The organism is Roseateles asaccharophilus (genome assembly GCF_031458115.1).
Classification (GTDB): domain Bacteria; phylum Pseudomonadota; class Gammaproteobacteria; order Burkholderiales; family Burkholderiaceae_C; genus Pelomonas; species Pelomonas asaccharophilus_A.
The window spans coordinates 1-57,671 of record NZ_JAVDXV010000007.1; the positions used below are offsets into that span (position 1 = coordinate 1).

44 protein-coding genes (1 of these 44 running past the window's edge) are annotated in these 57,671 nt (G+C 64.2%); 23 read left to right on the plus strand and 21 right to left on the minus strand.

All coding sequences use genetic code 11. The features are described from left to right. Window positions 1–123 precede the first annotated feature (123 nt). The 3 genes from J2X21_RS17235 to J2X21_RS17245 all read right to left on the minus strand — a co-directional run bounded on the left by J2X21_RS17235 (window position 124) and on the right by J2X21_RS17245 (window position 3,742). Complete coding sequence (locus tag J2X21_RS17235) at window positions 124–558, minus strand: HNH endonuclease (protein ID WP_310330638.1); 435 nt, start codon at window positions 556–558, stop codon at window positions 124–126. A 320-nt stretch (window positions 559–878) separates the two neighbouring features. Then, window positions 879–2,687 carry a hypothetical protein gene (locus J2X21_RS17240; protein ID WP_310330640.1) on the minus strand — a complete coding sequence of 603 codons (1,809 nt, stop codon included), beginning with the start codon at window positions 2,685–2,687 and terminating at the stop codon, window positions 879–881. After that, window positions 2,684–3,742: a hypothetical protein gene (locus J2X21_RS17245; RefSeq protein ID WP_310330642.1), complete on the minus strand. Its 1,059-nt coding sequence runs from the start codon at window positions 3,740–3,742 to the stop codon at window positions 2,684–2,686. Before J2X21_RS17245 ends, J2X21_RS17240 begins: the two co-directional genes overlap by 4 nt. A 225-nt stretch (window positions 3,743–3,967) precedes the next feature. Here J2X21_RS17245 and J2X21_RS17250 point away from each other — a divergent pair, with 225 nt between their 5' ends. The 4 genes from J2X21_RS17250 to tcmP all read left to right on the plus strand — a co-directional run bounded on the left by J2X21_RS17250 (window position 3,968) and on the right by tcmP (window position 8,875). Beyond that, on the plus strand, window positions 3,968–5,986 hold the full coding sequence (locus J2X21_RS17250; protein WP_310330644.1) for a S8 family serine peptidase: 2,019 nt from the start codon (window positions 3,968–3,970) through the stop codon (window positions 5,984–5,986). A gap of 18 nt (window positions 5,987–6,004) precedes the next feature. Beyond that, window positions 6,005–7,312 carry a ComEC/Rec2 family competence protein gene (locus J2X21_RS17255; protein ID WP_310330646.1) on the plus strand — a complete coding sequence of 436 codons (1,308 nt, stop codon included), beginning with the start codon at window positions 6,005–6,007 and terminating at the stop codon, window positions 7,310–7,312. Between the two features lie 216 nt (window positions 7,313–7,528). Further along, on the plus strand, window positions 7,529–7,888 hold the full coding sequence (locus J2X21_RS17260) for a DNA glycosylase AlkZ-like family protein (RefSeq protein ID WP_310330648.1): 360 nt from the start codon (window positions 7,529–7,531) through the stop codon (window positions 7,886–7,888). Between the two features lie 240 nt (window positions 7,889–8,128). Beyond that, window positions 8,129–8,875 (plus strand): three-Cys-motif partner protein TcmP, encoded by a 747-nt coding sequence (tcmP, locus tag J2X21_RS17265; protein ID WP_310330650.1) that lies wholly within the window; start codon window positions 8,129–8,131, stop codon window positions 8,873–8,875. Between the two features lie 60 nt (window positions 8,876–8,935). Here tcmP and J2X21_RS17270 read toward each other — a convergent pair whose 3' ends face one another. After that, window positions 8,936–9,817, minus strand: coding sequence for a hypothetical protein (locus J2X21_RS17270; RefSeq protein ID WP_310330651.1), 882 nt, complete (start codon window positions 9,815–9,817; stop codon window positions 8,936–8,938). Between the two features lie 218 nt (window positions 9,818–10,035). Here J2X21_RS17270 and J2X21_RS17275 point away from each other — a divergent pair, with 218 nt between their 5' ends. The 3 genes from J2X21_RS17275 to J2X21_RS17285 all read left to right on the plus strand — a co-directional run bounded on the left by J2X21_RS17275 (window position 10,036) and on the right by J2X21_RS17285 (window position 12,804). Next, window positions 10,036–10,665, plus strand: coding sequence for a LexA family protein (locus tag J2X21_RS17275; RefSeq protein WP_310330653.1), 630 nt, complete (start codon window positions 10,036–10,038; stop codon window positions 10,663–10,665). Further along, window positions 10,662–11,420, plus strand: coding sequence for a DUF5131 family protein (locus tag J2X21_RS17280; RefSeq protein WP_310330655.1), 759 nt, complete (start codon window positions 10,662–10,664; stop codon window positions 11,418–11,420). The genes J2X21_RS17275 and J2X21_RS17280 overlap by 4 nt, the downstream gene beginning before the upstream one ends. A 160-nt stretch (window positions 11,421–11,580) precedes the next feature. Further along, window positions 11,581–12,804 carry a three-Cys-motif partner protein TcmP gene (locus tag J2X21_RS17285; protein WP_310330657.1) on the plus strand — a complete coding sequence of 408 codons (1,224 nt, stop codon included), beginning with the start codon at window positions 11,581–11,583 and terminating at the stop codon, window positions 12,802–12,804. 101 nt (window positions 12,805–12,905) lie between these two features. Here the strand turns inward: J2X21_RS17285 and J2X21_RS17290 are convergent, their stop codons facing one another. Next, the gene (locus J2X21_RS17290) at window positions 12,906–14,063 is read right to left on the minus strand and encodes a hypothetical protein (protein WP_310330659.1); all 1,158 of its coding nucleotides are present in this window, start codon (window positions 14,061–14,063) and stop codon (window positions 12,906–12,908) included. A gap of 220 nt (window positions 14,064–14,283) precedes the next feature. Continuing rightward, entirely contained in the window at window positions 14,284–14,559 is a 276-nt protein-coding gene (locus tag J2X21_RS17295; RefSeq protein WP_310330661.1) for a hypothetical protein, read from the minus strand. Between the two features lie 159 nt (window positions 14,560–14,718). On the opposite strand from J2X21_RS17295, the gene J2X21_RS17300 reads away from it, so the two are divergent. Next, window positions 14,719–14,898, plus strand: a complete 180-nt coding sequence (locus tag J2X21_RS17300; protein ID WP_310330663.1) for a hypothetical protein — start codon at window positions 14,719–14,721, stop codon at window positions 14,896–14,898. Between the two features lie 149 nt (window positions 14,899–15,047). On the opposite strand, the gene J2X21_RS17305 is transcribed toward J2X21_RS17300, so the two are convergent. Then, window positions 15,048–15,710 (minus strand): competence protein CoiA family protein, encoded by a 663-nt coding sequence (locus tag J2X21_RS17305; protein ID WP_310330665.1) that lies wholly within the window; start codon window positions 15,708–15,710, stop codon window positions 15,048–15,050. 329 nt (window positions 15,711–16,039) lie between these two features. On the opposite strand from J2X21_RS17305, the gene J2X21_RS17310 reads away from it, so the two are divergent. Together J2X21_RS17310 and J2X21_RS17315 are read left to right on the plus strand one after the other, a co-directional pair. After that, window positions 16,040–17,839, plus strand: coding sequence for an ATP-dependent nuclease (locus J2X21_RS17310; protein ID WP_310330666.1), 1,800 nt, complete (start codon window positions 16,040–16,042; stop codon window positions 17,837–17,839). Next, window positions 17,808–19,604 carry a UvrD-helicase domain-containing protein gene (locus tag J2X21_RS17315; protein ID WP_310330667.1) on the plus strand — a complete coding sequence of 599 codons (1,797 nt, stop codon included), beginning with the start codon at window positions 17,808–17,810 and terminating at the stop codon, window positions 19,602–19,604. The genes J2X21_RS17310 and J2X21_RS17315 overlap by 32 nt, the downstream gene beginning before the upstream one ends. A gap of 35 nt (window positions 19,605–19,639) precedes the next feature. Here the strand turns inward: J2X21_RS17315 and J2X21_RS17320 are convergent, their stop codons facing one another. The 7 genes from J2X21_RS17320 to J2X21_RS17350 all read right to left on the minus strand — a co-directional run bounded on the left by J2X21_RS17320 (window position 19,640) and on the right by J2X21_RS17350 (window position 28,932). Next, on the minus strand, window positions 19,640–20,569 hold the full coding sequence (locus J2X21_RS17320; protein WP_310330668.1) for a hypothetical protein: 930 nt from the start codon (window positions 20,567–20,569) through the stop codon (window positions 19,640–19,642). Between the two features lie 31 nt (window positions 20,570–20,600). Then, window positions 20,601–20,801: a hypothetical protein gene (locus J2X21_RS17325; RefSeq protein ID WP_310330669.1), complete on the minus strand. Its 201-nt coding sequence runs from the start codon at window positions 20,799–20,801 to the stop codon at window positions 20,601–20,603. Window positions 20,802–20,928: 127 nt separating this feature from the next. After that, window positions 20,929–22,212: an abortive infection family protein gene (locus J2X21_RS17330; protein ID WP_310330671.1), complete on the minus strand. Its 1,284-nt coding sequence runs from the start codon at window positions 22,210–22,212 to the stop codon at window positions 20,929–20,931. Between the two features lie 37 nt (window positions 22,213–22,249). Further along, window positions 22,250–23,485: a Wadjet anti-phage system protein JetD domain-containing protein gene (locus J2X21_RS17335; RefSeq protein WP_310330673.1), complete on the minus strand. Its 1,236-nt coding sequence runs from the start codon at window positions 23,483–23,485 to the stop codon at window positions 22,250–22,252. Further along, window positions 23,482–26,877, minus strand: coding sequence for an SbcC/MukB-like Walker B domain-containing protein (locus tag J2X21_RS17340; protein WP_310330674.1), 3,396 nt, complete (start codon window positions 26,875–26,877; stop codon window positions 23,482–23,484). Before J2X21_RS17340 ends, J2X21_RS17335 begins: the two co-directional genes overlap by 4 nt. Then, on the minus strand, window positions 26,874–27,512 hold the full coding sequence (locus J2X21_RS17345) for a DUF4194 domain-containing protein (RefSeq protein ID WP_310330676.1): 639 nt from the start codon (window positions 27,510–27,512) through the stop codon (window positions 26,874–26,876). The genes J2X21_RS17340 and J2X21_RS17345 overlap by 4 nt, the downstream gene beginning before the upstream one ends. Continuing rightward, the gene (locus J2X21_RS17350; protein WP_310330678.1) at window positions 27,502–28,932 is read right to left on the minus strand and encodes a Wadjet anti-phage system protein JetA family protein; all 1,431 of its coding nucleotides are present in this window, start codon (window positions 28,930–28,932) and stop codon (window positions 27,502–27,504) included. The genes J2X21_RS17345 and J2X21_RS17350 overlap by 11 nt, the downstream gene beginning before the upstream one ends. A gap of 107 nt (window positions 28,933–29,039) precedes the next feature. Between J2X21_RS17350 and J2X21_RS17355 the strand changes: the two genes are divergently transcribed. The 8 genes from J2X21_RS17355 (at window position 29,040) to J2X21_RS17390 (ending at window position 37,728) form a co-directional block, all read left to right on the plus strand. After that, window positions 29,040–29,852 carry a BrxR family transcriptional regulator gene (locus J2X21_RS17355; protein WP_310330680.1) on the plus strand — a complete coding sequence of 271 codons (813 nt, stop codon included), beginning with the start codon at window positions 29,040–29,042 and terminating at the stop codon, window positions 29,850–29,852. Window positions 29,853–30,421: 569 nt separating this feature from the next. Beyond that, window positions 30,422–30,682 (plus strand): DNA-binding protein, encoded by a 261-nt coding sequence (locus J2X21_RS17360; RefSeq protein ID WP_310330681.1) that lies wholly within the window; start codon window positions 30,422–30,424, stop codon window positions 30,680–30,682. 516 nt (window positions 30,683–31,198) lie between these two features. After that, window positions 31,199–31,912 carry a hypothetical protein gene (locus J2X21_RS17365; RefSeq protein ID WP_310330682.1) on the plus strand — a complete coding sequence of 238 codons (714 nt, stop codon included), beginning with the start codon at window positions 31,199–31,201 and terminating at the stop codon, window positions 31,910–31,912. Between the two features lies 1 nt (window position 31,913). Beyond that, complete coding sequence (locus tag J2X21_RS17370) at window positions 31,914–33,941, plus strand: hypothetical protein (protein WP_310330683.1); 2,028 nt, start codon at window positions 31,914–31,916, stop codon at window positions 33,939–33,941. Window positions 33,942–33,954: 13 nt separating this feature from the next. Beyond that, complete coding sequence (locus tag J2X21_RS17375) at window positions 33,955–34,191, plus strand: hypothetical protein (RefSeq protein WP_310330685.1); 237 nt, start codon at window positions 33,955–33,957, stop codon at window positions 34,189–34,191. 81 nt (window positions 34,192–34,272) lie between these two features. Then, window positions 34,273–35,310 (plus strand): TniB family NTP-binding protein, encoded by a 1,038-nt coding sequence (locus J2X21_RS17380; RefSeq protein ID WP_310330687.1) that lies wholly within the window; start codon window positions 34,273–34,275, stop codon window positions 35,308–35,310. 1 nt (window position 35,311) lies between these two features. Next, window positions 35,312–36,508 (plus strand): hypothetical protein, encoded by a 1,197-nt coding sequence (locus J2X21_RS17385; protein WP_310330689.1) that lies wholly within the window; start codon window positions 35,312–35,314, stop codon window positions 36,506–36,508. A gap of 461 nt (window positions 36,509–36,969) precedes the next feature. Then, complete coding sequence (locus J2X21_RS17390; protein ID WP_310330691.1) at window positions 36,970–37,728, plus strand: substrate-binding periplasmic protein; 759 nt, start codon at window positions 36,970–36,972, stop codon at window positions 37,726–37,728. Between the two features lie 5 nt (window positions 37,729–37,733). On the opposite strand, the gene J2X21_RS17395 is transcribed toward J2X21_RS17390, so the two are convergent. The 5 genes from J2X21_RS17395 to galB form a co-directional block, all read right to left on the minus strand. Next, window positions 37,734–38,819 carry a GGDEF domain-containing protein gene (locus J2X21_RS17395; RefSeq protein WP_310330692.1) on the minus strand — a complete coding sequence of 362 codons (1,086 nt, stop codon included), beginning with the start codon at window positions 38,817–38,819 and terminating at the stop codon, window positions 37,734–37,736. 63 nt (window positions 38,820–38,882) lie between these two features. Continuing rightward, window positions 38,883–39,971: a LacI family DNA-binding transcriptional regulator gene (locus tag J2X21_RS17400; RefSeq protein ID WP_310330694.1), complete on the minus strand. Its 1,089-nt coding sequence runs from the start codon at window positions 39,969–39,971 to the stop codon at window positions 38,883–38,885. Window positions 39,972–40,216: 245 nt separating this feature from the next. Beyond that, on the minus strand, window positions 40,217–41,302 hold the full coding sequence (locus tag J2X21_RS17405) for a LacI family DNA-binding transcriptional regulator (RefSeq protein WP_310330696.1): 1,086 nt from the start codon (window positions 41,300–41,302) through the stop codon (window positions 40,217–40,219). 151 nt (window positions 41,303–41,453) lie between these two features. Next, window positions 41,454–42,476 carry a substrate-binding domain-containing protein gene (locus J2X21_RS17410; protein WP_310330697.1) on the minus strand — a complete coding sequence of 341 codons (1,023 nt, stop codon included), beginning with the start codon at window positions 42,474–42,476 and terminating at the stop codon, window positions 41,454–41,456. After that, complete coding sequence (gene galB / locus J2X21_RS17415) at window positions 42,473–45,187, minus strand: beta-galactosidase GalB (RefSeq protein ID WP_310330699.1); 2,715 nt, start codon at window positions 45,185–45,187, stop codon at window positions 42,473–42,475. Before galB ends, J2X21_RS17410 begins: the two co-directional genes overlap by 4 nt. A gap of 223 nt (window positions 45,188–45,410) precedes the next feature. Here galB and J2X21_RS17420 point away from each other — a divergent pair, with 223 nt between their 5' ends. Together J2X21_RS17420 and J2X21_RS17425 are read left to right on the plus strand one after the other, a co-directional pair. Then, on the plus strand, window positions 45,411–46,469 hold the full coding sequence (locus J2X21_RS17420; protein ID WP_310330700.1) for a LacI family DNA-binding transcriptional regulator: 1,059 nt from the start codon (window positions 45,411–45,413) through the stop codon (window positions 46,467–46,469). Further along, window positions 46,466–48,043 (plus strand): glycoside hydrolase family 43 protein, encoded by a 1,578-nt coding sequence (locus tag J2X21_RS17425; RefSeq protein WP_310330701.1) that lies wholly within the window; start codon window positions 46,466–46,468, stop codon window positions 48,041–48,043. The genes J2X21_RS17420 and J2X21_RS17425 overlap by 4 nt, the downstream gene beginning before the upstream one ends. Before the next feature lie 81 nt (window positions 48,044–48,124). Here the strand turns inward: J2X21_RS17425 and J2X21_RS17430 are convergent, their stop codons facing one another. After that, entirely contained in the window at window positions 48,125–51,283 is a 3,159-nt protein-coding gene (locus tag J2X21_RS17430; RefSeq protein ID WP_310330703.1) for a TonB-dependent receptor, read from the minus strand. Between the two features lie 198 nt (window positions 51,284–51,481). Continuing rightward, the gene (locus J2X21_RS17435; RefSeq protein WP_310330705.1) at window positions 51,482–53,110 is read right to left on the minus strand and encodes a glycoside hydrolase family 43 protein; all 1,629 of its coding nucleotides are present in this window, start codon (window positions 53,108–53,110) and stop codon (window positions 51,482–51,484) included. Window positions 53,111–53,397: 287 nt separating this feature from the next. Between J2X21_RS17435 and J2X21_RS17440 the strand changes: the two genes are divergently transcribed. The 3 genes in view from J2X21_RS17440 to J2X21_RS17450 are tightly spaced (at most 10 nt apart) and all read left to right on the plus strand, a layout consistent with a single transcriptional unit that may run on beyond the window. Then, window positions 53,398–54,261: an LpxL/LpxP family acyltransferase gene (locus tag J2X21_RS17440; protein WP_310330707.1), complete on the plus strand. Its 864-nt coding sequence runs from the start codon at window positions 53,398–53,400 to the stop codon at window positions 54,259–54,261. Next, a complete protein-coding gene (locus J2X21_RS17445) occupies window positions 54,258–55,175 on the plus strand; it encodes an aspartyl/asparaginyl beta-hydroxylase domain-containing protein (protein WP_310330709.1) in 918 nt (305 codons plus the stop codon). The genes J2X21_RS17440 and J2X21_RS17445 overlap by 4 nt, the downstream gene beginning before the upstream one ends. A gap of 10 nt (window positions 55,176–55,185) precedes the next feature. After that, a protein-coding gene (locus J2X21_RS17450) for an ATP-binding protein (RefSeq protein WP_310330710.1) crosses the window boundary here: on the plus strand, window positions 55,186–57,671 show its 5' portion. 79 nt of this gene lie beyond the right edge of the window; only the first 2,486 of its 2,565 coding nucleotides appear in the window; it begins with the start codon at window positions 55,186–55,188; the stop codon falls past the right edge of the window.

A 57,671-nucleotide genomic window follows, 5' to 3' on the forward strand; every position in this document is an offset into this window, starting at 1 on the left:
GAATTCTTCTGGGTAGGGTTGCTTGCTCTGCATGGCACCTCCGATTGGGCCTCAGTTTGAGGCTCGAAGATGTCTACTGAACCCGGGTCGATTCACACTCGAAGTGCCGGTACGTTCGCATCGTCATCTCGTCCCCAGCCTTTCACGAAGCACGATGAGCTTCTCCTCAACGCTGCGCTGCCGAGTGCCATCGAACTCAATCGATGCATGGCATGCGTCGCACAGCGAGATCAAGTCTTCATCGCGTTCGCCAATGATCACCGGCTCGTCGTAGCTGATGTGATGCACGCACTGCGCCTTCGCCAAGCACAGTCGGCACAGGCTCCCATCACGCTTCAGCACCCGCCTACGAATCTCGCCCCACTCTGGGGACTGCAGGTACGCGGGGTAGCTCTCTGAAAAGAGCGCCCACAGCGGATGGATGGTGACAGCAACCGTTGGTTCCCCAATGCGCGTCAGCAGCGAGTTCAGCTGGTCTGCCAATCGCTGCTGTTCTGCGAACTTCCTGGCCTTCTCGGCATCCCGTTCCGCTTTCCGCGCCTCTTCGCTGGGGCTCATAGCTTGCTGGTCCGTCAGTGCGTTGGGCAGAACGACAGCTCGTCGTCCCGCAGTTCGACCTTCGGTTACCGAAGCAGCTTCAGCTTTTCAGTCCGTTGGCTAATGAGCGGTCGGACCTCGCTCAGGAACTTTGGCAACAAGCTCAGGGCCTTGCTGTACGAGACGCCCTTCGGGAACTCCAGCAGGTCAAGAACTTTTGAGATCGTGCCAGTATCAACCTGGCCGGACACCATCCACAAGAATGCGACGGCCCATTGCAGCCCTTCGACGGCCTCGCGAACGGGGGCCAGCCATAGTTGTTGGGCGCAGCGAAGGGTCAGCTAGAGGCCATCGAAGAGCTTCGCCACAGGAAGCCAGTAGCGTCGGCTCGTGGTCTGTGTTGCTCCCTGTAGCGAAATCATTTGGGTCCTAAAAGATGCATACCAATCCGGGAGTGCGGCCTTGGACACTGGGGCGTTGTATGCCTGACGTAGTCCCAGCAGCCAAGCCACGCGCGGCGTGGAAAAGCTGCTGCCGCACTCGGCGCCGTTGCTGTAGGTTCCGTCATAGGCAAGGCCATAAAACGGGTTCGGCCCACTTAGCGGCAGGCGTCCGCTGCCGCAAAGGTCCTTCCCTGTGCTGTCGGTATTCATCACCGCCAGTACGTCGCCCGGGGCGGCCTTGCCTCGATACGCCAGGTAGATCGCATCGCCAATCACCTCCTTGCCATCGTTTCCGGTAGCCGCCAGCGACACGCCCAGTGCGTCAGCATCAGGTCCAAAGTCGATCTCGTGCGTCTCAACGGTCCAGGACATGCTGATGAAAAACGGCGTACCTGTCTTCATCGCATAGAGCTGGGCGACCTTTTGCAAGACGGTGATCGGTGTCTGCTGCGCCGGCCCCAGCGAATCGACGACCTTGGCAGGAATTTGCGCCACAAGCTGTGTCGCGTCTGATCGAGCCTTGTTCATGATGCCGTCTGTCGGTTGGATTTCTCCAAGCTTGGAGTGGACACCTGTGGTGACAAGGGCAATGTAGGTAAGTTCTTCCCAGAACTCCTTGGCCCACTTCTGCTGTGTGAAGAGAGGCAGGTATACAACCTTCACCTTTGGCGTCAGCTTCGTGAAGTCCGCCAACGCGGTAGCAATCTTCGAGGCGTGCAGTGGCTTCGGCGGCGTGTACGCCGGGAAGTCCGTGACGACACTGTCCTTCGCCAAAAAAGCGGGTGGCGCCCCAGGAATGAAATTCGCTGTTCGAATGTCATTCAGTGCCTTGAGGAAGAATTGCCGGGAGGCCTCGAAGGCTTCAGCTGTTGGCCAGGAATCATCAAGAACGTAGACCACTACTTCCTGCTGTGGCGGCCGGCGCTTGATCAGCGCAGCAAGCAGCTGCAGATCGGCCTGCACGCTTGACGCCTGCCCCGCACCCACTGAGTCTGCAGCAAACTTCAAGGTCAGCGGTTGGGACCAGTAGGCGTTGGTCGGGATTTCCGCGACATCAACTCCCTGCGCCTTTGCCTGAGCCCGGGCCTCTTCTTCAGCTTTCGCTTCCTCCTTCGCTTGCGCCACGGTCACCCAGCGCCATTGGCTGACCAAGGGCTCGGCCTTCCTTCCCTTGTCCAGAATGCGGCGCCAGTCAGCAACGTCGGCCGTCATGCTCTTTCCGGAAAGGACGACGTGGTAATCCGGACCGCCCTGCACACGAGGCATTCCGTAGTTCGGATTGCCGGCCATCTTTTCCTTCCATTGCATCGGAGGAATGTCAGGCAATGCCAAAGTTGCCCCAGCCTTGATGGCGCCGCGACTTGGCAATTTGTTAAGCGTTTGGATTCGATCCGCCAGTTGCTCATAGACGTCATGCGCCGCCGTCGGTCCAACGCCGAATTGCTCGCTAACTAGCTTCTCCAGCGAGTCGTCGTTCTTCACCACATACGGCTTGGTCAGCGTGGACTTGAGCAGGCCGCTGAAAGCCTTGAAACTGTCCATGTACTTGGCGTTGACCGTTCGATGAACGAGGACCAGGCCTTCGTGCGACGGGGCATTGTCATCGGCCATCGCTGCGAGCGAGGTCAAGAGTCCAATGCCAGCCAGGACGCACTGAGCCCATGACAGTTGTCGCCACTGCCGCCAACCCTCGAACGAGATCTTCACTTCTTGCTCTTCTCGGACTTGATGTCCGTCAGAGCCTGCTTCAAAAGGCCCCAGTCACTCGTACCGACACTTTCATTCGTGGTGTCGGCCCCGCAAAAGTCTGTGTGCAACGACACCTTGCCCTTCGCGGGCAGGGGTATGCGCTGGTATGTCGACCCATCAGACAACGAAACCGTCGTGGCGTAGTCCCGCACGTCCTTCCTCTCGCCACTGCAGTCCTTTGCGTTGCAGTGAAAGACGCGAATCTTGTAGGCCTTGCAGACGGGGATCGGGAACCAATCGACCGTCCCCACGGACGCAAGTTGATCGACGGGAAATGCCTTACGTCCCACCAAAACGTCTCCAGCGGGTTTGACGGAATAGGCCCAGCATGGGGAGTTAGGCACTGCCGCCTGCGGTGGCTTGCCGATGGCAACTTCGATGACAAAGGGCTTCAGCGGAACAACGTCCGTTGCGCAGTCGGGTTCCTTTTGTGCCGAAGCAAACGCGCCTGCCAAGCTGGCTGCCGTCACGACAACGTCAATTGCATCCTTGCGGTTGTCGGTTACCTGGGTGCCAATGGCGTTGATGATGAGTTCGTCGAGGTAGCTGACCGAACTCACCGTGGTCGGCGTCAACGCAAGTACGCCACCTGACGAATTGTCCAGGGCATAGAAGGTCGGGAGTTGCTTAGAGTCCGCGGTGCTGGCCATGGGAACCGGCGTGAATGCCACGCTCTCGGTCGCACCGGTCTTATCTGCAGCGGGTGTCACCTTCAACACGGTTCGAGGCACCACAAACGGGAATCCCGCGCCCTCAAGCCCGCCAGATGGCAGTGCCGCATAGGTTAGCTTGGCCTGTGGCGTTCCACAGCCGGAAAGCGCGACCGTGCCGCACACGGCCAGCACCGCGATCAGTAGACCGTATTTCATGATCTTCTCCGCTGAATGGGACGCCATCGCTCTTCCCGTGTTGGGGCGTGAATTTGGATGCCGGCGCTCTTTCAGCAAAGTATCGAGCGCCAGTGCTCGAAACACCTCATCGAATCTGATGAGGTGCGCACGTGGATCAGGCATCGACGCATTGCCCTGCCCGCTGATGCCACGACCCACGCACTTGTCGCACCGCCGCCTCGACCGGCTGGCCTGCATCCGCTTTGAAGGTCGGGGCCAGCTCCCGCAGGCTCACACGGGAAGCCAGCTGGCCGTCGGCCTGCTTTTCCCACCTAGAAGCCTTTGCAGTGCAAACCCTGTGCCGTCGGTTGACGGAGCGCAGGAAACTCGCCGCCAGGGAGGAAGAAGATGGACAAGATACCGAGCTTCCTGATCGAGTACGTCCTGTTCGGCCGTGACGGCAGCGAACGGATTGAGCGCTTCACCCAGGATGCCGGCATCGGCATCGATGTCTGGAACGCGTTTGCAAAAGACCTTGGAGCCACGGCACAAGTCATCCTGACGCCTGCGCAAAGGGTCACGGGCGTCAGGCTCGCGTCGTCGCTGCACAAAAGCATTCAACGGTTCGCCAAGGCGAGGCCTGCCCGTGCTCAGAAGGTTCGCGCGAACGTGTCGCCCATGGAGAGCTTCGTCTCCGCGAGGATTGGGCTGTTCGAGCTGATCCAGGTCGTCCTGCCCTTAACAGCTTGGTGGAGCCGCATGCAGCTCTCGTCCTTGAGGGACCCAGCTTCAACCCTGCGAGCTAATCTGCGCGACGCCATCGTGGCCCGGTTCAGCTCAGTTTCGGAGTTTGAACCGATCGTCCGGCGTGCGATGAGAGACGGATCCACCAGCATCAAGAGTCGACTCATCGAATCTGCACCGACGGTGGCGCTGATCGGCGTGTTTGATCTTCGGCGTGACCTGAAAGCATCTGAGTTTCCGGATCATCCTGAGCACCTTCCCGAATTCTTTCTCGCTAACGCCGAAGACATTGCTGATCGCGGACTCGACTTGCTCGCGGGTCAGATGGTGGACGAACTTGAGCAGTTTCGTGCGATGGAAGGGGCTCAATTCGAATTTGGCTCCAAGCCGCCTGGCAGCCCTCCCCCTCCTCTGGTGCAACGCGTCTTCACAGATCGTGCTGCAAACATTGCGGAGTCCGAAGGCATCGGCACGATCAAGGCTGACGCGGCCGCTCGCTTGTTCGACGTGGATTGCACAAGCGTGACCTGGGCCGTTATCGATGCCGGCATCGCTGCCAAGCATCCCGCTTTCCTTGATCACGGCGCGAAGGATCCGCTGGGCAAGCCGATCTTCCCGCCGCCATCGCGCGTGCGCGCCACCTATGACTTCACTCGGCTGGAAGTGATTCGCAGCTACGACCTGACCTTGTCGCCGCCGCAGTCCGAAGGCAGGGCGGCCGATATCGAGCGCGCGATAGACCAGCTAGTTGAAACGCCGGGTCGCGACGACACGCCTGCATTCAGAGAGGTTGCTCGCAGAAATCTTGAGCGAATCGCTCAGCAACTCGACAGCGAGTCTGCGCCGGACTGGGCACTGATCGAGCCGCTGATCAAGCTCGAGGCCACTGGTGGGGACGAACTGTCGTCAGACCACGGCACGCATGTGGCAGGTGTACTCGGTGCTGACTGGCGCGAGCCGGACTCCAGCGAGATCATCCTTCAAGGGGTCTGCCCCGACATCAATCTGTTGGATATGCGGGTGATTGGCGGCACTGAGGGCGGCACCGAGTCCGCGGTGATCGGAGCCCTCGAGTTCATACGCTTCCTCAACGAAAAGGCGGCCGCCCAAGAGATCGCCGTCGCAGGTTGCAACATCAGCCTTTCCATTCCGTACGACCCCAAGAAATACGGCTGCGGCGTCACACCTGTCTGCACTGCCTCTGACCGCTTGAGCAACTCAGGCGTCGTCGTCGTGGTTGCGGCCGGCAACCGGGGTTGGATCCAACAGCCGGCCGGTTTTAGCGCGTTCTCCTTCTGCTCTATCACCGACCCGGGTAACGCGCACGACGTCATCACGGTGGGATCGACTCATCGCCTAAAGCCCCATTTGCACGGCATCAGCTACTTCTCCAGCCGTGGTCCTACAGGCGACGGGCGTATCAAGCCTGATCTAGTGGCGCCTGGCGAAAAGATCCGTGGCCCGGTGCGCGGCGACACAGACGACGAGCTCGACGGCACCAGCTTTGCGGCGCCCTTCGTGAGCGGCGGCGCGGCCATGTTGATCTCACGTCACAAGGAGCTTCTGGGCGACCCCTCGCGGGTCAAGCAAATCCTCTGCAGCACGGCTACCGACCTGGGGCGAGAAAAGTACTTCCAAGGTGCCGGCCTCGTCGACGTGCTTCGAGCCTTGCAATCCGTCTAGTCAACAGGGAGCTCCGAAATGTTGCTCACCCTTGAAATCGTTCCCGCCCACGAGGGAGATTGTCTGATGTTGCACTGGGGTACGGCAGCCGACCCCAAGCACGCGCTCATCGACGGAGGACCGGGGGACGTCTACGACAAGAAGCTCTTGCCTCGCATCAACCAGATCCGGGCCAGCCGAGGGCTCAATACGCCATTGAAGCTGTCCCTTGTGATGGTCAGTCACATCGACAACGACCACATCACCGGCGTCAAGAAGCTGTTCGCCGGCATGGAGGCGCTGGTCGGCGGTTCGCCCAAGAAGAGCCCAGTCCTCGTTGACCGGCTGTGGCACAACACGTTCAACGACATCCTCGACGACGACGTCGACGAGTACTACGAGCAAGTGACGGCGTCATTCACGGCGTCGGTCGGTGGGGAGCCGAACCCCAAGATCGAGAGCAAGGTGCAGTCAGCGTTCATCGCCAAAGGCGAGCCGCAGGCAGATGCCGAGTTCCAGGCACGCGTCGTCTCAGAAATTCTCGCCGGCCAGCCCGATGGCCGAGATCTCAGGAACTCGTTCGAGGTCCTCAAGGCTGCCAACTGGATCAAGTACTCCCTCAATGCACCTTTCACGAAGGCCGGCAAAGGGACGTTGATCAAGGTCGACAAGACGCCGATGTCGGCCGACATCGAGGGTCTCCAACTCGCGATCTATGGGCCGATGCAGGCCGAGATCGAGGCGCTGCAGGCCGCATTCGACCAGTACATCAAGTCCAAGGGATTGAACGTTGAGGCGGTTTTGGCTGCGTACGCTGACAAGAGCGTGCCAAACCTGTCCAGCATCGTCTGCTACGTCGGGATGAAGAACGGGGCCGGCCAGCCTCGCACCATCTTGCTGACGGGCGACGCACGCGGCGACAAGATCATCGAGAGTCTGCGCAACACCAAGACGCTGACCGGAGCTTCGATGCACGTCACGATCCTGAAGTTGCCGCATCACGGCAGCAATCGGAATTTGGCGCCCGACTTCTTCACGACCATCACCGCTGATCACTACGTCATCTCGGCCGACGGCAAGTACGGGAATCCGGATTGCGACACCCTGAAATGGCTCGTTGAAGCACGCGGGAAATCCGCTGTCTACGACATCTACCTGACCTACAAACCCAAGGACATTGACGCAAAGCACAAAGCTGAGGTCGAGTCCAAAGGCAAGACGTGGGACGAAAAGACGATGTCGATCGAACTCTTCTTCAAGTCTGCCGTGGCTCAAGGCTACAAATTCCGTTACCACCAGGGCGACGTGCTGAAGATCGATCTGGGTGACGAGACGCTGCCCTGGTGAAGGTGCGCCTCGCGCCGCACCGGTCTTTCGTCAGGCCGGACCGGTAGACCAAGGCATCAATTCTGGCTCGTCGATTTGCGTGCAGGTTTCAATCCAAGGAGCTTCAGCCCTTCGGCCAAGCTCTGTCGGCTCTTCCAGTAGTCGGCCCACGGATCAGCCTTCTCGCTTGCCAAGTATTCGGGTGCGGTCTCCGCGCAGCTGGAAGGCGCCTCCAAAGTGAAGCATTGGGTACCCGCCGACCTGATGGAAGAAGGCCCGCCGGCGCTGGACGAAAGCCGCGTCCAGATCCTGTCCCCCTTCGACCCGCGGATGATCCAACGGCGCCGGACGAAGCTGTTCTTCGACTACGAGCACAAGTTCGAGGCCTACGTGCCCGCGGCCAAGCGCGTCATGGGCTATTTCGCCCTGCCCGTCCTGATGGGCGACGCCGTGGTGGCGGCGCTCGACCTCAAGATGGACCTCCAGGCCGACAAGCTGCTGGTCCAGAAGTGGACCTGGACCGCCAAGCCGTTCGCCGGTGCCAAGGCGGCGAACGAGCAGGCCCTGGGCGAGTTCGAGACCTTCCAGCGGCGGTGACCCCTTCAGCCGGCCGCAAAGACCGGCCTGTCGGCCGTTGCGTGGAGCTGGCGCGCGACGGATCGGGTACACCGCCTTGGCAGCCCGCATGTAAGCTCGTCGAAACAGCAACGGCCAATCAGGGAGGCAGTCTTGAGCAAAAGGGCGCCGTTCGTTTTGCCTGTCCACCCTGATCCGTGCCCGGATCTGGAGGTCGAACTTGGCCCAGACAACAAGGGTGTGGGCTGGTGGGTGCCCCAGGTGAAGCACACCTATCTTGCCAAGTACATCGACGCCACGCGCAAGGCACAGGTCAAGTTCAGCCAGCGGGTATTCATCGACCCGTTTTGCGCCCCCGGCCGCATCCAAGTCAAAGGCGAGTCATTCACCCGGGACGGCGGGGCACTGGTCGCCTGGCGGCAGTCTGTCGCATCAGACTGTCCTTTCACGTCGGTGCTGGTGGGTGACCTGGACGCGAGCCGCGCCCAAGCCTGCGCGGCCCGCCTTACCGCTGCTGGCGCGCCGGTCATCAAGTTCGAAGGCCCGGCGGCCAGCACGACGCTTCAAATGATCGAGCAGGTGCCGCCGCGGGCGCTCTGCTTGGCCTACATCGACCCGTACAACCTAGAGTACCTGTCGTTCTCGATCATCGAAGAGCTGGCGAAGCTGAGGTTTGTCGATTTCGCCGTCCACTTCAGCCTGATGGATCTGACTCGCAACGTCGACATGGAACTCGACCCAGACCGCGATCGCTTTGCCGGCGCGTCGCCGGGGTGGCGGGAGCGCGTGCCTCCCAACACCTCCAAGGCACGGTTGCCCGCCTGGTTCTTTGAAGACTGGATGGCATTGATCTCAAGCCTGGGGTTTCACGTGAGCCAGGTCATGCCCCTGGTCGAAGACGGCAAGGGGCGAGCCCTGTACCGCTTGGTCTTCTTCAGCCGGCACGCCTTTCCCGACAAGATCTGGGGCGACATCGCGAAGAGTCCGACGCGCGATCTGTTCGCCTGAAGTCAGGCACGCTGCAGGGTCTGGCCATCCGCCTGGTCGGCGGATGGCCAGTAAGGCTTCCTAGTAGTCTCGAGCGACGTTGTCCATGAACCCAGCATCAACCCAGACCGTCAGGTCCGGGTGCAGCGCTGCAAGCTTGTCCTTTGCAGGGCCTGGCGGGCTCGCCGAAAAATCGATCGAGTGGCCAAAGACGAACTCGTCCTCGCTGAGCTCCGGGTTGATTTCCCAGTCCAGCTCGTCGACCTCTTCGACGGAGAACCCCAACAGATCGGCGATGGCCTGGTTTTCAGGAACTTGCGGCGGGTTGTCCTCATCGTCATCGGCGCCGCCCCACTTGAGCTTCGCGTGAATGACGCGCACCTGTGCCTCGCCAAACAGCCGAGAGCCCAGCCGCGCGACATCCAACTTCGCCTGGACCTTCACCTCGTGGCCGTAGTACACGCGGTCAGGGTCCTGCTCGACGACCACCAAGCCATTGAGTTCCTCATCGATCGAGTCGTCGTCGTCCAAGTTGAAGTCGCCGAGGCCGTCCAGCGGGAGATCAGCCTCTGGCGCCACCCCGTTGGTCATCGCCGTTTGGGAGATAACCTCTCCGTCGTTGAGAACCTGTTCGTCGACGGCCTGCTGCAGCGCGATGACCAGATCATCCCAGTCCTGATGTACAGAAACCTGCAGCTCACTGGCGATGGCCTGTAGGGCCAGCTGAATGTCATCGTCGAACAAGCCCAACTCAGCCGCCCTGCCTTCCGCAAGATCGATGTCGGCCAGGAGATAGACCGCGTCGCGGAGCTTGTCGGCGTCGCCGGAGGCCTGAAAGGCCGCCAATGTCTGGTGGCCGAACAAGGCAGCAATCAGCTGCTGGGCATGCCCGGTCGAGATGCGCCGGCCGCGGGCCGACGCCAGTTGCTTGAGTGCATAGGCACTCGAAGAGATATCACCCATGAGGCTCTCCAGATACGCGCAGGGACCACGACCGATTACTGCCCCAGCGCCTGCGAGAACGCATGGGTAAGGGATAGGAATTCAAAAGGGGGAACTGTCTGTTTTGAGCCGGTCGCAGCTCAGGCGGACGCCTTGGATGAAATTCTGAGGCGTCTCGCGCTGTGGCGCAAGCGTCACGCTCTCTATTCAGTGTTAGTGAACGAACGTACACTAATAGCATGGCTCGGCCCAACCACGACATCAAGCACCTGCGGGTGCTGCGCGACTACTTTGCGCGGCACCGTGTGCTGCCGTCGTACGCCGGACTCGGCGAGGTCTTGGGCTTCAGCGGCAAGTCCGGCGCCTTCAAGTTCGTGCAGCGATTGACGGACGCCGGCTTGGTCAACCATGCACCAGGCGGCAGGCTGGTTCCGACGGACAGGTTCTTCGAACTGCCGCTCGTCGACCAGCATGTGCCCGCAGGACCGGGCGAGCCGGACTCCGTGTTCACCAGCTTCGAATCGTTCTCGCTGGACCGGCTCCTCGTGGTCGACCACGCCAAGACAGTCTTGGTGCCTATCCGCGGTGACTCGATGGTCGATGCCGGCGTCCTCGACGGGGACACAGCGGTCGTCGAGCGAACAGACTCAGCGCGCAGTGGCGACTTCGTGGTCGCCGCGGTCGACGGCCAGTACACGGTGAAGGAGCTTCGGTTCGATCGGAAGAAGCCGGTGCTGATCCCCCACAACACGCAGTACGAGCCCATCAGGCCGCAACAGGATTTCTTGATCCTGGGCGTGGTCAAAGGCATTGTTCGAAAGTACGGTCGGCCTGAAGGACACGCCAAGGCCCCAGGAGTGACGACATGACAACCATCAGCCGCATCGAGTGGACAGAGCAGACCTGGAACCCGACGGTCGGGTGCACCAAGATCTCGCCGGGATGCAAGCACTGCTACGCCGAGACCATGGCCGGCCGCCTCAAAGCCATGGGGACACCAGGCTACGAGAACGGCTTCGAGCTGACTTTGCTGCCCGAGCGGCTGGAAGACCCGCTCAAGCGCAAGAAGCCCACCGTGTACTTCGTGAACTCGATGTCCGACCTGTTCCACGAGCGCGTGCCCGACGCGTACATCGAGCGCGTGATGGACGTCATCGAGCGCACGCCGCATCACACGTACCAGATTCTCACTAAGCGCGGCGCTCGAATGGCCCGCTTCTTCAAGACGCGCAAGGTGCCGCGCAACGCCTGGATGGGCGTGTCCGTTGAAGACAAGAAGTACGGCGTCCCTCGCATCGACCACCTGCGCAAGGTGCCCGCTTCCATTAGGTTCCTGTCCGTCGAGCCACTGCTTCAGGATGTCGGCGAGCTGGACCTCAAGGACATCCATTGGGTGATCGTCGGCGGCGAGTCCGGGCCGAAGGCGCGTCCGATGCAAAAAGCCTGGGCCTTGGCCGTGCAGCAGCAATGCGAGGCTCAAGGTGTCGCGTTCTTCTTCAAGCAGTGGGGCGGCTGGGGCGCAGACGGCAAGCGGCGCGCAAAGGGCGCCAACGGCCGGGTGTTGGAGGGCCGGACCTGGGACGAGATGCCTAGCGGCGTGGTCGAGCGGGTCGGCGCTTTGTGATCTGAACCCAACGTCTCCTTGATTCCACGAGCATCCGTCGTGCACATTTGAGGCCATCACACAAAAGCCGCGCCCGTCGGAGCGCGGTGTCGGATGGGCCAGAAAGCACTATCAGTGGGTTCCGGGAGGGGCCCTGCCCTCCCTGGGTCGCCATAGCGAGGTGAAGCACGCGGTGCTTCGCGACTACTTGGTCGACTATTTCCTGACGTTGGTCGCGCGGCCCGAGCAGGACCAGATCAAGATCACCATCGTTGACGGCTTCTGCGGGGGCGGCCTTTACCTGAACGAGGACGGCAAAGAAGTGGTGGGCTCGCCAGTCGTGATCCTCGAGGCCATCAAAGAGGCCAAGGTGCGGGTCATGGGTGCGACCAACCGCCGCAAGGACATCCACTTCGACGTGCAGCTGCTCTGCGTCGACGCCAACAAGTCCGCGCTGCAGCACCTGCGGCAGGTCTTGACCGACCGTGGATACGCCGACCAGCTGGCTCGCAGCGAGATCGAACTGGTAGAGGGCGAATTCGCCAACCATGCACCGGCGCTGGTGCAGCGTGCACGGAAGCGCTCGCCCAAGAGCGGTCGAGCTCTGTTCATCCTGGATCAGTACGGCTACGACCAGGTGCCGTTGCAGACACTGCAGGCGATCTTCAGCACCATGAAGCGCCCTGAGGTCATCCTGACTTTCTACGTCGATTCGCTGATCAACTACCTCAGCCCGGACAACTGGAAGGCCTTCGAACGCAAGACCGGCGTTGTCGGCGCCATCACAGCCGCAGATCTCGACAAGGCAACCCGCGGCCCTGGCTGGCGCAGGAAGATTCAATCCGCGCTCTACGAACAGATCACGACCAAGTCAGGGGCGAGCTTCTTCACGCCATTCTTCGTGCGGCCTCAAAAGGGCCACGGCGACTACTGGCTACTGCACCTGTCCCATCACTGGAAGGCGCGAGACGTCATGGCCCAGACGCACTGGACCCACCACAACCACTTCGTCCAATATGCCGGCCCGGGTCTGGACATGTTCAGCACGGGGTACGCCACGAAGATCGATGACGACGGCCGGCCGCAGGCCGCTTTCGAGTTCGACGACCTGGCAAGCCAGTCCAGCAAGACCGCGCTGCTAGAACAGATTCCAAGGGCCATTGCCGCGTGCCCAGACGGCGTGCCGTTCCGCAAGTTCATCGTGGACCAGATCAATTGGACACCGGCTACCGAATCCATGATCGAAGAGGCCATCCTGGACGTCGTCCACGATCAGCAGATCGAAGTGATCGGCGACAACGGCAGCGTGCGTCACGTGCGAACAGCTATCCAGGACGATCACGTCCTGAGGTTCAGGAGGCAGTTTTCACTCGGCCTGCTCAGCAAGATGACCGCGGTGGAATAGCTGCATCGCGGCATGTGGCCGGCAACGTGTGGTGCCGACGAGCAGGACGTCGGTAGAGCGCCTTGGCCATGAGGGCGCCTCCGAAGGTTGCGCAATCGGCGTCACTCGCCCCAATGCAGCCCGTGCAGGAAGGTTTCGCGCTCAGTCGGGTCGTACAGCGCATATTGCGCAATGTGGACCATGACGTGGTCACGGATGAACTCGTCGAACTCTGACGACGGCATGGGCGGATCCGCCTTCAGGCTGTTGGCCCGCATCTCGGCAACCTTGCTTGCGGTGAACAACATCTCCCCGCGACTTCGAGGCGCTGCGGCTGACCACAGCTTGGCGCCGATGGCGCTGGTGCTGATCTCCACCATCAACGCGGAAAAGTCTTCGCGGAAGAGCGATTGCAGCGTCTTCAGCTTGCGCCGGCGTTCCTTCGTGCTGAAGGAATCTAGGTGCTGCAGGTTGTAGTGCGGCTTGAAGTAGTTGATCAGCGCGGCCTCGGCGAGGAGGATTCGATCCTTGCGCGTGAATGTCTGCCCGCCGGTCTTCTTCCAGTGGGCGTGCTCCTCTTCTGACGTCGCCGATGGTTCGACCCAGCGGTTGCCGGCGGAGGACAGCATGTTCTTGGCGCGGCCGTAGGTCAGCCCGAGGAGGAGCACTTCGTCTCGGCCACATTGGTCGGCGACATCCGCGAGGATGCGCTGCAAGGTGGTATGCCGGCTGAGTCGATCGACTGCCAATCGGTCGCCCTTCGCACCAAAGGTTTGACCGACATACAGCACCTCCAGCTTGGTGTTGTCCCCCAGTTTGTGTTTGCTCTGCGTCGCAAGAACGGCGCACGACATCTCAACCGTATGGCCGGTTTGCTCGGCCAGGACTATCCCGTGGCCAGCCGCGCTATCGGCTCGCACCGCCACGAAAGGAATCGGCGGGCTTGTGCGGCCGAGCTGCGCCGGCGTCAATGTGAATGACACGGGCTCCCACTCCTGGTATCCCTCACCGTGGACCAGAAAGTCGCCGTAGAGGTCGCCGCCCTTCACCTCGAGGGAGAGGGGATCGATCGAAACTCGGTGGCGCCGGCAGATGAGGTAGATGTTCGAGCCTCGCAGCACCTCCCGGAAGCCAGGATCTTTGCCGAGCCGGTAAATGTCCGACGGGCGGAACATCACCGGGGCATCGGAATACAAGATCAAGCCTGCCTCCGCGAGGTACTTGCGCTTGATGTCGCCTGGACCGTCGTCACCCAATCCCGTTTCCCGCGGTTGCTCCATGCTCCCCTTCTCCTCGTCTGCTCAACTCCGTTTAGTTTGAGCGCTATGTATGACCCTTCCGATTGTGCCGATGCGCTCCCTGTGAACTAGTGCACTGCCATCAAGACCTGGCCCCTTGCGCGAAAAGGCCCAGCTCATTGGGAGGATTCACTTTGCCGACGGAGAGCTTGGATGAAGACTCGCGCACGGCCTGGACGACCGCGAAGGAAGCCACGCGGCTTCAATCTCCGGGCCGACTCCACACCTGCCAATGGGCATCCACGCCAAGTGCGCGAGGAACGTAGTCAAAGGTCAACGTGTCAGACTTGACCGTGCCACTGGAAGGAACCAAAAAGGTGACGCTGCCTGAGTGGCGGCCATCCTTCTTCGGTGTCAAGTCGACTGTCTTTTGGACGTCCAACCCTGCTTCCTTCCATCGGCGCAGCTGGTCTGCGAAGAGTCTCTCAGCGGCGGCTATGAGCTCTTCCCTCAGTCTGTCCTTGGTGTATTCGTTCATCGCCTGACTGTCTCAGTTCTTGATTTCATACCAGCCCGTCCTGCGTTCCATCCTGGCTGTCGCAACAGATCGCCTATGCAAGTCCCACGACAGCAAAGTACTGCCGCGGCAGGTGGCCAGAATGCGAATGAGGGGCTGGGTGCGCTGACCAGGCTGGGCATGTCCGCACAACAGGCGGCCGCCCAACTCAACCGCATCATCGACCAGCAGTCCTTCACCTGGGCGGCGGACGACATCTTCCTCGGCTCCGCGGTGTTGTTCACGCTGCTCATCGGGGTGGTGTGGATGTCCAAGCCCTCGATGTCCTCAGCGCCGGTGAACGATGGCGGCGCCCACTAGCGCGACGCCGTTGCCGGAGACCCTGCGTTGACCGGCGGCGCGACGGGCCACGAATTTTTCGCTTGGCCCGTCGCCACGTCTGCAGCTCACGCGGTCGCTCGTACGCGCACCTGGACGGCGCCTTCAAGCTGAATAGCCGGAAAGCTCTGTCAGCCCAGATTCCAAGCGCCGCCCCTGTACTGGAACGACCCATCGATCACGCCCGCCAGCCAGACGGCCACCGTTGCCGACTTTCCTAGGCCAAACAGAACGCGTGGCGTGTCGGTGGTGTCAAGCACGGCAACAGGCAGCTCCGGAAGCATGCCCGTCCCGATGCCGCCTTCCGGCCAGGTGTTGTTGAAGTCACGCTTCAACGCTAGGCGAGACGTGGCTTTGCCCAACGTGAAGAAGGTTTCATGGCGGACCAGCCAGTAGCACTCGACCGACGAGGCGGTGTAGCGCTCCTGGCGCCGCAGGAAGTCACGGAGATTCTGGTAGGACCGCTGCAGCTCGATCGCGAAGGTGCGGCCGTTGACCGAGAACAGGACGTCTGCCTCCCATCTGCCCCCGCTCGGTGACCGGCCAGGTGCCTCATCGCGGCCTTGAATGCCCATGCCGAGCAAAGCGGCCAGCACCGACGCCTTGCCGTCCTGATGCCACACCGTCTCGGGCGCGGTGGCGCACTCATCCGACAGGTGAGCAAAGAAGGGCAAGCCGTTGATGCTGGTCTTTAGCACGGCCGGCGCCTTGCAACACGGCATCACGAAGTCGCCGACGGTAGCGGACCGCTTCAGCTCTTCCCAGGCTGCGATGGGGAAGGTGCCGGCGTCCACCGGTACGCCTTCGCGTGTCCAAGCTGCCTGAGTCATGTATTGTTCCTTTGGCCCTGAAGTACGCCAAAAGTGGCGGCTCCACCAAGCTCATTGTGGCGCTGCAGACGCCGCTGAATTGCTCTGATCGACTTCGCATCTCGCCTGCCCCAGATAGTGCAGGAATAGCTTCCGATCAGGGATCAACGAGTTGGCGGTAGGTGCATCGCCGCCATTCGTGCTCGCAGCAACGCCCTCATCTGCTGCACGCCGGTGAACGGCGTTAGAGTCAGCGACCATCGGCATACCCGGCGTGCCGGCCACAAACAAGATAACGCCGCAGGGAGGAACAATTGAAGCTCACTCGCATCTACATCGAGAACTTTCGGAACTTTCGAGAGATCGACATTGCCGTTGACGGCAACCTGGTCATCGTCGGCGAGAACAGGGTCGGCAAGAGCAACCTGCTGCACGCTCTGAGGCTGGTTTTCGACCCCTCGTTGCCAGACAGTGCTCGCCAGCTGACGCGCGCCGATTTCTGGGATGGCATCAGTGAGCTCGAGGACAGCAAGATCACCATTTCTGTCGACATTCAGGATTTCAGCGACGACATGGACGTCCTCGCCCTCCTGACCGACTTCAGGCTCGACGATGACCCCGAAACGGTGCGGCTGACCTACGAATTTCGCCCCAGGGAAGACCTTGCGGGCTTCCCTCAAACCGACGAGGACTACGAGTTCTGCTGCTATGGCGGCGAAGCCGATAACAAATCGTTCGGCCATGACGTGCGCCGGCGGATCGCCATGGACGTGCTGCCGGCCCTGCGCGACGCCGAGGGTGATTTGGCGACCTGGCGTCGCTCCCCCCTACGCCCGCTCCTCGAACGAGCGTTTGCCGACGTGCCCGATGAAGACCTGAAGAACATCAGGGACGAGGTGGCCGGCGCTTCTGAAAAGCTCGCTGAGCTGCCCACCATCACGGAGCTGGAGAAGTCCTTGAGTGACCTGTTCGCCCAGATGAGCGGACCGAAGCAGGATATCGACCTCAGTATTGGATTTGGCACCACGGATCTGCGCCGGCTGTTCCGCAATCTGAGGCTTCTGATGGATCAGGGCCAGCGGTCCATCTCCGAGGCCAGCCTTGGGTCGGCCAACGTCGCCTTCCTGACGCTGAAGGCGCTGGAACTCAGGGAGCTGATGAAGGAGGGGCGGCGCAACCACGCTCTGCTGGCGATCGAAGAACCTGAGGCCCACCTTCACCCGCATCTGCAGCGATCCGTGTATCGCCACCTGTTCGAGACCTTTGCCAAAGCAGAGGACGACGACCAACGTCTGTCGCTGATCCTCACAACCCACTCTCCACACATCGCGAGTGTTGCGCCACTGCGCTCTCTGGTGCTTCTCCGCGATACGAGTCAAGAAGGGACCGTCGCCACTTCCGCTGCAGAGATCGACCTCGACGAAGACGATGAGGAAGACCTGACCCGCTATCTGGATGTGACGCGCGCCGAGATGCTCTTTGCCCGCGGCATCGTCCTCGTGGAGGGAGATGCCGAGAAGTTCCTGATGCCGGTGTTCGCTAAGAGCTGCGGTCACGACCTGGACCATCTGGGCATCACGGTGTGCTCCGTCGCCGGGACGAATTTCACCCCATATGCAAAATTCTTGACCGCCTTGGGCATCCCTTTCGCCATCGTGACGGATTGGGATCCGCGCGAGGGTAAGAGTCCATTGGGGGCCAGGCGAAGCCTGAACTTGGTAGACACGATCGAGACGACCCGAACTGGGGCGTCGCCAAAGGCGCTGCTGAAAGAGCTTGATGCCTTGCCGACTTACACGGAGTTCTGTGAACGCTGCGAGGAGTTCGGCGTGTTCTCGAACAACCACACGCTGGAGGTGGATCTTTTCAAGGATGAAGACTTCACCGATCCGATCATCGCGACGCTTCGAGAAACACGCTGGGGGCCAGAGCGCACCGATTGGATAAACGAGTGGGACGCCGACCCGAAATCTCTCGATGCCGAGAAGTACCTGAGCATCATCGACGCCGTTGGCAAAGGCCGGTTCGCGCAGCGACTTGCGACTCGGGTCGCCGATGTCCAGCCGCCGGGCTACATCTCCCGTGCCATCGACCACGTCGTCGGCCGTGTCTGAAAGGGCCGCTTACCTCCGCGCCGCGGAGCAGTTGAAGGGCAATGCCGGGCAGTGGGCAGCGTACGAGTCCAAAGCGCACTGCGTCGTGCTCGCAGGGCCGGGCAGCGGCAAAACGAAGACTCTGGCCGCCAAGGTCGCGCGCATGCTGGCGGAGGACGTTCACGAGCCTCGCGGCCTCGCGTGCATCACATACAACAACGAATGTGCCCGCGAGCTGGAAGATCGGCTGGCGGCCCTTGGCGTCGAACCAGGCGGCCGGGTATTCATCGGGACGGTCCACTCGTTCTCGATGACGCAGATCATTCTTCCCTACGCGAAGACCGCCAAGCTCGGCCTGCCCGACAACGTCGGCGTGGCGACGGAGACTCAGCGAAATCGCGCGCTCGCCGCGGCCTATGAAAGCACGATCGGAGGCCCTGGGAATCCAGACGAAATGAGCTTTCCGCTCAGCAACTACAGGCGAACGCATATCGATCGGACCGCTGCAGCTTGGCGCGATACGAGTCCCCGCATGGCGGCCCTCGCTGAGGCCTATGAAGCGGAGCTGCGGGCCCAAGGCGTGATTGATTTCGACGACATGCCAAGGCTCGCTTTCGCGGCCCTGAAGCAGAACGCATGGCTCGGCCAAGCCTTGTTGGCTAAATTTCCGATCCTGGTCGTTGACGAATACCAGGACCTCGGCACAGCACTGCACCGAATGGTCCTCGGGCTGTGTTTCAAGGCGGGGATTCGTCTATTCGCGGTGGGTGATCTGGACCAGTCGATTTATGGCTTCGCCGGCGCCAAACCGGGCCTGCTGCACAAGCTGTCCGAGCGAGACGACGTCGAGACTATCCAGCTGAAGCTCAACTACCGCAGCGGTACGAAGATCGTTGCCGCCGCCCAAGCAGCCTTGGGTGAGGATCGGAACTACAAGGCAGCGGACGATGACACGGTCAGTGACGTGTTCATCGAGCGGCTTGCTGGCAATTATTTAGCGCAGGCCAGAGCGCTGATCAACACGCTGCTGCCCAAAGCGCTCGAACGGCATGAGGACTTGAGCTACAAGAACGTTGCCGTGCTCTATCAAGCTGCATGGGTTGGCGACGAGGTATTTGCTGCAGCTGCGGCCGCTGGAATACCGACTGTTCGCAGTGACAAGAAGTCGCTGTACCCGAAGACCAGCCGACTGATGCAGTGGCTGGAGCAATGCAGCCATTGGTGCTGCGACGGATGGAAGTCTGGAAAGCCGAGGTTCTCGAGGCTTGCCAGGGATGGCCAACGTCTGTTCGCTCAGGCGCTGTGGGGCGAAGCGCAGGTTCTCGCGTTCCATCGGCAGCTATTGGCGTGCCTATGGGAGCGCCGCGACGGCGCAGTCCGCCTGACGGACTGGCTCGATGCGGTGGAGGCAGCTGTAGTGGACCCGATGGCGGCGGCCTGCCCTGATCTGAACGACGAGATAGAGGCGTTCACCGCTTTCGCGGCGCGGGTGTCCGATGGCGGCCCCCACAGCGGCATGAGCCTAAGCGAGTTTGCCGGCGTCGGAGACTTCGGCGATCGCCTCACGCTATCGTCGCTGCACAGCTCCAAGGGGCGGGAGTTCGACATCGTCTTCCTGTTTGGAGCTGACGATCAGCGCCTCCCCGCAGGCGCTGAAAATCGACGGCTGTTCTATGTGGGCTTCACGCGTGCCAAGCGGGAAATTCACCTGACCCACAAGATCGGCAGTCCTTCTCCGTTTGTAAAAGAGGTCGAGGCGCATCTGGCCGCTGCCGATGACGACTAGCGCCCTCGGATGACAAGCCGTCAGTCCGGGCTGTCTTAAGCCGGATAAGGCTTTGGGCGCCCTGCCTCACCCATTTGCTGCCAAACGCTGCGATAGGCGAGCCTCGGCGCCACCTCCCGAAAATCTTGGGCCAGGCCTTCAGCGTCCCTCGAAAACGAGACGACGGCACGACCTTCAAGCTCAGGAAAGACCTCCAGCTTCTGCATCGTGCCGCCAATGGTCACCTCGGTCGCGGACATGAGCAGGCTCGCGATGTCATCCTCGATCCTCATGCTGTCTGCACTGAGAAGCTTGGCACGCTCAAGATCCGGCTCAATGCCCGCCTTGCGAAGTTCGGCCACGTTCATCTTCTTGCCTGCCTTTTTCTGGAACAGGCGCCTGAGCTTCTGCGCAAAGTCGTCACCCACGGGTGACGTGTGCGCGCCGATCACAAAAATGCTGTCGTCTCGAATCGGGTGCTCGAATTGGTTTCCGTTGGGCCCCGAAATGTGGGGCCACGCCAGCCTGCCGGCCCAGGGCCGTGGATCCTCATCGGAATAGCCGAAGAGCAAGAATTGCACTTGCGCCGGCTTGGGTCTTGCATACGAAGACAGCCAGTGCGTTCCGGCGTCCGTGAGCATCTGGTAGAGCTTGGCTGGTTCGGGTTTTGGTCTCGTCGGTCCATCGACCACCAACTGTGACACTGCGCGGATGAATGAGTTGGCGATGGAGAGGGCCTCCGTGCAGTCGCCCGCGAAGGCCAGCCCCAACTCTGTCTCGAAGTACGGATTCCTCCAGGTCGCTGTGGTGTAGTCCAGGGTATCCATCGAGTAGCACCTGACCGGCACCCGAAACAGCTTGATGGTCTCGTTTTGCATCGATACCCAGTCGCCGTTCGCGTCTTGCCGCGAAATTCGGCTGTCGGCGACGGCGGTGATGCGCTCCCTCGACCATGACCGGTCCAGCCAGCAATAGGCAATCGTCATCCCGTTCTCCTTGAAGATGTCCTGCGCCAGACTAGATTCGGCGCAGATCTTGGTTACGTTCCAAGAGGGCGGCTGCCCAATCGATGAAGACCCGCACGGTTGCATTCAGGTACCGGTTGGGGGCGTAGAGCACGTGCACCGGGATCACCTCAGTGGGCCAGTCTTCCAACACCGGCAAGTCCGCCATGAGATACATGCCTATGTCGGTGCCGAGATAGGCGATGTCGTCCATGCGCCCTGCAGCCGCCCCAGCGGCCGACTGCAGAAGGACGTCTCTGACAGAGAGGGTGGCCGCGGCGGCAGATGTCATGGCTGTACAGTCTCAGGAGTGGTGGCAGGCTGCATCAGATCACCGCCGGTCAAACCGCTTGGCCCTTCGGCTCTGCGCTCCGGACCGACTCGCGCTGTGCATAGGTCTCGGCCACAAAGTCGATGAAGGCCACCGCAGACGCCACCGCCAGGCGAGCGTGGCGAGGCTGCAGTCCTCGATGCTGGCCGTCACGACCGTGGCCGGTGCCGTAAAGCCCGCGCAGCTGGGCAAGGTTGTTGGTGAGCTGCGTGAGGTTGCGCAGGATCAGGCGGATGTTCTCCGCCCCCTTGGTTTCGTCGGTGATGCCCTCTGGCACGAGTTGAAGTTCCTTTGTCACCTTCTTGGTCAGTTCGCCCAAGTCTTCAGACTTCGTGAACGCGACGCCGCGCTTGTTCAGCAGCGATTTGCAGCAGGACTCGACGAGCTCCTTTGCAGTGCCGATGGCCAGGGCTGGGTCTCGATCAACGGCTTGTTCCAGGCGCTCGATCTCTTTGGCCATCCATCCGGCATCCAAAGCGTCGGCAACCGTCCTGGCCCTCAGCACCGCACGCGCTGTGGTGTTCCTCAACGGCCGGTACGAAAAGCGCGGACGGCCGGCGATCAATTCCTCTTCAACGATCTCCCAGCCTGCATGACGCAACTGATCGTTGAAGTGGCGTACGAGCTTGATCGCCTCGTCACGGTTGGGTCGGACCACTGGATGCACGGTCTCACAGAGGAAGCGGAGAAACGCCGCAGCCGGTCCGTCGAGCAGGTTGAATCTGCTGTCGGTGTACACCCAGTCGCTGTCCCAATCGTCGTTGTTGAAGCGGTGCTGCCAGATGTCGCCTGCCGCGTCCTTGTAGCGGGAGTCGTGGGAGGGCATGCTTTTCAGCTCGTACAGCCTGCTGAGAAATTCGACATCGTCGAGCGTGCCGAACCAAGCGACGCTCTCCAGCTTGAGGCCGTCGATGATGTTTTGCCGGACCTGGCGGGGCAGCGTGATGTCATTGCCAACGCCCCCGTCCTGGCCACCACTGCGCCAATCGGGCCGACTTGCCTTGGCGGGCACGAAACGCACGGAGTACCAGTCCTGTGTCTCCGGCTCAAGGACAGTCTTCACCCGCGCCGCGATCTGCTCCTCAATCTGGCTGCGCCGAGCAGCCAGGCGCGCGAAATCCGAAGGCGGAAGTTCGAGGCGCACCTCGTAGATGTCCGTACCTCCGTTCCAATTGTCGTAGCCCACCTGCTCGACGGTGGCCGGACAGGTGCGTACCAGGGCGGCCGCCTCGTCGAGATGCTCGGCCTTGAGCAGTTCGTGCACAGTGGCGAGCGTTTGCTCAAGCGAGTCCATGTCTACCTCTTCGTGAATTCAAGTTGGCATTCGGGTGCTATGAAACCGAGGGGGCATCCGCTGGCGGCATGACGGCCCGCATGCCTTCCTGCTCGTAAGCGAACTTCCGCTCGTCGACAAAGGCCCATTCCCGGGCCCACCCGCGCGCGGCGCAAATCCGCTGAATCGTGCGGAGTTCGGCGGCGTCCAGGGCCTTGCGGGCGCCCTCGCCTGCTTCGAGAGCCTCCTTGCTCAGCTCCCCCGCCATGCCGTAGGGCTTCAGCCGCCGGCCCTCCTCCTGACAGGTGTTGGCGAGGCGGTTGGCAATTCGGAATCCGCCGGCGTCGATGTCACCCCAGTGCCGTACCGCCGCAGCAGCCGGCAGCGCCCGAAGCATCAGCCGGTAGATTCGCAGCCACGAAGGACTGGGCATGCCTGCTGTGTAGATCAAGATGCACCGCTGTCCTCCCTGCGACTGGCGAGCCAGTTCGTGGAAGGTGGACAGGTTCTCGACGCTGAGCAACGTGTCGACGTCGCCCAGCGGCTCAACGGCGTCGATATGCGTGGGCGACAGGCCGAGGTACGGCCAGCGGACATCCAGGACGTGACCACCGTAGGTGACCCGGGCGCTTCCCGCCAAGAGCACCGTGGACGGAAACTTGACAATGCCGAGCTCACCGCAGATCTCCTCGTCGCTGCGGGCAGCCCCGTCCATTCCACCCTGGAGCAGGATGTCGAGCATTGGCCAAAGCGCCTCAAGCCGCTTGCTGTCATTGAAGAGCGAGACGCTGAGCCCCCGGTGCGGTAGATCGACGTCCCCACTGGCGCGTCGGTGAAGTATCACGCGACAGGCATCCTGCCAATCAACTACGTCCGAGGCACTCGTCCGGCGAACGAGCACCCCCGCTTTCCACGCGGCAATGACCTGATGCAGAACCGGAAACCCTTCCGCCATCTGATTCAGCGAGGAGGTCGCCGCCTCCACGAGGGCCCACCTCGGGGAAACCTCGAGAAACGCCGCCAACTTGTCGGCGTCCAGGAGGGTGATGCGTGCAATCTGCCGCTTGTCGCCACTGCGTGGATCCCAGTGAATCTCAATGGCGCCCGCGTGCTCGGCCAGGCCCAGGTGGGCGTTGCAGGCGGAGCGATCAGCGCTCGTCCCGAACTCGAAATACGCCGGCAGCTTGGACTCGGAGAACGGCAACGACAGCGCCTTCTCCTGCGTGCCGTTGGCCCAGGCAGTTTCAGCCTGGGACAGAAGCTTCTGCAGCGCGCGCTCGGCAACTTTGTTCATTCGCCGACCAGCGACAGCTGCTGCACCTTGGCGTCAAGCAAGTGCGGGTGGCGGCCCGGCATGTCGCTTTGCAGCAGCTGCCGCGCCTGCTCCGTGACCCGCATCCATTCGACGAAGACGTCTGGCCCGAAGCGGGTCAGGTCGTAGTACGAGTCGAGCACGGCCGTCAGCTTGCTCGTGTCCGCGTCTGGCCCTGCCATCACGAGTTGCAGACCCAACGACTTCAGGAACTCGGCGGTGGCCACAGTGTTCTGCGCATCCATGCCGTAGAAGGCCTCGTCGAGGATCATCACGCCGGCGCCCCTGTGGCGGTCGCCCTGCTGGATGCGGTAGGCCGAAGCCAGCGACGCGCCGGCGATAACATAAAAGGGCACCCGGTGCTCGCCATTGGAGGCCTTGCCCATGCGCTGGCTCAACCGGTCCACCTCTTTGCCGTCGACGAGGATGGCCAGGTCGAAGAGGTAGAAGAGCCGGTAGTCGGAGATGGGGTTCTTGCCCTTGGCGCCGCCCTGTTCCGCTTCCTTGAGCATCCCCATCAGTTGGCTCTGCAAGGTCTCCTTCCCGAACATGGCCTTGGTGCCGTCCTGCGATTGGCTGACGATGAGGTCGTACAGCGACTTGTACTGCGGGTCGACGGACGAGACGAACTTGTAGCGCTCGTTGTTCGAGAAGGTCGGACAGGTCGCCAGGATCTTGTTGAGATCGTTGATCTCCCGGTCGATGCCACGCAGCGCCTCACGGAGGCCGAACTTGATGTCGGATTCGAAGGCCGCCTTGGCGGCCTCCTCGGCAGCAGCGGCTTCGGCGCGGTAGTCCTGCAGCGTCGAGCTGCGCAACTTGTCGCTGAAAGCCTTGATCCACCCGGCGGCCTGTCGCCAATCATTGCGCTCTTCGATCAAGCCCATCGAATGCTCGTTGATGAACGCGATGAATTGGTCTCGGATGTCTGGAACCAGCTTGGCGATGGATGCTGTGGCCTTGTTCCCCTCAGCGACGAGGGCGGCAAGTTCCTGCGTCAGGCCATCGGCGCCGGCGCGGTAGACCTGGTCGACGCGCGTCGCCGCCAAGTCGCCGTCATAGTCGGGATCCGCCAGCGCGACGCTATGCAGGGCCGAGGCTTCCTCCAACGTCTCGGTGGCCTTGGCGAGGTCGACCGTCGCCTGGTCGATCTTCCCTCGCAGGGTGGCCAGCGCTCTGCCGGCCTCACCGTACCGCTCTTGCGCCGCGGTGTGGGCCGTCCGCGCCTCGTCGACGGTCGCGCGCATTTGGGTCAGCCGTTCAGACGGCGCCTTCGTGGCCGCCTCAAGCGCAGCAGCGGCTTGCAGCTGCGCGGATTGGTTGGCCAGCAGCGCCGACCGAAATGCCTCCTCGGTGACCGAGCGGATGACATGACCCACGGCACCCAGCGCTGTCTGGGTCTGGTTCTTCGCGGCAAGTGCTCGTTTTTCCGCTTCCGTGGCTGCGATCAGCTCACGCCGCAGGCTCTCGCGGTCGTCGCGGGACAGCTCGACGCCCAGCAGGAAATCCTCGGATTCGATGAGCCGCATGCGCTTGGTCACGCCGCCGGTGCTCAGCATGCCGTCCTTGGTCAGCGACCGCGGATTCTTTCGAAGTTCCTCCTCCGTTTGCACCGTCTTCATGGTGCCGTAGAGGAAGTTGACGAATCCCTTGGCGACAGGGTCCTTCGACTCGAACAGCGCCGCAACCGTCGACTGCAAAGGCGTAGCGCCGATGTACGACTGGAAGTGGTCCGGCTGGATGACAGCGACCTCAGGGATCTGGTAGCGGCGAACCAGGCCGGTCGCGTCGTCCTCCTTGCCGGAATCGACCAGGATTGCGTAGCGGGTGCCGCCCATCAGCGTTTCGACGGCCTCCTGCCAGCTGGTGTCCTTGAGCGTCAGCACACTGGCCGCGGTGCGGCAGCCGATGCCTCTGTCATCGAACAGGCGCAGTGCGGCCGCAATGTTCTCGTCCTTGATGTTGCGGCCCTTGGCCGCCGAATGGAGTTTGTTCGCAACGGCGGTCTTAGCCCGCTCCGCGCGGGCATGCTCGGCCCCGCGGGTCTTGAACAGGCCTTCGAGGCTGGCGTGCGATCGCTTCAGGAACTGCAGGGCATCCGAGACCTGGCTGGCGTCGGGACGGAGGTTCTTCTGCCGACGGGTGTCCCAGGCCTGGAGTGCCTGAAATGCCGCTTCGTGCACATCGCCGTCGGCACCCTCGAAAGCAAGCGTGAGTTGCTGTAGCGCGTCAGCAACCTGGAATTCGAGTTGCTCCACCTCACGCCGAGCGGTGGTGCTGGCATCAGCCATCGCCCGCTGAAGCTGCTTTGCCTGCTCCGGCGCGCTGGCCTCCGGATCGCGGTTGAGCGCGCCCAGCAGATCCTCGTAGGTCCTGAACGTCGACTCCACGTCGGCCTTCGCGGTCTCGACCGCCTTGGTTTGGACGACGGCACTGCCCTTCAGGCGCTCCTGCAGCTCGGTCAACCGGGCCACCTCGGCGTCCGATGATTCGACCAACAGCCCCAGTCGGACGGCCTCCACGACGGCTTTGGTCTTGTGCAGTCGGGCCAGGTTGTCGTACCTGCCGGTCAGTGAGTCGAGCTGCGACAGCTGCAGATTCACGAGCTCGATCTGATCGATGATGTTCCGGTAGGTCTGCATCAGCCGCAGCGTGCTCGACCGATCGATCTTGGTCGCCTCCACGAGGTTTTGCCGGAGGAAATCGTTGACGCTCTGGATGTCCTTGAGCTTGAGGCTTTGCCTGAGCGCCTTCAAGAACTTGCGCGGGTCGATGCCCTTCTTCTGGTCGGACAGTTGGTGGAGCAGTTCCTCGAGGTAGGTCTCCGGCTTCTTGGTGATGGTGGGCGTGCGGCCGGCTTTGGCGGACAGCTGGCGCGCCTGGGCCGCGAATAGATCCCAGTCCATCGGCGCCTTGCCGTTGACCCCGAAATCTTCGAGGTGGTGGCCCAGTGTCAACATGACGCCCGGGAGCACAAACAGGCCGAGGATGACCTCGTCACGCACCTTGAAGCTACTTTCCAGCGCGATGCCGGCACTGCAGGTCTCCCCGGACACGTCGTCCTGGAACACCAGCGTGATGTACGAGGTCGCTTCGTCCCGTTTGCGCACCTGGATGCCGGCTTCTTCGTCGCCCGACCGCATGGTGCCCAGCGCGTAGTCCCGCAGCGAGCGAGCGTTGGCATGGACGGACTGGGCATTGAACTGCAGGTTGCCCCCGTGCGCACCGATCAGAGCGATCTGCACGGCGTCAACAAGGCTCGTCTTTCCCGCGCCGTTGGGACCAATGAAGGCAGTGCCGCCACTCGAAAGCACAAAGGTTTCGTAGTCCCAGAACGAAAACTGCACCAGGTGAACTGCGATCAGGTGCTTCATTCGGCATCCCCGTTCGGCTCTGCCGTGGGATCGTTGGCGGCCGGCATGCTCGCCTTCAGCGCCGCGCCGAACCGCCCGATGGCCTGCTCGCTGAGGATTTCAGCGATGCCTGGAAGAATCAAGATGGCATGCGGCTGCACATTGCCGTCTTGCGTGTCGACGAGCCTGGCCAAGCCTTGGCGATAGGCCATCTTGCAGAGCGGCTCGATCGATTTGGTGCGAACGTCGATGTCCTGGCCAGTCAGCGCCTTGTAGCCCTCCTGGAACTCGACCAGCCCTACATGTGCCTCGCCGAGCTCATTGAGATCACCAGACGTCGCATGCAGGTGGTAGACCTGGCGCAGCGCCAGCAGGAACTGGGTGTCCTTCTTGTCCATCAGCTGCGGCTTGGTCACTTCTTGAGTGACGAAGCAGAACTGGTGCTTGTCCTTGAAGCCCAAGCGCAGGCCCTGCAGCGCCACCGCGTCCTGGAAATCGTCGCGAAATGCGCAGATGAGCCGGTACGCGACGCTCTGGTGAAGGAACCTGGCATACAGGCACTGCTGCGTTACCAGCTGGTGGAGGGCCTGCTGGAAGTCCGCGACCACGTAGTCGCCGTCCGTGCTCTCGGCGAGCGATAGCCAGTTACGCGGCATGGGAACCCTTTCTGCGGATCACGAAATCCGGCGCATCGAAAAGTGGTGTCTGGACCCGCGCGGGAAACGGCAGGAGCTCGACTTCGAAGTCGATCCGCCGGAGCAACGGGTTCTGCTGGATGGCCCGTGGCGAGTGCCGTGCGATGGAGCCGATATGGACGAGTGCCAGGAAGGCAACGGCGTCCTCGACCTTGCTGACAGGGAGGCTCTGCGCATGAAGCGTCTCGCCTGGCTTGAGATGACTCGCCACGTAGGCCTGCAGGACCTTCGGGGAAGAATCACGGTGCTGCGTCATCTCCCGCCTCAACAACTGGGCGGCACGCTCCTGCAAGGTCATCTCTCGCTTGCGCATCGGCTGCCGCACTTGCTTGACCGGCGCTGGCGCGGGCAGGCGCAGGCGGCCTTCCGACACCAGACCAGCTGGCGCGAACAGCGAGCCTTCAGCATCTATGCCCAGCGTCTCAGCGCGCTGAAGAGAGCGGACAGTGTCTTCGATGGTCGACTCGATGCGGTCCGTCGCCTTCAGCCTGTATTCGAGGTGGCTGGCTGCAATGCGGCCGGCCTGCTCCATCACCTGGTCCATGCGGTCGATGAACTGCTCGACGTCGATCAGCCGCTCGAAGCGCCGGATGTCGCGGTCGAGCATCTGCTCCGGCAACTCGCTGCTCTTGGCAATCGTGGCATAGCCCGCCAGCAGCTCTGCCCGCGCGACAGGGTCCGTGGTGACCTGGCTCACCATGTCGAGGATCTCGCCGCGAAGGCGCAATGGATGGTTCTCCGTCCGCAGGTTCTTGAAGTCACGGACGTAGAGCTCGGAAATGTGCTCGCCGAAGAACCGCTTCACGAAGGCCGGTGTCTCGTTCTCGCGCAGCAACTCCTTGATCAGGTCCCGCGCGCGCAGCGTGGTGGCAGACAGTGAATTGATCAACCTGACGCACAGCTGTGCCGCCGAAATGAACCCCTGCGCCTGTTCCCGCGGCGACTCGACGACGCTGCGCAGCTGGTTGAACACGAGCTGCACATTGCCGCCGATCAACGGTGGACCGTCCTCGACGAACTGGTGCACCGCCTCAAAAAATCGTGCGACGACTGGCCGCATGCTTACGAAGACCCGCGCGCCAACGCGGTCCTCGATCAACCAGCCGGTGGTCACGAGCCGCTCTTGGAGGTTGTTGGCCTGGATGTTGAGCGGGGTCGTCAGGATCTCGCCACGCTCTTCGTCCTCCCATTGCGCGTCCAGCAGAAAGCGCTCGATTTCCTTGGTGATCTGCTCGTGCAGATAGCCCTCGGCGTAGGTCGGAATGCAGTCCGGCCCAAAGAACTGCTGCGCCAGCCGGCCGATCAGATCCCACATCCGACGACCGTTCCGCCCAGTCAAGGGACCGAACAAACCTAGGGGGAGGCGGTCGAAGATGTTCATTAGCTTCTAATATAAGTTATGGTCTAGACTAACTGTCAACATCACTTTTACCGAGGCGACTCATGGCAACAGACGACGTCGTCGAGGATCGAGCGCCAGACCGCCTGATGGATCTCGAGACCGTCCTCCGGTGGGAAGGCGAACTGGACAACGCCCGAATCCGGCAATTGCTGGGCGTCAAGCCGGTTTGGGCCAGCCGGTTGCTGGCCGAGCTCATCGAGCGGCTCGGCGCCCTCATCAAGCGCCCCAACAAGCGCGGCCCGATCGTCTGGGCCTCCCCTGCCCCGCGCTCCAGCTCAAGGCAGTCGCCGGACGCCTACCTGAAGCTCGTGGCGTCCGCGCCTGGCGGAGCCGATGCGCTCTTGCCCTGCCTTCATGACGCCCGGATTGACTTGACTGCGGTCCAACCCAGCGTGTTCTCCGCCGTCGTGCAGGCGGCCAAGTCTGGCGCGGGCGTCAAGATCATCTATCGATCTATGAACCATCCGGAGGGGCTTCCGCGAGTCGTGTTCCCGCACGCGCTGGTTCGAGCTCCGCGGCGGTGGCACATGCGTGCGTGGTGCACCGAGCGTCGGGATTTCCGGGACTTCGTGCTGTCGCGCGTGCAGACCGCCGAAGCTGTCGAAGCGTCTCGACCGCCCGAAGCTGCTGAGGGCCGCGATGCTGGCTGGACCCGCATGGTCGACTTGCGACTGATTCCCCACCCCAGCCTTACGGAAGCGCAGCAGAACCTGATCGCGGCGGAGATGTTCCCCGGCGCGCGTGCCAAGCGCCTGCGTGTTCGCCGCAGCTTGGCGATGTATGTCCTGCAGGATCTTCGCGTAGCACTGGACGTGAAGCGCGATCTGCCGCCCGAGTTCCAGCTGGCGTTGGCATCGCCTCAGGACATTGGAGACCTTGTGCCAGAGGCAAAAGCGTGACCTGACCGATCGGGCCTCCGCTCCTATCCGCGGATCGTTCACTTGGTCGCGGTCGCCGACGCCCGCGAATAGGGCTGCGCGAGCGGTATCCAAACACGACCTTGGCTGCGTTGAAGGTGGCGCGGCTGCGGCGCGCTGCACAGTGCGTGACATGCGGGGCAACCACGCCGTTGATTAAGTCGCCTTCGCATCGGCTTCTACCCGCAGACACCACACGCACGACAACTGGACGTCGACCTGTTCGTGGGTTGGGGAAGTCGCGTGGTCGGCAATTGCTGTCGTCGCTCATGCAGACCCTTGTAGCCGGTGCCGAAGCCTTCATCCAACCCGGATTTCTCTTAGGTTTGGGCCAATTCCTGTGCGCCGCGGATATTCTCCGCGAAATATATAAATTAGCTCGGTGACGCACACAAGATATTCTGTGTGCAACTGATATTCCGATTTTATCGCGGCATACCCTTGTCGCGCATCGGTGCAAATCGCTAAGTATCCTCGTCTAAACCTGCGCAAACTTGTCGTTTCAAGTGGATGGGCGGAGATCTTTTCGCCCCAAACGTCGAGGCGATGAGATGACCGACAAAAGTGCGCGAGCCGCCGTGAAGGCGTGGTTTGAATCGAATGGGATATCCGTCTCGGACTGGGCGGCATCCAACGGCTTCAGCCGCGACGCCGTCTACGCGCTCTTGAATGGAAGAACCGCCGGTCGCCGTGGCCATGCGCACCGCATCGCGATCGCGCTTGGACTCAAGTCACCGACTCAACTGGCCCAGGCCGCAGCGTTGAACACCGATGCAGCCAAGCCTGGCCGCGCCAAAGGCGGGGAGCCCTAAGGCCAGCTGGTAAGCCTCCAGGGGCACGCCACGCTCGAAACCGGATACCCCCGCGCGCTCTGCCGGGGAGCCGGGCAGCAATTTCCACCACAGTTGAAAGGAGGCCTCGACATGTAGCGACGCCCTCTCGACGCGCTAAACCGCCCTTCAGAAACGCAAAAGCCTGGGACTCTCACCTCCCAGGCTTCCGCGTGGCTCAAAGCCCAAATCACGTCTTACAGGGTTGGATTTTGAGTTGTTCGACCGCAGCCGTCAAGTGGTTTGCGGGCGACTGAAGGAATTCGTCCGTCCTTCATTGAAGGAGTGCCACATGAGGCACCTCTACAACTCAAGAAACCGCCGGCCGACGCTGCCGACATACCCACCTTCACCAATCAAGGCGGCCGCCCTCGCCCGCTCAATCCTGATCCTTTTGCCGGGGGGTTTACAAAACCCGCCTCGTCTCTCGGTCCAGACGGCACTCCCGGCCCTCCGGCATACGGGGAGCATGGCGGCGACCCCAACAAGGGGGGCGCCATGACCCAGAAGCCCTCCAACAAGCCAAAAGCCAGGATCGGCACCCGCATACGAGGCCAGATGGCGGCCGCCTACGAGGCGCGTGGGGAAACCGCAGGCGACCTCTACCTGCACTTCAGCTCGAAGATGAAGATGGACGTGGTCCTCAGCGGCCGACTGAGCTACCTCCATTTCCTGCTAGTCGAACGCGACCCCGGCGTTGACCAGGTCGACTACGCTCCGTCGGGGCGTCTCGCGACCCTGATGGGCAAGGAGCCCGCGGAACTCGTCGATGCGGAGATCAAGACGACCGCCGGCGAGGTGGTCTGGCGCCGGCTGATCGACAAGGAGGCCGACGACACGGAGGCCGTTCGAGATCTGCGCGAAGCGATCGGCAAGGGGGCCTTGCGCGGCGTGAACCGTCTGGAGGTGCTGACCTTCAAGCAACTCGTCGCCGAGGACACCTGGACCCGCAACACACATCGCGCTCTGGCTTGGATCGCGGCTGCCAGGAGTCATCCGCTCAGCCAGCCAAAGCAGGACATCCTCGCGCTCTTGAAGACGGGCCGTGCCGTGAGCTTTCAGGACTGCCTAGAGCTCGGCGCAGGTCAGGCCCAAGCCCTCTACGGTGCCGCGGTCCTGCAGATGGCATTGAACGGTGCCGTCCAAAGCGACCTGGGCGTGGCGCCACTGACGGCGCGGACGCGCTTCACAGCACGTCGGGAGGGCCATTGACATGGCGATCACGGTACTCCCACCACGAAACGTCCAGCTGGTCGCGCCGCCGCCGATCAAGCGGTATGGCTTTGCGGCCATCACGTTCCATCTGCGGGACCACACCAAATGGCCGACTGTCAGCACTACCGGTCTGTCGGCAGAAGCAAAGGAGCGGTTCGAACGGCTGGAACGCGGCATCAAGACCTACCTCGATTCCGGCGGGAAACTGGCGCAGGCCCTCGAAGAAGCGCGTTGTACCAAGGAGGTTTTCTACGAGCAGCTCTGGCGCTGCCTGCAGCCCATTGACGCCCTGGGGACGATCGCAGGATGGGCCGGCATCATTGCCCACCTGCGCCTGAAGACCTATACCCGGGTCAACGAAGGCAAGGGCAACGCCGGAAAGTTCGAGCAATGGCTGGCGGCCAATCCTGAATGGCGCAAGACGCTGCATACGCTCATCCATAAGGGCGCCGGCGGCACGAAGATCGCTGCGAAGTTGCCCACCTTGCGAGGGGTGGCCACGGCCTTCATACGCAAGATCATGGCGGCGATCCCCGTGGGGACCTACCCGCACATCGCCACTTCCACCAAGCCCTTCTGCGCTCGCCGCTCCATCGAGCGGTACATCAAGTCCTATGTCGAACTGAACCTCAAAACCACCAAGGTCTGGTTTGGCGACAAGGTGGCCGCCAGGCAGCACCTTGGAACCGGTCATGAGAGCTTTCTGCTCGAAGCCGGCCCGTTCGACATGGTCGGATGCGACGCGCACACCATCGACTGCATCGGCATCCTGATTGTGGAAGGTCCGGCCGGGCCCCAGCGCATCCCAGTCACCCGACTCAAGCTCGTCGTCCTGATCTGCCAGCGAACCCGCTGCGTGCTCGGCTACAGCGTCTGCATCCAGCCCCAGGTCAGTTCACAGCATGTCGAGCAGGCCTACCTGATGTGCACGACCAAGTGGCAGCCCAAGGAGCTGACGCTCGGCGAGGTCCAGTACAACAAGACCGCCGGCTTCCCTTGCGGCTCGATCGAAGGCATCGTAGAAATCAACTTCGCCGGCCTGCAGCTCGACAACGCCGCCCAACACTTCGCCAAGGGCATCCAGCTGCGTCTGCGCCACTCGATCGGATGCATGGTGGCTTGGGGCGGCGTGGGTCACTGGTGGCGCAATGCCGTCGTCGAGCGGTTTTTCGGCGTGCTTGAGCAACGCGGTTTCAAGCGCTTGCCAAGCACGATGGGTAGCGGCACACAGGATCCCCAACGCGGCGACCCCGTGTTGGAGGCGGTGGGTTGCGGGATCGAGGTTCACGAGCTGCTTCAACTCCTTGATGTGCTGCTGGCCAACTACAACGGCAAGAGCAGCAAGTCGTTGGGAGGCCGCAGCCCGCTCGAGACCGTGCGCGATTCGTTGAACCAGCACCATCTGCGCTGGATCCCACGATTGCGGCCGCCTTACGGTGCAACAACGCTGCGCCCTGGGATCGAGATCGTGGACGGCGTGATCAACGGCTACCTCAGCAGCCGCGTGCCACCGTATGTCGAACTCGACGGAACGCGCTATACCAACCCCGAGCTCGCCAAGCGCTACGACTTGATTGGCCGCAAGGTCTTCCTCCACGTCGGCGAGGACATGCGGACGATCGAGGCCTTCCTTGACGACGGCACCCCACTGGGCGAGTTGCGCTGCACCCATCGAGGCTGGTCAGTCGCACCCCACTCTCGCGACACACGCAAGGCCATCAACGCCTTGATTGCGGCCAGAGAACTTCCGTCCGGTGACGACCGAGATCCGATCGCCGACTACCTCGACTACCTGGCATCGAAGGCCGGTGAATCGGCGTCGACCAAGGGCAAGCCCAAGGTGTCCGCCGCCGCTTCCGACGCCGCTGACGCGCAGCGCAAAGCCACGTCTAACCCGCCCCCAAGCCCGAGCCCGAAGCCGGCACCGGCGCCTGCACCGCGGGTTCCCGCGGCAGCCGCCAACGCACCGGCATTCGAAAACAGGCGCCGCCTTGTCGGCGTGAGCCTCCCGCAGCAATGGAGATGATTGGAGAACTGACATGAATACCCCCCAAGACCACGACGTCAACGACTTTCTTTCGGCCAGCGAGGTCGAACAGTTGGTCGAGCTCGAGGACCTGCGCGCCTGTCCGGACGACGACCAGGAGCTGGATCTGAAGTGGCTCAAGCGCGCGGTCGGTGCGCCAGCGCATCCGATTCCGAGGTTCCTGCCGCCGACCATGCCCCGCCGGGTGGCACCGCGGCGTTCCCCCTGGCGTGTGCGAAGCACGCAGTAACCGGCCGCTTGCTTCCCCTCTAAATCAACCTTTCGCGGGGGCCGTACTCATCGACGAGTCGGCTGCCGCATGGAGAACCACATGAATGACTTCGTTGACTCTCAGCCCGAATCCGACGTCGAGGTGCCGTCCCAGTCCAATGTCGGCACTGATCTGCGTGACGCGGTGCTACTGCCGGGTCTTGAGCGAGATACCTACTTCAAGACCCATCCTCTCAACAGGCGGCCCGTCGAGATTCGCACCCAGTCGATCGAGACGGCGTTTTTGGACGTCACCGAGGCCGTCACCTACCGGCAACTCGGCCTGTGCTTCAAGGCGCCGTTTCGTGTCGGGAAAAGCACCGCCGCCCTGATGCTCTCGCTGAACATCCGCAGCACTGTCGAGGACCTGGCTGTCCACCTGGTCGTCGCCAAAGTGCATGACAAGGTGTCCGAGCGCGTCTTCTTTGGTGACCTGTGCGATTCCATGAAGCTGACCTCGGGCGGCACGGCAGTGGAGCGCGGCGCGCGTGTCAGGAAAGCCATCCTGGCGGCCTGCCTCAGTGCCGAGTGCGACCAGTTCTTGTTGATCATCGATGAGGGTCAGAACTGGGGCGCCCGCGAGTGGGAGTGGTTGCGCGACATGTCGAACGAACTGCTGAATATCCACAAGATCACTCTGACAACTGCAATCTTCGCGGATTCCCGAATCGAAGAAACCCGCAGCAACTTTCGCGAAAAGCGTCAGGATCTGTGGGGACGATTCATGATGAAACTGCGAACCTTCACAGGCATTCGCGATGTTGGCGAACTGAGATATTTTCTGTCGATGTTGGATGATGCCGACAAGTATCAATTTCCGAAGGGATCCGGAATTTCCTACACGGAGTTCTATCTGCCCAAGGCTTTCGAAGACGGCTGGCGACTGGCTGATCAGGCCGAAGAGATCTGGCAAGCCTTCGAACGGGCCGCAAACGAGGTGAACAGAAAGATCGGCGAAATCGGGATGCAATGGGTGAGCGACACTATCGTCGACTTCTTGAAGAATCAAAGCGCCGGTGACTTCTCCGGCTTCGGTGTCGATAAAGACGCATGGGACGTGTCCGTGGCCTCTTCGCGATACGTTGAGTCGCTCGTCTGATATGAGCATTCCCACCGATGACGGCTTGATTTGGCGATCAGAGTGGGAAGGCCCCGGGGAGGGGGCTTTTTCCATCGGTGCTAAAGCGGCCCTAGTGAATTCCGTACCATTCAACCGCCTCAAGAACTGGGTGCAAGATCGCAATTACAGCAACGATGATCTTGGGTGGCCCGTGGCTCGAAGCTTTCTCGCTTCGAAAAGATTTCGTTTCTGCTACGCTTGCCTCACCACGGGCTATCACGCCGCAATATTTCAGCTCTGGGGTCTGCCCACGTGCCCAATTCATAATAAGCCCCTGCAAGACCGATGCCGGCATTGCTCGCACCCGACACCGCTCTTTGAACTGCGCGATCGGTTTTACACCAAGCCCGTCTTAAGTCCGACACTTAGCTGCCCACACTGCCTAGTTCCGTTTGCCGGCAGCGAACAGGGACTCGATCCACGTAATTGGAGCACGCCGCTCGGAATCGAGAGTCTGGAGGATTTGTTGTCCGACTACTCTTGGCTGAACTCGCCAGACTTCATGAGTGGATTGGAGAACCTTAAGAGATGGCAGTTGGCAGAATTCTTTGGCGAAGACGCTCAAGATGAGGCAACTGGCAAAAGACTATTTTCCGTCTATTCCTATATTTTCGGCCAGAACAGTGAGCCGGATCCGCGGTCTTTGGTGTTAGGTCCGTTTGGTGACGGATGTCCGTCCAGTGTTGGAGCTGGACTGAGCGTCAAAGATAGTCCGACACAATTGGAAGTCGGCGCTTGCGAAGACCTCGACCGATACAAGGCACTCGTAACGGTGCCCAGTCATGGAGTCCCAGTGCCACTTTCAAGCACCGTCCCGTACATGGCGCACGCTGCAACCCTATGGAAAAGGCAATATCCATGGTCGCCATTCCCGACAAGCGGCGATTTCTTGCTAACCAATGACTATGGGCCGTACATCAAATTACTCAATTCTGCTGGTCACCGTGCTCACGACGCGGCATGGGTCGCCGCAAGAAGGATTGCAAGGCAATGGAACGACCAATTGGCCGCCCTTGAGGCGGCGAATAGCGATTCACTAAAGGCAGCTTCATTATTAGCAACGACAGCCGAGTGGACTCCGCGGCTCGGCAAATGGCGAAAAGCGAAGTACTCACCAGTGCTTGTTACTTGCAAGGACACCTACAACGGCCCGCATACGTTCCTCTCAGTGCCGTGAAATGAAGGTCCACATAGCAGAGGTGGGTGGAGCGAGCAGACCACTCGCTGATCAAGCAACGTAGCAACGTGCCTCGGTTCTGGCCAAGCCCCGGTGGCTTGAGTCGGGGCACGTCAGGTCCCGCGACGAAGCTATGAACGCTCGGATGCCAAGAGCCTATCGTGATCCGCTGGGATCAAGCGAAGCATTTGGACAAGCCGCGCCCCGTGTCCAAGGCGGAGGTCACTTGCTGGCGTCCGAAGGGCGTTGATTGCTCCAATAGCCCAAAGGCTGCGGGGCAAAATGTCGTCGCGGTAGGCCTGGGGGGCTAAATTGCGACGCGCGACCGCGACAACATTTTGCTCCCCCTAAAACCTAAATTCGTTTTAAATCAACGTGTTAGCGTTGATGGCTGGGGGGCTAAATTGTGTCATCTAACTCGGGCTTTCACGGCGCTCGTTCTGTTGGCTGCCGTTCCGGCCATGACGCAAGCCGGTTGCTCGCGAGACTTGCAAGTGCCGGTCGCGGCCATCGGTATGGCTGTCACGGTCAAGGGCGGCGAGATCGGTGGCATCTACCCCGAGCTGCTGAGGTCTGAGGGGACAAAAACGGGTTGCGCGGTCGCTTTTCAGGTCGTGCCCCGCGCTCGTCAAGAGTTGCTCTTCGAGACCGGACAGTCGGACATGCTGGTGCCGGCACGGCGCTCGGCGCGCCGCGATTTGCACGGCACATTCGTCCCCATCATCCGCAGTCGGGCCGTCTTGCTCTCGATGCGAACGCGCCAGCTGCCGGCCACCAGCGTGGCTGACCTGCTTCGGCACCGCGAGTTGCGCGTGGCCGTCGTTCGGGGCTACGACTACGACGGCAGCTATCAATCACTGGTCAAGCAACTCAGGACTGAGGGCCGATTGATTGAATCCGCCGATCCGGTTTCCCTGGCTCGCGATCTCGACGCTGGAATCGCCGACGTTGCCGTCGTCACCCCCACGGCTGTCACGGGCGCATTGCGATCAGATCCGAAGCTGAGTGGCTGGGTTGAACGTCTGCAGGTTCAGCCGGCGCCTGAACTGGCTTGGGGCGAGAGCGGCGCCTACGTCAGCCGGCGCTCGTCGCTGAGCGAAGCCGATCGCCAGCGCGCGTTGCAGATGCTGGAGGGCATCGGCCGGTCCGGGGATGCGTGGCGCGCCTTCCAGCGCTATCACCCGGATGAGAACCTCAACGAATCGGTACGCCCGCGCTAGCGCGTTCAGAACAGTTCCGACGCGCCGTAGCTGGCCTGTTCGATCACGCCCTCTTGCACCAGCGCCTGGTAATCGCAGACCCGGTTCCGGCCCGTCTTTTTGGCGTGATAGAGCGCACGGTCCGCCCAGCTGAGTACCTCCTGGGGCAGGTCGTTGGTGCTGGCGCGACTCAACCCGATGCTGATGGTCACGTGGCCCACCTGCGGAAAGTAGTGGCCTTCGACGGTGGCCCGGACGCGCTCGAGAAGCGCATGGGCGTCGTCGGAGTCCTTGGCGGGGAACAACGCGACGAACTCCTCGCCGCCGTAGCGGAACAGCAGGTCCGAGCTGCGCAGCACGGACATCATCACGCGCGACACCAGCAGCAGCACTTCATCACCGACGACATGGCCGAAGTTGTCGTTGACTTCCTTGAAGCGGTCGATGTCGATGACGGCCACCCAATGCGCACGCGCGTTCGAGTCGGTGCGGCGCCCGCTTGGCGCCTCGATGGGATCGTCTGCACTGGACAGGATGGTCCAGATGCGGTCGAAACTGTTCTCCAGCGCCTGGCGGTTCAGCAGCCCCGTCAGACGGTCGCGCTGACTGGCGTCCAGCAGGTCGAAGTAGTTGGAGAACACCTCCAGCACGCCCTTGACGATGGCGTCCTCGGTCAGCGTCACCTCTCGGTCGCGGTTGAACACGAAGTAGCCGCAGATTTCCTTGCCGCCGAACAGCGGATAGGCGATCAGCAAGCCCTCCCCTGACGCCTTCCTGCGTGTGCAGGGCTTGCCGAGCAGGCGCACGTTCTCCAGCAGCCCGCTCACTTCGGCCGGCACTTTCGCGGAGTTGTAGATCTCCTCGTTGCGCTCCACCATGCGAGCCAGGCCATCGGACTCGATGACTCGCGAGTGATGGTGATGCAGCACCCGGATCGCCTGGGTCAGTTCGTCGATGCGGTACAGAGAAGAGTCCAGCACGCCCAGCATCGGGCACAAGGTCTTGAGCAGGCTTTGCTCGAGCAGCGACGTGTCGCGGATGGCCGTCATCTTTCCGAGCTTGCTCAGAAGACTGGGAATCTGGACCTTGGGAGTGTCTGCGGGCGAATTCATCTCCCGCATGTTGCGCGAGGCCCTGCCGCAAGGCAACTCACGCCTGTAAGTGCGCGCGGGCGCTCAGGCCACGATGCTCAGGCGCATCGTCGGCCGGACCTTGGGCGCGGCATCGGACTGCCGGCGCACCAGCGTGTAGTCCATCAACGCCTGGCTGACCGGCAGCCTCACGCCGTTGCGCCAGGCGCGGATGTGCCTGACCAGCAGGTCGACGGCGGCGCTGGCCATCTCGCCGATGGGTTGCCTGACCGTGGTCAGCTCGGGCCAGATCGTCGTGGCCAACGGCGCGTCATCGAAGCCGACGACGGTCAGGTCGCTGGGCACGAACAGCCCCAGCCGCTGCGCGATGGCCACCGTGGCAGCGGCCATGTCGTCGTTGCTCGCAAAGATGGCGGACGGCCGGTTCGGCCCGCCGGCCAGCAGTTGTTCGGCGGCATCCAGCCCCGACTGGTAGGTGAACATGCCCGACGCGACCCTCACATCGCTGTCCGGGTCGAGACCGGCGTCGGCCACCGCGGCATGGAAGCCCGCCAGGCGGCGCTCGCTGCTGCGCTGGCCGGGGTCGCCCTTGATGAAGCCCAGCTTCTGGTGCCCCAGCGACAGCAGGTGGCGCGTCATCTCGTAGGCCGCCTTGTAGTCGTCGATGCCGACGCCGTACAGGCCGTCGGCCGGCGCACCGGCCGAGACCGCAACGGCCGGCGTGCCGCTCTTCGCGACCTGCCGCAGGATGGCCGGCGACTCGCAGAACGGCGGCGGCAGGATCAGCCCGTCGATGCCGCTGGCGATCAATTCGGCCACGGCGGCTTCACCGTCGCTGTCCGGCGCGCAGTACTGGGCGTTCAGCTGCACATGCCGCAGGCTGGTCTTGCCCAGCAGGCCCAGCACGAAGCCGTTCAGATAACCCGCGCGCGGGTCGCTGTAGAGCATGCCGATCAGGATGGGTCGCGATCCCGCCAGCTTGCGGGCCGCGGGGTTGGGCATGTAGTTCAGCGCCGTCACGGCGGCCTGCACCTTCTCCCGCGTGCTGGGCCTGACGGTGGTTTCGCCGTTGATGACCCGGGACACGGTCATCGCGGACACGCCGGCCAGACGTGCGACGTCCGACACGGTGGCCGACTTGGGAACCGCCTTCTGTTCTGCGTCTGTCGTCACGGTCGTCTTCCTTTCTGGTAGCGATGCCACTTTCGATCGCGTCGATGTTAGGAAGGGGGTGCGATGCCGGCGATCACATTTCCGTGCGAAGCGATATCGAAACGAGATGGACCACCTCAGATTCGCGCGCAACCACCCCAGCGTGAGGTGGGCGATGACCCAAGCAGGATCAACGCGGCACGGGATTTGATCGACCGGAGCCGACGGCCGGCCGGGCATCCCTGCCCTCGCCTGGCGCTGGCTGCTCAGCCCAGCGCGCTCAGCCGCAGGGGCGGCCGCGAGCGGGGCGCGGCGTCGGACTGCCGGCGCACCAGTTCATAGCCCATCAGCACATGCTCGCAAGGCAGCGGCTCATCGGCGCGGCGGGCGCGGATGTGACGCACCAGCAGATCCACCGCGGCGCCGGCCATTTGTGTGATGGGCTGGCGCACGGTCGTCAGTTCGGGCCAGATCGTTGTGGCCAGAGGCGCGTCGTCGAAGCCCACCACGGTCAGGTCGCTGGGCACGTCCAGCCCCTTGCGGTGCGCGATGGCGACCGTGGCGGCGGCCATGTCGTCGTTGCTGGCGAAGATGGCCGTCGGGCGGACATCTGCCGACAGCAGCTCCTCGGCGGCATCCAGCCCGGAGCGGTAGCTGAAGTCGCCCTGGGCCATCAACGCCATCCGGGCCGGGTCGAGGCCGGCGTCGCGCACGGCCGCATGGAAGCCCGCCAAGCGCCGCTGGCTGCAATGCTGATGCTTGTCGCCCAGGATGAAGCCCAGCCGCGGGTGCCCCAGCTGCAACAGATGGCGCGTCATGTCGTAGGCCGCGCGATAGTCGTCGATGCCCACCGCACTGACCCGCTCGTGCGGGCGGCCGCTGGACACGGCCACCGCCAGTGTGGCGCTGTTCGTCACCATCTCCAGCAGGCGCTCGGCATCACAGAACGGCGGCGCCAGGATGAGCCCGTCCAGGCCGCTGGCCAGCATCGTGCCCACCATGGCCTCCTCGTCGTCGCGCGTTTCGCAGCGCTGCACGTCCAGCTGCACGTGCCGCAGGCTGGCCTTGTTCAGCAGCCCGATCAGGAAGTCGTTCAGATAGCCGACGCTGGGGTCGTGATAGACCATGCCGATGCTGATCGCATCGGTGTTCTCGACACGTCGCGACGACGGATGGGCCTGGTAATTCAGCGCGGCAACCGCCGCCCTCACCTTGTCGCGCGTCTCGGGCCGCACGTTGGCCTCGCCATTGACGACGCGCGACACGGTCATCGGCGACACGCCGGCCATGTCGGCAACATCCGCGATCGTTGCGAGCTTGGTGCGACGCCGCTGACGCAAGGGCTGGTTCAATCTCGACCTCGGTGGTTCACTGCGGCCTTAAGTGTTTGGAAAATGATTTCGCTACCATTTTGTGATTGGCGAATCATGCCTCACTGTAGCCGTTGCGGACAGCGCGATCCTCAGCGTTTGCACGGGGCCGGTGCAACCAGCCGCCCTCACCTCACTTGCAGGCGGCCGGCGCCGAGGCGCCGCTCACGCCCCGGCACAGCTCGGCCTTGCCGATCCAGCCGGATTTGACGACCACATCCAGGTTGGCCCGCGTGACCGGCACCGGCGTCAGCAGTAAGGCGTCCAGCGCCGTCTTCTTCTCGCCGCTGTTCCACTTCTGCGCCCCCACCACGGGCTTGCCCGCCGCCAGCGCGGAGGCCACCTCGGCGGCCTTCTGGCCCAGCATGCGCGAGTCCTTCCAGACCGACACGGTCTGCTGGCCCAGCGCCACGCGGTTCAGCGCGGCGAACTCGCCGTCCTGGCCGGACAAGGGCAGGCCCTTGAGGCCACGCGAGGCCAGTGCGGCTGCCACGCCGCCGGCAATGCCGTCGGCCGAGGCCACCACCGCGTCCACCTTGCCGCCGGTGCGGGTCAGGATCTGCTCCATGTTCTTCTGCGCCACCTCGGGCCGCCAGCCGTCGGTGTACTCCTCGCCGACGATCTGCACATCGCCGCGCTTGATGGCCGGCTCCAGCACCTCCTGCTGGCCGGCGCGCACGAAGTCCGCATTGGGGTCGGTGGGCGAGCCTTTGATCATCACGTAGCGGCCTTTTGGCTTCACGTCCAGGATGGCCTTGGCCTGCAGCCGCCCCACCTCCTTGTTGTCGAAGGTGATGTAGAACACGCCGGGCGCCTCGATGAGGCGGTCGTAGCCGATGACCGGAATCTTGCGCTGCTGCGCCTTGCGCACGGCCGGCAGGATGGCGTCCTTGTCCATGGACAGCACGATCAGCACCTGCGCACCCTTGGCGATGAGGCTGTCGATGTCGGACAGCTGCTTCTCGGGCGAACCGGCCGCGTCGGCGCTGAGGTAGCTGTGGCCGTCCTTGGCCAGTTGCGCCTTGATGGCGGCCTCGTCGGTCTTCCAGCGCTCCTCCTGGAAGCTGGCCCAGCTGACGCCGACCTTGGCGGCTTGCGCGGACAAGGCCAGTGCGGCCAGCGCGAGGGCGGCACCGCTGCTGCGGATCAGGTTCATCGTGTCTCCTGGGTGTGGATGGTGATTTCGGCCGGCGCGAGGCCGTCGGCTTGCGCGCGCACGACCAGCCGGGCTGGAGCGCCGGCGCGGCCGCGCACGATGGCCAGCGCCTGGCCGCTGAAGGCCTTGCGAGTGGTCGACGGGAAGGGTTCGAAGCTGGTGGCGTCGCCGTTGTCGGTGGCGACGATGTCGCCCGCGCCCTCGATGCTGAAGCGGATGCGGGCATCGGCGCGCGGCACGGTGCGGCCTTGCTTGTCGGTGATGCGCAGCGTGACAAAGCTCAGGTCGCTGCCGTCGGCGGCGATGGCTGAGCGGTCGGCCTGCAGCGACAGCGCGGCGGCCGGGCCGGCGGTGGCAACGCTGGCCGTCGCCCAGGGCTTGCCGTCCCGCCAGGCCTGCAGCTTCAACTCGCCCGGCTCGTAGACCACGTCGTCCCAGCGCAGCCGGTACTGGCCCTGCGCCTTCCTGCGCTTGCCGAGAGACCGGCCGTTCAGGAACAGCTCGGCCTCGTCGCCGCTGGTGAACGCATGGACCGGCGTGACCTGCCCAACCCGCTCCGGCCAGGTCCAGTGCGGCAGCAGATGCGCCATGGGCAGTTCGGGGCGCCAGCGCGACTGGTACAGGTAGAAGCGGTCCTTGGGGAAGCCGGCCAGGTCCACGATGCCGGAGTAGGAACTGCGGGCCGCGTAATAGGGCGTGGGCTCGCCCAGGTAGTCGAAGCCGGTCCAGACGAATTCACCGGCCACGTAAGGGTGGGCGTCCAGCGCGGCGAAGACCTTGTCGGCCGATGAGCCGAAGTCCACCGAGTACAGCTCATAGCCGCTGACCTGCAGCGCCTTGGAGTCGCCGCCACGGCCGTCGCGCGTGATGGAGCTGTTCGCCGGCGCGACCGGGAACAGGTAGACGCCGCGGCTGCTGAAGGCCGACGCCGTCTCGCTGCTGAGGATGAGCTTGTCCGGGAACTTGGCGTGGAAGTTGGGGTACTGCGGCGGCGTGCGAATGCGGTCGGTGCCGATGAACTCGGGGTCCTGGCGTATGCCCTCGCCCTGGTAGTTCAGGCTGATGAGGTCCACCTCGGCCGGCAACGGCATGTCGGACTTGGCGAAGTTCATCGCCGTGGTGGTGGGCCGCGTGGCGTCTTCCTCGCGCGTGATCTCATGCAGGCGGCGTGCGATGGCGGCGCCGGCCTTGTCGGTGTACTGCTCGCCCACCTCGTTGCCTATGCTCCACATGATGACCGACGGGTGGTTGCGGTCGCGGCGCAGCATGCTGCGCAGGTCGGCCTCGTGCCAGTCGGGGAAGATCAGGTGGAAGTCCAGCGGCGTCTTCTTGCGCTCCCAGGAGTCGAAGATCTCGTCCACCACCAGCACGCCCATGCGGTCGGTCAGTTCCAGGAACTCTCGCGCTGGCGGGTTGTGCGACATGCGGATCGCGTTGCTGCCCATGGCCTGCATGATCTCGATCTGCCGCTCGGCGGCGCGCACATTGAACGCCGCCCCCAGCGCACCCAGGTCATGGTGCAGGTTGACGCCCTGCAGCTTCACCGGTTGGCCGTTGACGTGCAGGCCGGTGTTGGCGTCGAAGCGCAGTGTGCGAATGCCAAAAGGTGTTTCGTAGCGATCCAGCATGCCCGCCTTGCCCGTCACGCGCGTGACGGCCAGATAGCGATGCGGCTGCTGCTGAGGCCTCGGGCCCCACAACCGCGGCTTGGCGATGCGCAGCGACATCGTCGCAGCGCCCTGCCCTTGTGCCGGCACGTCGAGTTGCGGCTTCCATGCCGCGGCGACGGCCTTGCCCGCGGGCCTGCCGTCGGCGTCCAGCTCGAAGATCTCGGTCAGCACATCGACGCGCGCGGTCGCGGCGCCGTCGTTGTCGACGCGCACCTCCACGACGACGGTGGCTTCCTGCGGCGACACCTTGGGCGTGGTCACCGTCGTGCCCCAGTGCGCCACGTGCACCGGATCGGTCTTGGTCAGCCAGACCTTGCGGTACAGGCCGGCACCGGGATACCAGCGCGCCGATTCGGGCGGGTTGTCCAGGCGGATCACCAACTGGTTGGCGCCACCCGGCTGGGCCCAGGGCGTCAGGTCCAGCCGGAAGGAGTTGTAGCCATAAGGCCAGCCGCCCACCAGCTTGCCGTTGAGCCAGACCGTCGCGTACGACATCGCGCCGTCCACGTCCAGGAACAGCGAGCGGCCCTTGTCAGTTGCCGGGATGTCCAGCGCGCGGCGATACCAAACCGGCCCCCAGGTCTGCAGCCGCCCCATGCCGCCGTACGGCCCGGTCTCCAGGAAGGGGCCTGCGGCGGCCCAGTCGTGCGGCAGCGTGACCGACTGCCAGCCGCTGTCGTCAAAGCTGGCCTGGACGAAGGCCACCTCGCTGCCGGGATGGCCGTCGGGGCGGCGATGGCGCTTTGCAGGATCCTTGATGAAGGGGTTGGCGCTGGGCAGCACCCAGGGCTTGAGCACGCGGTCCTGCGCGCCGGCCTGGGTCCGCACGGCTTCGTCCGGTCGCGCGTCGGCCACCTTGCCATCGGCCGACTGCTTGACCTCCGGGCGAACGTCATACGCCAGTTGCGCGCCGGCGGGGTCGCCGCGGTGGAAGCGCCAGCCGGCGGCCAGGTCCACGCGCTCGCGGGCGACAGCCGGCAGGGCCGCCACGACGCACAAGACCAGACCGGCCGCCACGCGCCGCCAGGGGTTGCCAAGCATCAAGAGTCTCCTGTTGTAGTTGGTAACGTTCTCAGCCGTCGCCGCCAGCGCGACAGACTAGGTGGAAACGCCAGGCGTAGCGACATGGTTGATACCTATGATAGCGATACCAACAACAAAGAGACAAGACCGCTCATGAAGTTGACGACTTGCGGGCAAGACCCGGCCCCCATGCCGTTGCTGCTGCCCGCGACGAGCGCGCTCTGAGCCCTTCGCCGCAGCGATGGCGTCGTCGTCACCCGCCCCCCTGCCCGACCTGCGCGCCCGTCTGCATGACGTGGCACGCGAAGCCGGCGTCAGCCTGGCCACGGTGGACCGCGCGTTGAACCGCCGCCCCGGCGTCAGCCCCCGCACGCTGCTGCGCGTGCAGGAGGCGGTGCAGCGGCTGACACAGCGCCTGGACGACACCGCCAGCGAGCCGTCCACCCGTTGCGGCGGCTGGCTGCTGTGCTTTCTGCTGCCGGCCGGCCAGAACAGCTTTGTCGAGCAGTTGCGCGAGGCGCTGCATGCGCTGACGCCATGGTTGAACGAACAGCGCGCGCGCGTCGACGTGCGCACGACCGACGCGTTCTCGCCCGCGGCGGCATCGGCCGCCGTGAAGCGGCTGCGCGGCCAGTACGACGCGGTCGTGCTGATGCTGCAGGACCACCCGCTGGTGCGCGATGCGGTGGAGCGCATGGCCTTCGACGGTACTTTTGTCGTGACGCTGGTTTCCGATATCGCGGCCCGCGCGCGCAACCACTTCGTAGGCATCGACAACGGTGCCGCGGGCCGCACCGCCGGTGCGCTGCTGGGCCGCTTCGTGGGCACCCGCCGCGGGCCGGTGGGCATCGTCATGGGTTCGCACGCGCTGCAAGACCATGCCGAGCGGCTGCAGGGCTTCCGGCAGGCGCTGGCCGCCGACCACCCGCAGCTGCTACCGCTGCCGCCGCTGGAATGCCGCGACCGGCCCGAGGCCGCGCAGCCGCTGGTCGCCGAACTGCTGGCCCGGCATCCCGAGCTGGTGGGGCTGTACAGCATCGGCGCCGGCAACGACGGCATCCACCGGGCGCTGCAGGAGGCCGGCGCTGCAGGCCGCCTGGCCTGGGTCTGTCATGAGCTGACCCCGCACACGCGCGCGGCGCTGCTGGATGGCAGTGCCAGCGCGGTCATCGGCCAGTCCGCCGCGCAGGAGGCCCGCGCCGCGTGCCGGCTCGCGCTCGCCCGGCTGACGCGGCAGCGCGAGCTGGCCGACATCGAACCCATACGCATCGAGATCTACCTGAAGGACAACCTCCCATGACATCGCCCCTGGCAACGCGCCTGGCCGCCGCTTTGTGCGCGGCCGGCCTCGCGCTGGCCACCGCACCCACGCTGGCCTGGCAGGCCGACAACGGCGACGGCAGCTACACCAACCCGCCGCTGAACGCCGACTACCCCGACCCCGACATCATCCGCGTGGGCGAGGACTTCTACTTCGCCACGACGACCTTCGCGAACTCGCCCGGCCTGCGCCTGCTGCATTCGCGCGACCTCATCAACTGGCGCATCGCGGGCCATGTGCTGCCCAGGCTGGACGGCGGCCCGGCCTTCGACCTGAACGGCGGCAGCGTCTACCGGCGCGGCGTGTTCGCGCCCAGCCTGCGTTTCCACGACGGCCAGTTCGTCATCGCCTTCACGATGGTGGGCCAGAACACGCGCATCTGCCGCGCGACGGACATTGCGGGCCCCTGGCGCTGCCACTCGCTGGACCGCGCGGCCTTCGACCCCGGGCTGTTCTTCGACACCGACGGCAGCGCCCATATCGCGACGGCCATCGGCAGCGACGGCACGGTGACGCTGCTATCGCTGAGCAAGGACCTGACGACGGTGACGGCCGCGCGCAAGATCCACTACATCCAGGGCGCCGAAGGCTCCAAGCTGATCCGCCGCGGCGACTGGTACTACCTGTTCAACGCCATTCCGCGCCGGCTCGCGATGACCATCTCGCGCGCCCGGTCGCTGACCGGGCCGTGGGAGACGGTGAACTCCATCAACAGCGCGCAGACGGGCGGCCACCAGGGCGCCATCGTGGACCTGGCCGATGGCCGCTGGTGGGGCTTCGTCATGCAGGACAAGCCCAGCATCGGCCGCATCACCAACCTCAGCCCCATCTTCTGGCGCGACGACTGGCCCGTCTGGGGCACACCCGAAGCACCCGACCGCGTGCCGGCCGTGGCGCGCAAGCCGGTACAGGGCCAGACCCCGCAGCAGCCGGCCACGTCGGACGAGTTCGACACGCCGCAGCTGGGCCTGCAATGGGCGTGGAACCACAACCCCGACAACACGCGCTGGTCGCTGACCGCCCGCCCCGGCTTCCTGCGCCTGCAGGCCACGCGCGCACGCACGTTCTGGACCGCGCGCAACACGCTGACGCAAAAAGGCCAAGGCCCCTACAGCCGCGCCGACGTCGCGCTGGATCTGCAAGGCCTGGCGCCGGGCGACCGCTGCGGCTTTGGCGTCATCGGCAAGGTCAACGCGCACATCGCGGCGACGCGGCTCGACGACGGCAGCCTGCAACTGCAGATGGGCGGCCAGGTCGACGAAGGCGACGGCAAGCCACAGACCGAGCTGCCCGTTGCCCGCACGGCGTTGCCGGGCCCGCGCGTGCTGCTGCGCACCGAGCTGGACTTCGAGCGCGCGCGTGGCCGGCTGTCCTGGTCCACCGATGGCCGCTGGCAGCCGTTGGGCGACGAGTTCGCGCTGATCTACGACTGGCGCACCGGCACCTTCCAGGGGCCGCAGTACGCCCTCTTCTGCTTCAACCCTGGTGCGGCCGGCGGCCGCATGGATGTGGACGGGTTCCGCTTCAGCGACCAGCGCGACGCACCCCGCTGACGACAGCGCCCGCAAGAAAAACGCCCCGGCATGCCGGGGCGTTTCGTTTTGGAGGCTGCCGCCGCCGGCAGCCTTGGATCATCAGAACGCCGCGCGCAGCGAGACGTTGTAGCTCGGACCCGGCTTGTACTCGTCGAACACGGCCCCCGGGAACTGCACCCAGGTGCGGCTGATCGCATCCGTGGCATTCCAGACGCTGAGGTTCAGGCTGGTGTCGTACTTGAAGCCGAAGGCGTGCTTGAAGTTGATGCCGGCCGAAGCGTCGATCTGCGTGCGCGCCGTCGTCCACATGTAGGCGCCCGGCGTGGACAGGCCCACGCTGGCATTCACGATGTGCTCGGACTGGTACTGGCGCGACACGCGGAAGCTGTAGCCATTGCGCTCGTAGTACAGCGTCAGGTTGTTGGTGCGCGGCGGCACGCCGGCCACCGGCAGCGCGTTGGGCAGCTCGTCCGTCTGCTTGGTGTACGTGTAGTTGGCCGTGAAACCAAAACCCTTGACCGGCAGGAAGTCCAGCGGCTGCTGCCAGGTCAGCTCGGCGCCGCGTACCTTCAGCTTGGTGCTGATGTTGTAGGGCTCGGTGATTTCCACCCGGTGCTGATCGCGGCCACCGCTGGCGATGACCGCCTGGTTCTGCGCGTCGGTCAGACCCACGGTGCCGTACAGCGCATCCAGCTGCGCCAGCGTGTAGCTGACGATGCGGTTGCCCGGGCGGCCGATCAGGTCCTTGCCGAAGCCGCTCAGTGCAACATAAGCCTCGCGGGTCATGTAGTACTCGAGCGCGAGGTCGAAGTTGTTGGACTTGAACGGCGTCAGGTTGGGGTTGGTCACGCTGCCCTGGCGAGCGCCCTGGTCGCCGATGGTCAGGCGCGTCTGACGCAGGTCGGCCGGATTGGCGCGCGTCATCGACTTGGAGATCGAGGAGCGGGCGATGAGGTTGGGCAGGATGTTGTAGGCCAACGAGGCCGACGGCATCAGGTTGTTGTACGTCGCCGACTCGTAGTTCCACACCGCCAGGTTGTCGTACTGGCCGCCGTTGCCGATGCCGGTGTTGCGCGGATCGGCCTGGGCGATGACCTCGCCGATGGTCTGCTGCGTCTCCGTGTAGCGCAGGCCGGCGTTGTAGCGCAGCGTGCGGCCGAACGGCCTCAGGATGCCCGTGACCTCGGCATAGGCGCCATAGACGTTCTCGCGGATGTAGCCGCCGCTGCCGTTGTTGAAGCCGCGGTGGATGTTGTCGCGGAAGTATTGGTAGTCGGTGTCCTTGGCGAACTTGTCCCAGTTGACCGTGATGAAGCCCTGGCTGGACGCCATCGCGTACTCGGGCACCTTGGCGTTGGGGATCACCGAGCCCAGGTAGGCCAGCGGTGTCGTCACACCCGTCGTGGAGCCGCGGCCGAAGCCCGGGTAGGCGGTCGCGGCGTCGGTCATGGGGCCGGTCGTCGTGCGGCCGTCGCAGCCCGGCTGGCGCAGCTGCGTGTTGGGCGCGAAGAAGCGGTAGTTCATGTTGCCGCCGCAGGTGACGTTCATCCACGCGTCGGCGACCGAGTAGCTGCGGTAGCGGCGCTCGATGTCATCGACGGCCACGCCGGCCTTGACGTTGAACATCTCATCGCCCCACTTCACGTTGCCGCGGAAGCCGTTCGTCGTGTTGCGGCGGTCGTAGAGGTCCATGCGCAGGCCCGACAGGCCCTGGCCCGCCTGGTACCAGCCGAAGTTGGCCGGGTTGTTGACGTCGAGGTTGCTGGAGTAGCGCGGCACCTCGCCCGGGCGCGAGTTGTCGTAGGTGATGACCGAGGGAGCGGACTGCGTGGCGAGCAGCACCGTGGGCATGTCGCGGTAGAAGTCGCTGTAGGTCAGGTTGAAGTGCGCGTCGATGGTCCAGTTGTCGTTGGGGCGCAGCTCGAAGCCGGGGTTGAAGCTCCAGAATTTGGTCTTCTCCTCCATGGGCCGGAACTCCAGCGACCAGAAGGTGTTGGCGAACTGTGCCTTGGTCAGCACGCAGCCATTGGTGCAATCGCTGCGGTCGAACTCCATGCCCACCGGGATGACCGTGTTGGCACGCGTGCCGGCGTTCATCGCGTTGTAGACCATCTTGTTGGACTTCTCGGCGCCGATCATGTCCAGGTAGATGTCCCACTTCTCGTTGGGACGCCACTGCAGGCTGACGATGCCGCTGGCGCGCTCGCGCTCGCCTTCATAGCTGAGATGACGGCCCAGGCGGCCCATCAGCGCGTTGTCGATCTGCTTGATGTTGGCACCGGGGTTCAGCGCCAGCAGCATGTCGCGGTTGATCTGCCGGCCGGGCGTGCCGAGAACGGCGCGGGCGTAGTCGGGCAGCGCGGACAGTGCCAGGCCGGACGGCACCGTGTCGGGCGTGGACTGGTTGCCACCGCCGGTGTTGTTGGGGTTGTCGCTGGGCAGCGCCTGGAACGACTTCAGCTGGAAGTTGCGCATGTCCACCGTCTGGAAGCCGGTGGTCTTGTAGCTGGTGTTGCCCCACGCCGCGCCGACCAGCACGCCGAAGTCGCCCAGCGTGTTGTTGCGCCAGGTGTTGCTGACCAGCGCCGAGCCGGTGTCGCTCCACTTGCCAACCTGGTCGCGGTAGTTGCCGCTGACGGTGAAGGCCGAGCGGAACCCTTGCTTGTCGAACGGGCGCACGCTGCGCATGTCCACCGTGCCGGCGATGCCGCCTTCCAGCACGCTGGCGCGCTGACTCTTGTAGACGGTGGCGCTGCGGAACAGCTCGGACGGCAGGAAGTCCATGTCGACTTCGCGGTTCGCGCTGATCGTGCCGCCCCAGTGGCCGGCCGAGGCCGATGCCATCGGCGCGCCGTTCAGCAGCACGCGCGTGAAGTTGGCGCCCATGCCGCGGATGGAGATGTTCAGGCCTTCGCCGTCGATGGTCGCGCGGTTCACGCGCACGCCGGGCACGCGCGACAGCGAGTCGGCGATGCTGGAGTCGGGGAACTTGCCGATGTCTTCGGCGAACACCGTTTCGCTCAGGCCGATGTCGTCACGCTTCTCGCGCGCCGCATTGGCCAGCGAGCTGCGGTAGCCGGTAACGGTAACGGTCTCCAGCGTGTTGCCCTTGGCGGCCGGCGCCGAAGCCGCATCTGCGGGCGGCGTGGCCCCTTGTGCATAGGCGCTGGCGATCAAGCTGGCCAGCATCGTGGTTGCGAACACATCACGTGCAACGGCGATGCGGCGCTGCCCAGCGCCCTTCGAATAAGCGTTCACTCTTGTCTCCTTTTATCGGCCCGGTTTGGACCCGGTGGTGATTGCGTGCCGCTTGCGCGGCGGTCCGACTCAGCTGGTAAGTTAACCAAATGATTGGTAACGCAATCATTTCAGTCTAGTTCTGTACCGCGGCCGATGCCCTATCGTTTTCCCGGTCTGTGAATGACTGTTGCGCGGGCGCCAAGCCCGGCGACGGGGTCAGGGGCCCAGCGCCTCGAACTCCACCCAGCCGAAATCCGCCGTGGCGGGGCGCTCCGTCGCACTGCGGGCGTACAAGCCCATGTAGACGCCGGTGAAGCCGGTGGACGTCTCGGTGGACAGTTCGTGCGTGGGGATGCTGCACAAGACCTGCCACTTGTCTCCCGTCCGCCAGGCCAGCGAATAGCTGCGCGGATCGGCCAGCACCTGCAGTTGCAGCGGTGCGGCCGGCGCCGCTGCGCTGGCCAGCACCTTGGCCTTGCCGCCCAACTGCTGCACGCACTCGACGCGGCGTTCGTCGCCGCCCGTCACCTGCAGCAGCGCATGGTGCGACTCGTTCATGCGTAAGGCCAGGCCGGCCACGTCGCCACCGGAGGCGGGCTTGAAGTCCAGTTGCGTCGCGATGCGCTGGTTGAGCCGCTCCTGGCGACGGCCGATGAAGCTGGGGGTGCCGATCTCATCCAGCCCGATTCGCGCCCCCGTCAGCCGCAGATGGCCCGGCCGGGCCTTCAGCGACCACAGGCCATCCGCATAGCTGCGCAGGAAGGTCCAGTGCAGCGGCAGGCGCTTGTCGGCAGCGAAGGTCTCGCGCACCGGCGCGGCCGGCCACGGCACCCAGGCCGGCAGGCCGGTCGTGGGCTGCGGTTGCGCCAGCGTGCCGTTCTGGCCGAACTCCGGCCAGCCATCCTCGCGCCAGCGCACCGGCGACAGCAGCGTCTCGCGGCCGATGTGGTGATGACGCCCACCACCCGCCTGCTGCGGGCGTATGGCCAGCAACGTGGCCCACCAGTCGCCCTTGGGCGTCATGACCAGGTCTGCATGGCCCAGCGCCTGGAAGGGGCTGTCAGGCAGGTTGCGGTGCGTCAGCACCGGGTTGTTCGGATGCGGCTCGAACGGCCCCCAGGGCGAGCGCGAGCGGGCCATCGTGATGCGGTGGTCGTAGGACGTGCCGCCCTCGGCAATCATCACGTAGTACCAGCCGTTGCGCTTGTACAGGTGCGGGCCCTCGGGCCAGATGCCGCCCATGCCGCTCCAGATCAGCTTGGGCTCCTCCAGCAGCTTGCCGGCCTTGAGGTCCACGCGTGCCTGGTAGACGCCGCCGTTGCGCCCGCCGCCGTGGCGGGTGTAGTAGACCGTGCCGTCATCGTCGAAGAAGAACGACGGGTCCATGCCGAACACCGATTCCGGCAGCCGCACGGGGTCCGACCATTCGCCCGCCGGGTCGGTGGCGGTCAGGTAGAAGTTGCCGATGCCGCCGACGTCGGTGGTCACGATGTAGAAGCGACCGGGCTCGCAGCGGATGGTGGGCGCGAAGATGGACTGCGAACTCTTGCGGCCGGCAAAGGTGAGCTGACCGGGCCGCGACAGTGCGTTGGCGATCAGCCGCCAGTGCACCAGATCCTTGCTGTGATAGACCGGCAGTCCCGGCAGGTACTCGAAGGTGCTGGTGACCAGGTAGTAGTCATCGCCCGAGCGGCAGACGCTGGGGTCCGACGCGAAGCCGCTGACGACCGGGTTGTCGAAAGTGGCCGGCATCTTGGCGTTCGGGGTGGCTTGCGCAAACGCACCACCGCTGGCGATGGACAGCGACAGCGCCAGCACGGCGCCGCTCAGGGACTTCAGTTTCACAGCGTCTCCAAATGATTGATAGTTCTACCAAATGCATGGTAGCGATATCAGTGGTAGTCGCAAGGATGGGTCTACCCTGAGGTCCAGGGAAGCGGCGGGGCCGAGGCCATCAAGCCGGCCACGCTGGCCCAGGTTTGCGGCGTGCAGGCCCGCATGGAGGCTTTCTCGCTGGGGCATCTCCAAGTCCACGTTGACCGGGAGGATTGATCACCCACTACGATGCCGGCCCAGAACAAAGGGTTACGAGCGATGTCGTGGATAGGAATTGCCGTGGGTGACGCGTGGGCGTGAAGCTGCTCGTGGGCCTGGTGTGGCTGCTGAGCTGGCTGCCGTTTCGCGCCATCTCGGCGCTGGGCTGGGCGGTGGGCAGCCTGATTGCCGCGCTGCCTTCATCGCGTCGGCGCATCGGCGAGGTGAATCTGAGGCTGGTGCTGCCCGACTGGACACCCGCGGCGCGCCGCCGCCTGCTGCGCCAGCACTTCGTGGCCATGGTGCAGATGCTGCTGGAGTACGGCTACTGCTGGTTTGCGTCACGCGAGCGCATCCAGCGGCTGGTGCGCATCGAAGGCCTGGAGCACCTGCGGGCGCTGGAGGGCCGCAACGTCATCCTGATGATGCCGCACTTCACCGGCCTGGACCTGGCCGGCCAGCGCATCTCGCTGGAAACGCCGCTGGTCAGCATGTATTCCGTGCAGAAGGACCCGTGGCTGGACGAGTTCTTCCGCACCAAGCGGCTGCGCTTCGGCAACGGCATCATCTTCTCGCGCCAGCAAGGCACGCGGCCCACGCTGCGCGCGCTGAAGGAGGGGCGGCGCCTGTACTACTTGCCCGACCAGGATTTCGGCCACCGCGACTCCGTGTTCGCGCCCTTCTTCGGCGTGCCGGCCGCCACCATCGGCGGGCTGTCACGCATGGCAGCCGTCGGGAACGCGGTCGTGCTGCCCTGCTACCCGCGGCGCGAGACCGACGGCTACACGGTGGTCATCGAGCCGCCGCTGGACAATTTCCCGACCGATGACGTGGTCGCCGACGCGACACGCATGAACGCCGTCATCGAAGCCCAAGCGCGTCGACAATTGCACCAGTACTTCTGGCTCCACAAGCGCTTCAAGTCGCGCCCGCCCGGCGAGGCCGACTTCTATGCCAAATGACTGACATCCCCTACTTCAAGATCGCCATCGTCGCGGTCTTCATTGCCAGCACGATGTATGTGCACTTCCGCGGCAAGGTGCGGCTGCGCTTCTTCCGCCAGTTGATGGACCACTCCACCTTCATGGCGCCCATCAACTGCCTGATGTACCTGTTCAGCAAGCTGCCGGCCAAGCCCTACCTGCCGGTGTCGGGCTTCCCGGAGCTGAAGCTGCTGCAGGACCACTGGCAGGACATCCGCGCCGAGGCCTACAAGCTGGCCGATGCCGGCGAGATCAAGAAGAGCGACAAGTACAACGACGCCGGCTTCAACAGCTTCTTCAAGACCGGCTGGACGCGATTCCACCTGAAGTGGTACGACGACGCGCACGCGTCGGCCAAGGAGATGTGCCCGGTGACGACCGGCCTGCTGCAGCGCATCCCGACCGTGAAGGCCGCGATGTTCGCCGCGCTGCCGCCCGGCGGCCGGCTCGTCACGCACCGTGACCCGTTTGCCGGCTCGGTGCGCTACCACCTGGGGCTGGTCACGCCCAACGCCGACAGCTGCTACATCTCGGTGGACGGCGAGCGTTATTTCTGGCGCGATGGCGAGGGCGTCATCTTTGACGAGACCTATCTGCACTACGCCGAGAACCAGTCGGACATGATGCGCATCATCCTGTTCTGCGACGTCGAGCGGCCGCTGAACAACCCGGTCGCGCGTTGGTTCAACCACTTCATCAGCAACACGCTGATCCGCGCGGCCTCGGCGCCCAACTCCGACACCGACCGCACCGGCGGCATCAACAAGCTGTTTGCCTACGTGCAGCAGGTGCGCATGTTCGGCAAGCGCATCAAGGCCAAGAGCCGGTTTGCTTACTACGCGATCCAGTGGATCGTGTTCGGCGGGCTGATCGTCTGGTGGCTCTGGCCCTGACCGCCTGACGATGCTGCGGCTGCGCCTGCTCGGTGGTTTCGAGATAGCGCGCGCCGGCCGCGTCGAGCTGACCCGCCTGCCCAGCCGCGCCGCCACGCTGCTGCTGGCCCGCCTGGCGCTGCTGCCGCGCCGCCAGCATCCGCGCGAGGAACTCATCGAGCTGCTGTGGCCCGGCGTGGCGCTGGACGTGGGCCGCAACCGGCTGCGCCAGACGCTGTCCACGCTGCGTGCGCTGCTGGAAACCCCCGAGGCCCCGCTGTTCAGCGCCGACCGCCAGCAGATCTCGCTGCTTCCCGGCGCACTGACCTCCGATGTGCAGGACTTCGAGTCCACGCGCACCCCCACGCACTACGGCGGCGACCTGCTGCCCGGCCATTTCGACGACTGGGTCGTGACGGAACGCTACCGGCTGTCCGCGCTGGCCGAAACCGCGCCGCCAGCGCCGCCACCGCCCGTCATCACACGCCCTGCGGCCGCCCTGCCCTCGTTCGCCACCAGCCTGCCGCGCTATCTGACGCGCTATTTCTCGCCACCCGGCCGCCTCGAAGCGCTGGCGGCGCGGTTGCCCGATCAGCGCCTGCTGACGCTGATCGGCCCCGGCGGCGTCGGCAAGACACGCATGGCGGTGGAGCTGGCCTGGCTGCAGTTCAGCGGCGCGGACTGGAGCTGCGGCATGGCCGCGCTGGCCGAGGTGCGCGACGAGCCCGCGCTGGTCGCCGCGCTGGAGCGCGCGTTGATCCTCACGCGCGGCGGCGGCTGGCCGGCCATCGAGGCGGCGCTGCAGGAACCCGGCGCCGTGCGCCTGCTGGTGCTGGACAACGCCGAGCAGGCGCTGGGTCTCATCACCCAGGCCGCGCAGCGGCTGCTGGCGGTGGCGCCCGCACTGTGTCTGCTGGTGACGTCGCGCCATGCGCTGGAGCTGGACGGCGAGACACTGGTCGACGTGACGCCGCTGGCCGACGCCCAGGACACCGCCCAGGCCTTGTTCATCGACCGCGCCCGCGCCGTGCGGGCCGACTTTCACGCCAGCCGCGACAACCAGGCCGCGCTGACCGAACTGATCCGCGAGCTGGACGGCCTGCCGCTGGCGCTGGAGCTGGCCGCCGCCCGCGTGCGCAGCTTCTCGCCGGCGCAGATGCTGGAGCAATGGCGCGGCCTGCAGCCCGAGGCCGCCGGCCTGCCCGCCTGGCTGAGCAACCCCACGCGCGCGCCGCGGCACGCCTCCGTCGCCGGCCTGCTGGACTGGAGCCAGGCCTTGCTGGGCCCTGAACCGCGCGCGTTGCTGCGGCGCCTGGCCGCGCTGCCGGGCGCCTTCAGCTGGGCCGATGTGCAGGCGCTGGGTGGCACGCCGGCCCAGCTCGACGAGCTGACCGGGCATTCGCTGGTGCAGGCCGGCGGCGACGCCGAGCCGCGCTACCGCTTGCTGGAGCTGCTGCGGCGCGGCGTGCTGGCGCGCGTCGACGCCGGCGAGCAGCAGGCCGCACGACACGGGTTGCGCGCGGCGCTGTGCGACTGGGCCAGCGCGCTGGGCCTGCAGGCGCCCATCACGGCCTGGGCCGGCCGCCGCGACCTGGCCCGCGCGCTGATTGCCCATGCCGCCGACGACGGCGACGCGGCCACCGGCCTGCGGCTGGCACTGGCCCTGCGCCCCTGCTGGGAGAGCGACGGCGTGGACCGCGCGCTGGTCGACCAGCTGGGCCAGCTGCTGCAGCTCACGCCGCCGTCGTCCGCCGGCCACGAGTTGCGCGCCCACCTGGCGTTCACGCATGGCGACCGCGCGCTGGCGCTGGCCGAGGCCGAGCGGGCGCTGGAGCTGGCCGGCACCGACCCCGCCACGCGCGCGCCGGCGCTGGTGCGCCGTGCCTGGGTGCTGCTGGCCGGCGACAACCGCGAGCAGGGCCAGACCCGCCCGCTGGAGGAGGCCATCGGCCTGGCGCGCCGCGCGGGTGACATGCCCACCGAGGCGCGTGCCTGGCAGCAGCTGGCCGCCGTTGCCGTGTCGCGCGACCAGCCCGCGCAGGCCGAGGCGCTGTACGCCCGGGCGCAGGAGCTGTGGGAGGCCGTGGGGCATGCCCGCCAGGCCGCCGCGCGGCTGCGCAACCGCGCGCAATGTCTCATCGAGCTGGGCGACACCGCCACGGCGGTGGGCTGGATCACCGCCTGCCAGCGGCTGGCCGAGGCGGACGGCGACGGCGTGGGCCAGCTCGACGCGGCCTACACGCTGGCGCTGGCCCACCAGTCGCGCCGCGACTGGCCCGCCGCGCTGGCCGCGGCCCGCCAGGCGCTGCGCATTGCCCACCAGCGCCAGCACCTGCATGCGCGGGCGCTGACGCTGCAGCTGTTCGCCCGCCCGCTGGCCCGGCTGCGCCACCCCGACACGGCGCTGCAGCTGGCCGCGTTCGCCGAGCGCTACTGGCGCCAGCACCTGGGCGCCTTGGGCACCCGCGAGGCCCGTGCGCTGGCCCGCGTGCGCCGGCTGGCCGAGGCCCAACTGGG

Coding starts and splice junctions, on each gene's coding strand:
- J2X21_RS17370 (WP_310330683.1), top strand. CDS start 31,914: ATGGCGATCACGGTACTCCCACCACGAAACGTCCAGCTGGTCGCGCCG.
- J2X21_RS17380 (WP_310330687.1), top strand. CDS start 34,273: ATGAATGACTTCGTTGACTCTCAGCCCGAATCCGACGTCGAGGTGCCG.
- J2X21_RS17325 (WP_310330669.1), bottom strand. CDS start 20,801: ATGGACGACATCGCCTATCTCGGCACCGACATAGGCATGTATCTCATG.
- J2X21_RS17270 (WP_310330651.1), bottom strand. CDS start 9,817: ATGGGTGATATCTCTTCGAGTGCCTATGCACTCAAGCAACTGGCGTCG.
- J2X21_RS17360 (WP_310330681.1), top strand. CDS start 30,422: ATGACCGACAAAAGTGCGCGAGCCGCCGTGAAGGCGTGGTTTGAATCG.
- J2X21_RS17365 (WP_310330682.1), top strand. CDS start 31,199: ATGACCCAGAAGCCCTCCAACAAGCCAAAAGCCAGGATCGGCACCCGC.
- J2X21_RS17330 (WP_310330671.1), bottom strand. CDS start 22,212: ATGGACTCGCTTGAGCAAACGCTCGCCACTGTGCACGAACTGCTCAAG.
- J2X21_RS17375 (WP_310330685.1), top strand. CDS start 33,955: ATGAATACCCCCCAAGACCACGACGTCAACGACTTTCTTTCGGCCAGC.
- J2X21_RS17290 (WP_310330659.1), bottom strand. CDS start 14,063: ATGGAGCAACCGCGGGAAACGGGATTGGGTGACGACGGTCCAGGCGAC.
- J2X21_RS17425 (WP_310330701.1), top strand. CDS start 46,466: ATGACATCGCCCCTGGCAACGCGCCTGGCCGCCGCTTTGTGCGCGGCC.
- J2X21_RS17385 (WP_310330689.1), top strand. CDS start 35,312: ATGAGCATTCCCACCGATGACGGCTTGATTTGGCGATCAGAGTGGGAA.
- J2X21_RS17250 (WP_310330644.1), top strand. CDS start 3,968: ATGGACAAGATACCGAGCTTCCTGATCGAGTACGTCCTGTTCGGCCGT.
- J2X21_RS17320 (WP_310330668.1), bottom strand. CDS start 20,569: ATGACGATTGCCTATTGCTGGCTGGACCGGTCATGGTCGAGGGAGCGC.
- J2X21_RS17395 (WP_310330692.1), bottom strand. CDS start 38,819: ATGAATTCGCCCGCAGACACTCCCAAGGTCCAGATTCCCAGTCTTCTG.
- J2X21_RS17280 (WP_310330655.1), top strand. CDS start 10,662: ATGACAACCATCAGCCGCATCGAGTGGACAGAGCAGACCTGGAACCCG.
- J2X21_RS17235 (WP_310330638.1), bottom strand. CDS start 558: ATGAGCCCCAGCGAAGAGGCGCGGAAAGCGGAACGGGATGCCGAGAAG.
- J2X21_RS17295 (WP_310330661.1), bottom strand. CDS start 14,559: ATGAACGAATACACCAAGGACAGACTGAGGGAAGAGCTCATAGCCGCC.
- J2X21_RS17300 (WP_310330663.1), top strand. CDS start 14,719: ATGTCCGCACAACAGGCGGCCGCCCAACTCAACCGCATCATCGACCAG.
- J2X21_RS17275 (WP_310330653.1), top strand. CDS start 10,036: ATGGCTCGGCCCAACCACGACATCAAGCACCTGCGGGTGCTGCGCGAC.
- J2X21_RS17350 (WP_310330678.1), bottom strand. CDS start 28,932: ATGAACATCTTCGACCGCCTCCCCCTAGGTTTGTTCGGTCCCTTGACT.
- J2X21_RS17345 (WP_310330676.1), bottom strand. CDS start 27,512: ATGCCGCGTAACTGGCTATCGCTCGCCGAGAGCACGGACGGCGACTAC.
- J2X21_RS17255 (WP_310330646.1), top strand. CDS start 6,005: ATGTTGCTCACCCTTGAAATCGTTCCCGCCCACGAGGGAGATTGTCTG.
- galB (WP_310330699.1), bottom strand. CDS start 45,187: ATGCTTGGCAACCCCTGGCGGCGCGTGGCGGCCGGTCTGGTCTTGTGC.
- J2X21_RS17420 (WP_310330700.1), top strand. CDS start 45,411: ATGGCGTCGTCGTCACCCGCCCCCCTGCCCGACCTGCGCGCCCGTCTG.
- J2X21_RS17245 (WP_310330642.1), bottom strand. CDS start 3,742: ATGCCTGATCCACGTGCGCACCTCATCAGATTCGATGAGGTGTTTCGA.
- J2X21_RS17445 (WP_310330709.1), top strand. CDS start 54,258: ATGACTGACATCCCCTACTTCAAGATCGCCATCGTCGCGGTCTTCATT.
- J2X21_RS17410 (WP_310330697.1), bottom strand. CDS start 42,476: ATGAACCTGATCCGCAGCAGCGGTGCCGCCCTCGCGCTGGCCGCACTG.
- J2X21_RS17390 (WP_310330691.1), top strand. CDS start 36,970: ATGACGCAAGCCGGTTGCTCGCGAGACTTGCAAGTGCCGGTCGCGGCC.
- J2X21_RS17340 (WP_310330674.1), bottom strand. CDS start 26,877: ATGAAGCACCTGATCGCAGTTCACCTGGTGCAGTTTTCGTTCTGGGAC.
- J2X21_RS17335 (WP_310330673.1), bottom strand. CDS start 23,485: ATGAACAAAGTTGCCGAGCGCGCGCTGCAGAAGCTTCTGTCCCAGGCT.
- J2X21_RS17355 (WP_310330680.1), top strand. CDS start 29,040: ATGGATCTCGAGACCGTCCTCCGGTGGGAAGGCGAACTGGACAACGCC.